Source organism: Micromonospora sp. NPDC047467, from assembly GCF_040643095.1.
Taxonomy (GTDB): Bacteria; Actinomycetota; Actinomycetes; order Mycobacteriales; family Micromonosporaceae; genus Micromonospora.
Genome location: NZ_JBEYTO010000013.1, coordinates 1 through 57,671, shown reverse-complemented (window position 1 = coordinate 57,671; position 57,671 = coordinate 1). Strand labels below are relative to the sequence as shown.

The window sequence follows — 57,671 nt, the reverse complement described above, 5'->3', positions numbered from 1 at the left end:
GGCGCGGGGTGTCGGCCGCCCGGGACGCGATCCGGCTGCCCGCGCCGGTGGCACCCGCGGCGGCGGTGCCGGCGGGCGCGGATCTCCCGGTGGCCCAGCTCGCGTCGTACGTCACCCCGAACTTCGGGTTCTACCGGATCGACACCGCATTGGTCGTGCCGCAGGTGGACCCGGACACGTGGCGGCTGCGCATCCACGGGCGGGTCGGCACCGAACGCACCTACAGCCTCGCCGACCTGCTGGCCCGGCCGCTGGTCGAGCGGTACGTCACATTGGCCTGCGTGTCCAACGAGGTGGGCGGGGACCTGATCGGCAACGCCCGCTGGCTGGGCGTACCCCTGCGGGAGCTGCTCGACGAGGTCGAGCCGGACGACGACGCCGACCAGGTCGTCGGTCGGTCGGTCGACGGCTGGACGTGCGGCACCCCCACCGCGGCCCTGCGCGACGGGCGGGACGCGCTGCTGGCGATCGGCATGAACGGTGAACCCTTGCCGGTCGAGCACGGCTTCCCGGCCCGGATGGTGGTGCCCGGCCTCTACGGCTACGTGTCGGCCTGCAAGTGGGTGACCGAGTTGGAGTTGACCCGCTTCGCCGACTTCGACGCGTACTGGGTGCCGCGCGGCTGGTCCCGCGAGGGCCCGATCAAGACTCAGTCGCGGATCGACGCGCCCCGGCGGCGGAACCGGCTGACCACCGGCCCGGTGACGGTGGCCGGGGTCGCCTGGGCGCAGCAGCGGGGCATCCGCCGGGTCGAGGTACGTGTCGACGGCGGCCCCTGGCAGGAGGCGGAGTTGGCCCCCACGGTGTCGGTGGACACCTGGGTGCAGTGGTCGTGGCGCTGGGACGCCACCCCGGGCGAGCACCAACTCCAGGTCCGGGCGACCGACGCGACCGGCGAGACCCAGACCGAGCGTACGCAGGGCGTCGTCCCCGACGGCGCGACCGGCTGGCACACGGTCCCCGTCCTGGTCCGCTGAGCACCCACCCACACAGATCTTGGACAGTTACCGTTCCGCGAACGGAAACTGTCCAAGATCTGCGGGCGATTACGTGCGAACCGCGCCCCCCGTGGCGGGGGCGCGGTTCGCGCGGATGTCGGGGGCGGGTCAGGCGACGTTGCGTTGGGCCGGGACGGTCGACTTGTGCGCGCGGCCCAGGCGGGCCTCCAGGCGGGCGACGTCGACCCGAGCGTGCCGGCGGTCGGCCAGGTCCTCCCAGCCGACGGCGAGCAGCCGCAGCCGCTCCGACTCGCTGAAGCCACCCCACACGCCGTACGGCTCACGGACCGACAGCGCGTGCGCGGCGCATTCGGCGCGGACCGGGCAGGCGCGGCAGACCGCCTTGGCGGACGACTCCCGACGCAGCCGGGAGGAGCCCCGCTCGCCGTCGGGGTGGAAGAACTGGGCGCTGTCCCGGCCTCGGCAGGCACCGAGCCGCTGCCAGTCCCAAAGGTCGACGATGGGTCCGGGCAGTCTACGTACGTTCGACATCAGCACCCCTCCTCCCGCGCGGCACCGCGAGATCCTTGTGGCCGGCTTCCGGGCGGCGGGCCGCGCAGGCGCACCGTTCCCGGCCTGGACCATCCGGTACCCACGCCGTCGCCGACTCACACACCTGTGATCGAAAACGCTCGGCAACTTGCGCCTTTTGCCCTAGTTGTCGGAAAAGTTCAAATGATTGCCCGGAACCCCCTCCTCAGCCGACGTCGTCATGGTCTGCTCGTGTGCGGAGAGGAGACCACCACAGTGCGTACTGTTCTTGTGTGCGTTCGGACACCACTCGCGGCCCAGCACCTGACGTCCGCTGCCGCGCGGCTGGGGTTGTCCGCGATCGTCCGTACCGCCGTCTCCGATCCCGAGGTGATGCTTCGGCTGGCCGAGCGGCCGGCCGACGTGGTGTTGGCCGACACGGCCCTCACCCGGCCGGACAGCGCGGGTTTCGTCCGCCGGGTGCTGGCCCGCGCGCCGCAGGCCGCCGTGCTGCTGCTCGGCACCGAGGAGTCCGAGGCGGCGGCGGCCACCATCAGCGCCGGTGCCCGGGGCCTGATCCAGAACGTCGACCATGACCTGACCAGCGCGGTGGCCAAGGCTCTGCTGCTGCTCACCGCGAACGGTCGGGCGTCCCGGCAGCGGGTCACCGACCCGGCCCGGGACACCGCGGCGGTCGGCGGTCCGGGCCGCTCGGCGCCCTCCCTGCGCGGGTCCGCCGAGCCGGGCTGGGCCGCCAACGTGGCGGGCGAGGGTTCGGCTGGCGTGCCCTCGGTGCCGGTGCAGCGGGGCGAGGACGAGGCCGAACCGGCCGCCGACGAGCCGTCGACAAGCCAGAACGACCCGGCCCGGCCCGCCCCGAACGCCCGTCCCACCCGGGCGTCGATCGGGCTCACCGAACGGGAGTTGCAGGTCCTGCTGGGCATGGCCGAGGGCAAGAGCAACGCGGAGATCGGCCGGGAGCTGTTTGTGTCCGAGGACACCGTCAAGACGCACGCCCGGCGGCTGTTCCGCAAGCTCGGCGCCCGGGACCGGGCGCACGCCGTGGCGGCCGGCTTCCGCGCCGGCCTCGTCGCCTGACCCCACATACGCTCGGCCCGGGATGTGCCGGCCTCTCCGAACCGGGAGGCCGGCAATGGGCTAATCCGCGGTGGTGGAGGCGTCCGGCTCGTCCTCGGTGCCCTCGGTCAGGGTGTCGTGCACCCCGTCGGCGTACCCACGGGCGTAGTCCCAGGTCACGTAGTGGTCCGGGTCGGGGTCGTACGCCGGCTCGTGGACGCGGGGGCGCCCCGAGTTGAGCAGGTGCCGCAGGTTGCCCCGCAGCAGGTCCCAGTCGAAGTAGTGGGGCTCGCGGCAGTCCTCGCATTCGATCACCAGCCCGCGCACCCCGATCGGTGCCAGCAGAGCCTGGTAGATCTCCAGGTCGGCGAGGTCTTCGAGCACATCCTGTCGCTCGACGTCGGTCAGCGGATCCGGCGTCGCGTCGTCGGCCGGATCGTCCAGCCCCGCGGTCGGGTCGGCCGGGTCGCCGTTGAACGGGTCGATGGGCTCGTCGTGCACCCCCTCACCGTAGACCCAACGCGGGTCGAACGTCCGCCCCCCGCACCGCGCCGGGACTACCGCCACCGCCGGAGGTCGCCCAGCTCACTGGGTACGATGAGACGATGTGCCGGCTCCGTGGCGTGTCAATGTGCCCGTCCGCGCCACCTCGCTGAAGCCCATCCGAGCAGCTCAGGGGAGCAATCGTGGAAAATTCGCCCAGCACCGATCTGCCGGCCGGCGTCGAGCACGCCGACCTGGGCGGCCACCTGCCCGAGTTGCCGGCTGGCTCGGCGCGGGTCGTTCCGCTCGGGCTCACCTTCGACGACGTGCTGTTGCAGCCGGGCGAGTCGGACGTGGTGCCCAGCCGGGTCAACACCCGTACGAGGCTCACCCGCAACATCGAGCTGACCATTCCGCTGCTGTCCAGCGCCATGGACACCGTCACCGAGGCGCGGATGGCGATCGCGATGGCCCGCCAGGGCGGCATCGGCGTGCTGCACCGCAACCTCTCCGTGGACGACCAGGCGCTCCAGGTCGACCTGGTCAAGCGCTCGGAGTCCGGCATGATCACCAACCCGGTGACGGCCAGCCCCAACGACACCCTGCGCGAGGTCGACGAGCTGTGCGGCCGGTACCGGATCTCCGGCGTGCCGGTGGTGGACGGCGACGGCCAACTGGTGGGCATCGTCACCAACCGTGACATGCGCTTCGTCTCTGAGCCGGACACCCCGGTTCACGAGATCATGACCCGGACCCCGCTGATCACCGCCCAGGTCGGGGTGAGCAAGGACGACGCGCTGGATCTGCTGCGCCGGCACAAGGTCGAGAAGCTGCCGATCGTGGACGACTCGGGTCGGCTGCGCGGGCTGATCACCGTCAAGGACTTCACCAAGAGCGAGCAGTACCCGGAGGCCACCAAGGACGGCGCGGGCCGGCTCCGGGTGGCCGCCGCGATCGGCGTCGGCGAGGATTCCTACAAGCGGGCGCGCACCCTGGTCGACGCGGGCGTGGACGTGCTGATCGTGGACACCGCGCACGGCCACCAGCGGGCCGTGCTGGACATGGTCCGCCGGCTCAAGAAGGACGTCGCCGTCGAGGTCGTGGGCGGCAACGTGGCCACGTACGCCGGCGCGAAGGCGCTGGTCGACGCCGGCGCCGACGGCGTCAAGGTCGGTGTCGGCCCGGGTGCGATCTGCACCACCCGGATCGTCGCCGGGGTCGGCGTCCCGCAGATCACCGCGATCATGGAGGCCGCCCGGGCCGCCCGCCCGGCCGGCGTGCCGGTGATCGGTGACGGCGGCATCCAGTATTCGGGCGACATCGCCAAGGCGCTGGTCGCCGGTGCCGACACGGTGATGCTCGGCAGCCTGCTGGCCGGCTGCGAGGAGAGCCCCGGCGAGCTGATCTTCGTCAACGGCAAGCAGTTCAAGACGTACCGGGGGATGGGCTCGCTCGGCGCGATGCAGTCCCGTGGCCAGGCCAAGTCGTACTCGAAGGACCGCTACTTCCAGCAGGACGTGCTCAGCGACGACAAGCTGGTCCCCGAGGGCGTCGAGGGTCAGGTGCCGTACCGGGGGCCGCTCTCCCGGGTGGCCCACCAGCTGGTCGGCGGGCTGCGGCTGGCGATGGGGTACGCCGGTGCGGAGAACATCCCCGATCTGCACCACCGGGGCCAGCTCATCCGGATCACCGCGGCCGGGCTCAAGGAGAGCCACCCGCACGACATCCAGATGACCGTCGAGGCGCCCAACTACCACACTCGCTGACCCACCACCCCCAACCACCTGGAGTCCCCCATGCGTGACGTGGTCGAGATCGGGCTGGGCAAGACCGCGCAGCGCGGCTACCACCTGGACGACATCGCCATCGTGCCGAGCCGCCGGACCCGGGACGTCGACGACGTCTCCACCGCCTGGCAGCTCGACGCGTACCCGTTCGGCATCCCCTGCGTCGGGCACCCCTCCGACGCCACGATGAGCCCGTCGTCGGCGGTGCGGCTCGGTCAGCTCGGCGGCCTCGGCGTGCTCAACGTCGAGGGGCTGTGGACCCGCTACGAGAACCCGACCAAGGTGCTGGAGGAGTTGGCCGGCCTCGACGAGGACGCCCGCGCCACCAAGCGGCTCCAGGAGGTGTACGCCGAGCCGATCCGCCCGGACCTGATCGCCGAGCGGGCCCGTGAACTGCGGGCCGGCGGCGGCACGGTGGCGGTGCGGGTGTCCCCGCAGCACACCCTGGCGCTGGCGCCGGTGATCCTGGACGCCGGGGTGGACATCCTGGTCATCCAGGGCACCATCGTCTCGGCCGAGCACGTGTCGACGACCGACGAGCCGCTGAACCTCAAGGAGTTCATCGCCGACCTCGACCTGCCGGTGATCGTCGGCGGCTGCACCGACTACAAGACGGCGCTGCACCTGATGCGTACCGGCGCGGCCGGTGTGATCGTGGGCATCGGCGGCGACGAGTGGTCGACCACCGAGTCGGTGCTGGGCATCCGGGTGCCGATGGCCACCGCGATCGCCGACGCCGCGGCGGCCCGTCGGGACTACCTCGACGAGACCGGCGGCCGGTACGTGCACCTGATCGCCGACGGCGACATCCAGACCTCGGGCGACATCGCCAAGGCGCTCGGCTGCGGCGCGGACGCGGTGATGCTCGGCGAGCCGCTGTCGCTCTGCGAGGAGGCGCCCGCCGGTGGTGCCTGGTGGCACTCGGCGGCGAGCCACCCGTCGCTGCCCCGGGGCGCGTTCGAGGTTTCCGGCGACCCGATCGGGTCGATGGAGCAGTTGCTCTTCGGCCCGGCCGACGAGGCCGACGGCCAGCTCAACCTGTTCGGCGGGTTGCGCCGGGCGATGGCCAAGTGCGGTTACCGCGACCTCAAGGAGTTCCAGAAGGTGGGCCTGGTCCTCGACCGCTGACCCGTCCCGCACACGCCGGAAGGCCGGCCCCGCCACGCTGCGGGGCCGGCCTCCGTCTTACCGGGGGCGTCAGCCCACGGTGAACTCGACCCAGTTCAGGTTGCCCAGGCCACTGGTCGGACCGCCCGGTACGGCGGTGTAGACCAGGTAGAGCCGGTGCGCCCCGGCCGGCTGGTTCACCGGCACCGCGGTGCTGGTGAAGGCCGCGTTGCCGGTGGTCGCGTTCAGCGTCGCCGTGGCGACGAGTGGGCCGGTCGGCGAGTCGAGCCGAAGCTCCACCGCCGCGCGGGGGGTGCCGGCCGTGGCGGCCGAGCCCCCGGAGTGCCGCAGCGTCACGCTGGACACCCCACCCAGGTTGATCGGGTCGAAGGCGATGTGGTCGCCCGGGTCGATCGAGGTGACGTGCTGCCCGCCGCCGGTGTCACCGGTGTTGGCGACTGTCACGCCCTGCTGCACCTGGGCGTTCTCGGCCTGCTGACGCGGCGTCTGGATGATCGTCTGGCCGACCGTGGTGATCGGGGCCTGACCGCCGCCACCGAGGTCGGTGTACGAGGCGCTGATCCCGCCGTACAGGTAGCCGCCGGCGTGGTCACCGCCGTCGGCCGGGGTGGCGAGCACGCCCGTGCAGCCGGTGGTGGAGCTGTCCGGGTGCCCGTGGCTGTCGTGGCCGAGGACGAACGTCACGGTCACCCGCGAGCAGTCCACCGGCCCGTCCTCCGGGTCGGTCACCGTGATGGTGAACGGCACGCTGTCGCCCCAGTTGAAGAAGCTGCCACCCACCGGGGAGCTGACGGTCACCGTGGGCGCGGTGTTGCCGACCACGATCTCCTTGGTGAGTACGGCGGTCCTACCGTTGGAGTCGGTCACCGTCAGCTTGGCGCTGTACGTTCCGTTCGCGGTGTAGGTGAACGACGGGTTGGGGTCGGCCGAGTCGACCGTGCCGTCGTTGGTGAAGTCCCAGGCGTACGAGATGGACTCGCCCGGGTCCGGGTCGTAGCTGCCGGCCGAGGAGAACTGGACGGTCAGCGGTGCCGTGCCGCTGGTCGGGGTGGCGTCGAGCTTCGCCACCGGCGACCGCTGGCCCTTGACGTACCGGATCACCGACAGCTGCGCGTCCGGGTTGGCCCGGAAGAAGCCGTCGCCGTACTCCAGCAGGTAGAGGGAGCCGTCCGGGCCGAACTCCATGTCCATCGGGTTGTCGAAGACGAAGCCCGGCAGGAACTGCTCCACGCCGGTCAGGGTGCCCTTGCCGTCGGTACGCATCATGAAGATCTTGTCCCGGGTGAACTCACCGAAGACCACCGCGTTCTGGTAGTACTCGGGGAACTTCACCTCGGAGGTCGACTTCGGGTCGTACGAGTAGATCGGGCCGCCCATCGGGCCGACGCCGCCGGTGCCGATCACCGGCCACTTGAAGTCGCAGGTGCCCGCCGGGTTCTGCAGGTACGCCCCGGCGCATGGGGTACGCGCGTCGAACGTGTACCAGAACTGCGGCTGCTCGACCTTCGGCAGCACCGACAGGCCGGTGTTGCGCGGCGAGTCGTTTACCGGTGCGGCGCAGTTGAACGGCGCGCCGGAGGTCCGGGTGACGAAGTCGTAGTCGATGTACGGCAGGCTCGGCGAGTAGCAGTACGGCCAGCCGTAGTTGCCGGCCTTCTTGGTGGCGAACCAGCGGCCGGTGCCGTCCGGGCCCCGGGTGGCGCTTGGCACGCGGGAGTCCGGGGAGTAGTCACCGACGTACACCGTGCCGTCGGCGCCCACGTCATACCGGAACGGGTTGCGCAGACCCATCAGGAAGATCTCCGGGCGGGTCTTGCCGGCCTCGTCCTTCGCCTCGTCGAAGAGGTTGCCCTTCGGGATGCTGTACGACCCGTCCGCCTTGACCTTGACCCGCAGCAGCTTGCCGCGCAGGTCGTTGGTGTTGCCCGAGGAGCGCTGCGCGTCGTAGCCGGGGCCCTGGGTCGGCGACTCGTTGATCGGGGTGTAGCCGTCGGAACCGCCGGCGTTCGTGTCGTCCCCGGTGACCAGGTAGAGCAGGCCCTTGGCGTCGAACTTGATCTCGCCGGCGACGTGGCAGCAGATGCCGCGGTCGGTGTCGACCCGGAGGATCTGCTGCTCGGTGCTCAGGTCCAGGTGCGGGGTGGGGGTCTCCACCAGCTTGACCCGGGAGAGCTGGTTGTAGCCCTTGAACTTGTCCCACACGGTCGGGTCGGTGGAGGTGGCCGGAGCGTCGCCCTCGTTGACGCCAGGGGTGGCCGGGTCGTCGACTGGGGTGTTCAGCTTCGGCGCGTAGTAGATGTAGACCCACTTGTTCTTCGCGAAGTCGGGGTCGATGGCGACGGACTGGAGGCCGTCCTCGTCGTGCTGGTACACGTCGATGGTGGTGATCACCGGGCTCGCGCCGGTGGCGGGGTCGTAGAGCCGCACCTCGCCGCTGCGGGTGTTGTGCAGCACCCGGCCGTCGGGGAGCACGGACAGCGACATCGGCTCGCCCGGCTGGCCGTTGAGGGTGACCTTCTCGTAGTTGCCGAGCACCGTGGCGCCGCAGTCGCCCTCGACCACGCCTGCCGACCAGCGGATGCCGCCGAGCAGGTGCTCGCGGAACTTCGCCGAGCGGTACGTCTCGGCGCTGTGCCCGAGGCCGGTGTAGAAGGAGCGCCCGCCCTGGTAGTCCTTGCACCAGGTGATCGGGTGGTCGTACCCCATGCTGCCGCCGGTGTAGGTCTTCTCGTCCACCGTGGCCAGCACGTGCGCGGTGCCGCGCACGTTGCGGTCGAAGTTGTACCACTCCTCGGTGAGGGTGAGTGTGCGCGGCAGCGTCTCGGACGCCGGGTGGGCGCGGTCGGCCACGTCCAGCACGCCACGGCTGACGGGCGAGGCACTGGCCACCTTCGCGCCGACCAGGTCCTGGTAGAAGGCCCAGTCCGGCTCGGTCTCCGCGGCCGCGTGCACGCCGACGTAGCCGCCGCCGGCCTTCACGTACGCCTCGAAGGCCGCTTCCTGGCCGGCGTTGAGCACGTCGCCGCTGGTGTTGAGGAAGACCACGGCCCGGTACTTCGCCAGCTGGTCGGGGGTGAACACGGCGGCGTCCTGGCTCACCGTCACGGTGAACTTGTTGGTCTTGGCCAGCTTCTGGATCGTGTCGACGCCGTCGTTCATGGACGCGCGCCGCTCACCTGCGGTCTTGGTGAAGACAAGCACCTGATAGCTCTTCGGGGCGCGCTTGTCGGAGCGGAGTGCGGCGGGGCCGTTCTCCACGGCGGCCACCCCGGTGGGGGCTGGGTTGGTCGGCGCCGCAGCGGCGGGAGCGGCGGAGATGAGGGGGATGGTCAGGAAGAGCCCAGCGGCGATGGCGAACCATCGTCGTCCGGTCGGTCGGATCATCGTTCCTCCGGTGTTCGGCGGGCGCGCGGCATCCCCGGCCTGGTGAGGGCCGGCCGCGCGACTGCGGTGGGGATGGACCGTGCGCGTCCCGTCGCCGTACGGGAGCGCGAAGGTGATCGGGGCGGTCTGCGACAGTGCCCGTCACCGGCCGCCGGCTCGATGGCCGGCGGAGTGTGGCACGGCCGGCGTCGGGCGGACGCCGGCCGTGCGGGGTGTTACTTCTTGAGGTAGATCGTCAGGTCGGACATGTTGCGGTAGCTGAGCTCCGCGAAGTCCAGCGACTGCCCGCGGTTGGCGGTCCCGCCGGGGGCGGTGTCCATCTCCCAGTTGGCGTGGTGGAAGTCGCGCTCGCCGATGGTCTGGAAGAACTGCTGGAAGTTGATGTCGCCCTCGCCGAGGGGGGCCATCTGGTGGCCGTTGGGCACGCTGGTGTCCCGGTCGCCGTCCTTGGCGTGGAAGAGCGGGAACCGGGTGGTCCGGTCGGCCACGTTGAGGATCGGGTCGAACAGGTCGGTCACCTCGCGGCCGGCCGGGTCGACGTACTTCTGGTGCTTGTAGCGGGCCACGTAGCCCCAGTAGATGTCGAACTCGAAGAAGACGTACTTGGGGTCGGTCTTGCCGAAGAAGTACTCCAGCCGCCGGATGCCCGACGAGCGGGTGGGGCGGCCCTGCGCGTCGAGCGGCCCGGAGTCGAGCAGGAAGCTGTACGCGACGTCGTGGTTGTGCGTGTAGAGCCGCATGCCCCGGGCGCGGGCCTGCCGGCCCAGCTCGTTCCAGGTGTCGGCGGCGGCGTCCCAGTCGGCCTTGTAGGCGCTGTTGGTCGGGTCGCTGCCGGTGCCGATGTTCTTCATGCCGAGTTCCTCGGCGATGTCCAGCTGCTGCTGGAAGGTGGCCGCCTGGATCGAGGCGTGGGTGCCGTTGGCGACCAGGCCGTTGTCGTCGAGGATCTTGCGGATCTCGCGCGGGGTGATCTGCCGGCCGAGGATCGAGGTGTGCTGGGTGTAGCCGGCGAACTCGATCTCCTTGTAGCCGATCTCGGCCAGCCGGGCGAGGACGCGTTCGAAGCCGTACGGCACACCGCTGTCGTCGGGCGCGGCGGTGATCCGGTCCCGGACGCTGTAGAGGATGATGCCGCGGTTCTTCGACGGGATCAGCGGTTCGACCCGCAGCTTGCTCTTCCCCTTGTCCTTGTCCTTGCCCTTGTCCTTGGGGTGGGCGAGCGCAGGGGTACCGGTGGCGAGGACCGGCAGGCCGGCCGCGCCGAGGGCGGCGGCGACGCCGGCCGAGGCGGCGAGCAGGGACCGGCGGTTGATCCGGCCGGCCGGTGTGGTGTCGGGGGTGGAGTGGTCGGGCATGGTCCCACCTTTCGCGACGGCGGATGCCGTCGATAACGATCAGCAAGAGGCGTGACGGGGTTCCGTCGCGGGGCGCCGCCGAGCGCCCGATCCGCGTCTCCGGCGGGGCCGGAGGGTGCGGGTGTCGTGAATCGAAGGGGCAACTGCACGCCGCCGCCACGGCGTGTCGGTGCGGGACGAAGTCCCGTCCCTGGACGTGACCGACTCGGATGTTCCGAGCGTGTTACATCTTGGAGTCAGACAGTAACGTCGGCAACAGCCAAAAGAAAGTGTCGATGCGAGCTAACTTTTGCTTGTTTGAACGAAAGTAACTGACGATCGTCGATACCGGCCTCGGACCCGGTGGTGCTGGCTAGGCTCGTCGTGACCCGGCGACCGCGCGGAAGGAGACGGCAATGGTCCTGACCGGACGGACGCCGCGCCGCCGCCGGCTGGCCGCCGTCACCGCGTTGACCTGCGCCATCGCGCTCGGCGCCGTTGGTTGCACGGGCGACGAGGGCGACGGATTCCGGCCCGGCGCCGCCGACGCCGGTGACCCGTACGTGCCCGGGCGCGGCAACGGCGGTTACGACGTCACGCACTACGCCCTGGACGTCCGGTACGACCCGACGACCGACCGGCTCACCGGCCGGGCCACCATCACGGCCACCGCCACCCAGGCGCTGTCCCGGTTCAATCTGGACCTCGCCGGCCTGGACGTCGGCGCGGTCACCGTCGACCAGACGCGGGCCGAGCACCGTCGGGCCGACGGCGAACTGGTGGTGACCCCGCACGATCGGCTGCCGCACGGCCGGCCGTTCACCGTGGTGATCGACTACGGCGGTGTGCCCAGCCCTGTCGCCGACGGTGCGCTGGGCAGCGGCGGCTTCCTGCACACCGACGACGGTGCGATCGCGCTCGGCCAACCCGACTCGGCGGCCACCTGGTTTCCGGTCAACGACCATCCGTCGGACAAGGCCACCTACGACCTCGCCGTGACCGTCCCGGACGGACTGTCCGCACTGAGCAACGGGGTGCCCGGGCCGAAGAGCAGCGCCGGCGGCTGGACCACCTGGCGCTGGTCGGAGCGCACCCCGATGGCCAGCTACCTGAGCACCCTCGTGATCGGAAACTACCGGGTGGTCAGCGGCAGCCACGCCGGACGACCGATGGTCACCGCCGTCTCGGCGAGCCTTCCGGCGACCGGCGGGGCGGCCGGCTCGCTGGCCCGCACCGGGGAGATCGCCGACTTCCTGGCCAGCCGCTTCGGCCCGTACCCGTTCGACTCGTACGGTGGCATCGTGGTCGCGGACGACCGGATCGGGTACGCGCTGGAGACCCAGTCCCGGCCGGTCTACGGTCCCGCCTTCTTCACCGGCGACCGGCCCAACCCCGGCGTGGTGGCGCACGAGCTGGCCCACCAGTGGTTCGGCGACAGCGTCTCGCTCAGCAGGTGGGGCGACATCTGGCTCAACGAGGGCTTCGCCAGCTACGCCGAGTGGCTGTGGGAGGAGCACGACGGCGTCCGGACCGCGCAGCGCAACTTCGAGTCGCAGTACGCGATGACCGACTGGTCACATCCGTCGGTTGAGCCCGGACGGGAGCGGATGTTCGGCACCGCCGTCTACAAGCGCGGCGCGCTCGCCGTGCACGCGCTGCGCCGCACCGTCGGTGACGACACGTTCTTCCGCATCCTGCGTACCTGGACCACTGAGCGGGCGGGCGGAAACGCCACCACCGCGGACTTCGTCGCGCTGGCGGAGCGGGTGTCGAACCGGCAGCTACGGCCGCTCCTGGACGCCTGGTTGGTGGGCGGCACGGCACCCACCCTGCCGTGACGGGCCCGTGATACCCGGCCGATAGGCTGCCGCCTGCGATCGGTACGGGCACCGGTCGCCGCCGTACGGGGGAGGGTTCGCGATGCGGAACACGCCACGCAGGCTTCGGGTGGCTGCCGCGTTGTCGGTGACCGGGGCGCTCGCGCTGTCTGGCTGCGGCTCGACCGAGCAGGACCGGGCGACGCCGCCACCGAGCGCGTCCCCGACACCGTCGCGGGTGTTCACCGCCGGCGCGGCCGGTGTCGGCGACACCTACTTTCCCAGCTACGGAAACGGTGGCTACGACGTCGGGCGGTACACCATCAAGGTGCGCTACGACCCGGCGAAGGACCGGCTGACCGGCACCGCCACGGTGCAGGCCACCGCGACGTCCGACCTGTCGAGTTTCAATCTCGACCTGGCGGGTCTGACCGTCACGACGGTCACCGTGGACGGTGCCCCCGCCCCCCACAAGCGGGACCGGAACGAGCTGGTGATCAAGCCGGCCGCCGGCCTGATCGCGGGCAACGGGTTCGTGGCCGAGATCGCGTACGAGGGCGTGCCGAAGCCGCTGAAGAACGAGGTGCTCGGCGACGGCGGGTTCCTGCACACCGACGACGGTGCCATCGCGCTGGGCCAGCCCGAATCCGCGAGCACCTGGTTCCCGGTCAACGACCACCCGTCCGACAAGGCGGCCTACGACTTCGAGATCACCGTCCCGAAGGGCCTCACCGCGGTCAGCAACGGCGTGCCGGGCGGCTCGACCACCACGGACGGCTGGACCACCTGGAAGTGGTCGGAGAAGACGCCGATGGCCAGCTACCTGAGCATGGTGGTGATCGGCAAGTTCCGGATCACCACCGGCGACCACAAGGGGCGGCCGGTCTACAGCGCGGTCACCACCACGCTGGCCAAGGGCGCCCCGGACGCGTCGATCGCGCAGACCGCGAAGGTGGCTGACTACCTGGAGAGCGTGTTCGGGCCGTACCCGTTCGACGCGTACGGCGGTGTGGTGGTCTCCGACAGCCGGATCGGGTACGCGCTGGAGACCCAGAGCCGTCCGGTCTACTCCGCCGGCTTCTTCCGGCGTGGCGAGAACACCGAGGTCGTCGCCCACGAGTTGGCCCACCAGTGGTTCGGCAACAGCGTGGCGCTGGCCAAGTGGGAGGACATCTGGCTCAACGAGGGCTTCGCGACGTACGCGGAGTGGCTCTGGGCCGAGCACACCCGGCAGTCCACCGCCAAGCAGGCGTTCGACATCCGGTACGCCCAGATGTCCGCGCAGGTGTGGCGGACGCCGCCGGGCAAGCCGGGGGTCAAGCAACTGTTCAGCGAGTCTGTCTACCAGCGCGGCGGGATGGCCCTGCACGCGCTGCGGGTGGCCGTCGGCGACAAGGCGTTCTTCGAGATCGTCAAGACCTGGGCGGCCGAGAAGCGCAACGGCACGGCCACCACCGCGGAGTTCGTGGCCCTGGCCGAGCGCATCTCCGGCAAGCAACTAGACGCCCTCTTCGACGCCTGGCTCTACGGCACCAAGAAGCCCCCAACCCCCAAACCCCTCTGACCCCCTCGCGATCTTGCACTTGCTGCCGGGGCACAAGGGGTAAAAACCCACGAACCCCGGACCGAAAGCGCAAGATCGCGGCGGGGGAGGGTCAGGTTTTGACGACCAGGGCGGGGTGGGCTTTCAGGTACGCGTCGGCGCGGCCGGCGCGGAGCTCGGTGAGGAACCCCCGGCCGGTGGCGGTGAGCTGTTCGCCGCGGTAGGCGCTGCCCTTCCCGACGCCGGAGCCGGGCAGGCCGACCAGCACGAACTGCTTCTCCGGCACCCCGCTGAGCGCGTATGCCAGGTCGACGATCCGGCGGCCACCCACGTAGATCAGGGTGTTGCCCAGCGCGGCGACGACCTGGTCGACCCGCTCCGGCTGCCGGGCCAGGCCCTCGTCGAGGATCTTGCGGGTGATGGCCCGGATCAGTTGCTGCTGGTGACGCTGCCGGGTGTAGTCGCCGCCGGGGATGTAGCGCTGCCGCGCGTAGTCCAGCGCCTGCCAGCCGTTGAGGTGCCGCTCGCCCTTCTCGTAGACCATCTGCGGCCCGGTGTAGCCGCCGGGCGCGCTCTCGCGGTGCTTGCCGTCCGGCCGACGGTGCATCGAGGCGACCCGCTGGTCGACGTAGATGTCCACCCCGCCGAGGGCGTTCACGAGCCGGTCGAACCCGTTGAAGGTGAGCACCGCACCGGCGTCGATGCGCAGCCCGGTGTAGCCGCTGACCGTGCTGCGCAGCAGCTCGTACCCCTGGGCGGCGCTCGGCTGCTTCGGCTTGCCCGGCACCCGGCTGCCGTAGCTCATCGCGTGGGTGAGCTTGGTCCGGCCGCCCGGGTAGCCGGCCTTGGGAAACGCCGGGATGTCCACCAGCAGGTCGCGGGGCAGGGAGAAGAGGTACGCCCGGCCCAGCCCCTTCGGCACGTGCAGCACCAGCACGGCGTCGGAGTGCGGTTCCCAGCCGGGCACGCTGACCCGGGTGTCGACCCCGACCAGCAGCAGGTTCAGTGGGCCGGTGATGTCCGCGCCGGGCGGCGGGCCGGTGGGGCTCGGAGTGGGCGTGCCGACGGGAGACGGGCTCGGCGAGCCGGCCGCCGGGGTGGTGCGCTCCGGCGTGCCGTCCCCGGTCAGCCGGGTGGTCACCACCGCTCCGGCCACGACCAGCGCGACGACGGCGAGGGCGGTCAGCCCGAACAGCAGCCACCGTCGGCGCGGTGCCATCGACCCCAGGACCATTGTGAATTCCTTCCACCCGTTTCCGGACCAACGCTCCGACGGGTGCTCCCGGTTGCGGCCGGAATGCGCCGGGTCGGCCGGCCGGAGCATGATCGCGCGAAAACTGCCGCTGGCGCGAGCGCTACTCGCGAGTAATGATGCGTCCATGGGGTATGACGTGCTCGTCATCGGGTCTGGCTTCGGTGGCAGCGTCACCGCGCTCCGGCTGGCCGAGAAGGGCTATTCGGTCGGCGTGCTGGAGGCTGGCCGACGCTTCGCCGACGACGAGTTCCCGCAGACCTCCTGGCGTGCGCGCAGGTTCCTGTGGGCGCCGAAGCTGGGCTGCTACGGCATCCAGCGGCTCACCCTGCTCCGTCCGGCCGACCGACGCTCCGGCAACGGGGTGCTGGTGCTCTCCGGGGCCGGGGTCGGCGGCGGGTCCCTGGTCTACGCGAACACCCTCTACGAGCCGCTGCCGGCCTTCTACACCGACCCGCAGTGGCGGGACATCACCGACTGGCGCGACGAGTTGGCCCGCCACTACGACCAGGCGAAGCGAATGCTCGGCGCCACCGCGTACCCCATCGACACCGGCGCGGACCGCGCCATGCGGGCGGTGGCCGAGCGGATGGGGGTGGGGGAGACCTTCCACGCCACCCCGGTGGGCGTGCACATCGGGCGCCCCGGCGAGCGGGCCGCCGACCCGTACTTCGGTGGCGTCGGTCCGGAGCGCACCGGTTGCCTGCACTGCGGGGAGTGCCTGACCGGCTGCCGGCACGGGGCCAAGAACACGCTTGTCAAGAACTACCTGTGGCTCGCCGAGCGGCTGGGTGTCACAGTGCGCCCGCTGACCACGGTGACCGCCGTCAAACCGGCCGCCGGTGGCGGGTACGACGTGCACACCGTCCGCACCGGTGCCTGGGTGCGTCACCGCCGTCAGGTGATCCACGCCAAGGAGGTGGTGTTCGCCGCCGGGGCGCTGGGCACCCAACGGCTGCTGCACGCGATGAGGGACGACGGCGCGCTGCCCGGGTTGTCCGCCCGCGTGGGCGAGCTGACCCGGACCAACTCGGAGGCGATCCTTGGCGCCTCCGTGCCCCGCCAGCGGGCCCGGGCGCAGCGGATGGACTTCACCGACGGGGTGGCGATCACCAGTTCGTTCCACCCCGACCCGCAGACCCACATCGAGCCGGTCCGCTACGGGCGCGGCTCCAACGCCATGGGGCTGCTCCAGTCGCTGCTGGTCGACGGCGGCCCGCACCGGGTCCGGCGCTGGTTGGGCAGCATCGTGCGGCAGCCGAGGCTGGCCGCCCGGATGCTCTCGGTGCGCGGCTGGTCGGAGCGGACGGTCATCGCCCTGGTGATGCAGTCGGTGGACAACTCGCTGACCACCCGCTGGCATCGGGGCGTGTTCGGCCGCCGGCTGGTCACCGGCCCAGGTCACGGCGCGCCGAACCCGACCTGGATCCCGGCCGGCAACACCGCCGCCCGGCTGCTCGCCGACGAGATCGGTGGTACGCCCGGAGGTTCGGTCACCGAGCCGTTTGACATCCCGGTGACCGCGCACATCCTGGGCGGGGCGGCGATCGGCGCGACCCCGGCCGACGGGGTGATCGACCCCTGGCACCGGGTGTACGGCCACCCCGGGCTGCACGTCGTCGACGGCGCGGCGATCTCCGCCAACCTCGGCGTCAACCCGTCGCTGACCATCACCGCGCAGGCCGAACGGGCGATGTCCTTCTGGCCCAACAAGGGCGACGAAGACCCCCGCCCGCCCCTAGGCAACCCGTACCGCAGGCTCGCACCCGTACCCCCGCAAAACCCGGCGGTCCCGCCAAACGCCCAAGGCGCGCTACGCCCCTAACCCACCCCGACCCCGACCCCGACCCCGACTGCATCGTCGATCATGGAGTTGTGGTGCCTCGCAAAAGGTGCATCTCGCCGCGATTTGCCCACCACAGCTCCATGATCGACCCGGGCTGACCCCTCGGCTCGCGCGATCTTGCGGTTTCGGTCGCCGTTTCGTGTTGTATGTGGTTTTTGACGGGGCGGGAAGTGCAAGATCGCGGGAGGGAGGGGTGGGGGAGACGCGGGGGCGGGGTAACTGGCGAGCCGGTGCTGGGGGTGGTCGTGACACTGGGTAGGCTTTGTGCACATGAGCCTGCCTCGCCCAGTCCTCGTGGTGGACTTCGGAGCCCAGTACGCCCAGCTCATCGCACGCCGGGTCCGCGAGGCGAGGGTCTACTCCGAGATCGTGCCGCACTCGATGCCGGTCGCCGAGATGCTGGCGAAGAACCCGGCCGCGATCATCCTCTCCGGCGGCCCGTCCAGCGTCTACGCCCCGGATGCGCCACAGATCGACGCCGGCATCTTCACGGCCGACGTGCCGGTCTTCGGCATCTGCTACGGCTTCCAGGCGATGGCCCAGGCGCTCGGCGGCACTGTCGCGCGGACCGGCAACCGTGAGTACGGCGGCACACCGCTGCGCCCCCGCCTCCTCGACCCGGGTGTGCTGCTGCGTGACCTGCCGGCCGACCTGCCGGTCTGGATGAGCCACGGCGACTGCGTCACCGAGGCGCCCGAGGGCTTCACGGTGACCGCCGAGTCGGCCGGCGCGCCGGTGGCGGCGTTCGAGGATGTGGCCGGTCGCCGGGCCGGTGTGCAGTTCCACCCGGAGGTCGGGCACACCGCCCACGGCCAGGAGATGCTCCAGCGCTTCCTGTACGACATCGCCGGCATCGAGCCGACCTGGACGCCCGAGAACATCATCGACGAGCAGGTTGCCCGGATCCGCGCCCAGGTCGGCGACAAGGAGGTCATCTGCGGCCTGTCCGGCGGTGTGGACTCGGCGGTCGCCGCTGCTCTGGTGCACAAGGCGGTCGGTGACCAGCTCACCTGCGTCTTCGTCGACCACGGCCTGCTGCGTGCGGGCGAGGCCGAGCAGGTGGAGAAGGACTACGTGGCGGCCACCGGCATCAAGCTCAAGGTGGTCGACGCGGCGGACCGGTTCCTCGGCGCGCTGGCCGGGGTGACCGACCCGGAGCAGAAGCGCAAGATCATCGGCCGCGAGTTCATCCGGGTCTTCGAGGCCGCCGCCCGCGAGATCGCCCTGCACGGCGACGTGGAGTTCCTGGTCCAGGGCACCCTCTACCCGGACGTCGTGGAGTCCGGCGGCGGCACCGGCACCGCCAACATCAAGAGTCACCACAACGTCGGCGGCCTGCCGGAGGACCTGAAGTTCGCCCTGGTCGAGCCCCTGCGCACCCTCTTCAAGGACGAGGTCCGGGCGCTCGGCCTCCAGTTGGGCCTGCCCGAGGCGATGGTCTGGCGGCACCCGTTCCCCGGCCCCGGCCTGGCCATCCGGATCATCGGCGCGGTCGACCAGGAGCGGCTCGACCTGCTGCGCCGGGCCGACCTGATCGCCCGCGAGGAGCTGACCGCGGCCGGTCTCGACCGGGGCGTCTGGCAGTTCCCGGTGGTGCTGCTCGCCGACGTGCGAAGTGTCGGTGTGCAGGGTGACGGGCGCAGCTACGGGCATCCCGTGGTGCTGCGCCCGGTCTCCAGCGAGGACGCGATGACCGCCGACTGGTCGCGGCTTCCCTACGACGTGGTCGCTCGGATCTCCACCCGGATCACCAACGAGGTGGCCGAGGTGAACCGGGTGGTGCTGGACGTCACCAGCAAGCCGCCGGGCACCATCGAGTGGGAGTGAGCGCCGCTCAGCCGGCAGTCGGCGGGCTGGACGGGGTCGTCGGCGGGTAGGGCGGCGTCGGGGCGTACCCCGGCTGCGGCCCGACGGTCGGCGGGCCCTGCGGCGCGGTGCCCGCCGGGTGCGGCCAGGCGGGCGCGCTGACGGGCTCCTCGGGCATCAGGAACCACATGATCGGGTACGCGAGCAGCGCCAGCCCGCCGGTGAGCAGGCCGGTGACCGCGAAGATCACCCGGACCAGGGTGGGGTCGACGCCGAAGTAGCGGCCGAGACCGCTGGCGACCCCGGCCACCATGCGGTCGGTCGTCGGTCGCCGGAGCTGCTTGTACGGGGCGTGGGGAGCGCCGGTGGTTGTCATGTCTCCACAGTCCGCGCCGGAGTCCGCCTCGACCTCGGTGACCGCCCGGATCCTTACCCTGACCGATCCCTGAGCGGGACCGGACAGTCAGGAATCCGACTCTTTTCCGTTCCGGTAACGCTGCCCGGGGAGAATTTGGTTCCGTGACCACCATGCTGGAGCCGCTTCGCAGGATCGCGGCATACGCAGTTTGTGCTGATTCAGACGGCCGAGTGTTGCTGGTCCGCGCATCGGAGCGCTCCGGCACCCCCGGCACGTGGTCCCTGCCCGGCGGGGCGGTCGACCACGGCGAGGACCCGAACCACACAGTGGTCCGCGAAACCGCCGCCGAGACCGGCCTCTCGGTCGCCGTCTCGGGCCTGGCCGACGTGCTCGCCGACATGCGGGCACTACCGGATCGCGGCATCACCATCCACACCGACCGGCTGATCTACCAGGTCGCGGTGCGCGGCGGCACGCTGGCCGACCGGCTCGGTGAGCGCCCCACCGACCTCGCCCGGTGGTACACCCTCGACGAGGCACGCAAGCTGCCGCTGCGCTCGTTCACCGCGCGTGCCCTCGGGCTGCCCGCCTCCTCGGCCGACGTGGTGCCCGACGAGGCGCCCGAGTTCCCCTCCTTCAACGCGGTGCCCGGCCCGGACGGGCTGCACCGGGCGCAGCGCTTCGCCGCCTACGCCGTGTGCACCGACCCCGCTGGTCGGGTGCTGCTCACCCGGATCTCCGACGGCTACCCGGGCGCCGGCCGTTGGCACCTGCCCGGCGGCGGCACCGACTACGGGGAGCAGCCCGGCGCGGCGCTGATCCGGGAGTTGGTCGAGGAGACCGGGCAGACGGGCCGCCTCGTCGAGTTGCTCGGCGTGGCCAGCCACCGCGATGCCGCCTCGCTCGGCCCGGAGGGCTACCCGATCGACTGGCACGGCGTACGCGCCTTCTACCGCGTGGTGGTCGACCAGCCCAACCCGCTGACGATCGCCGACGTCGGCGGCTCCACCTGCGAGGCCCGCTGGTTCGGCCGCGACGAGTTGGGCGCCCTCCCCACCGACCGCCTAACCGAAGTAACAGCCGAAGCAGTCCAAGCCGCCCACCTCGCCTAACCCAACCCCCAACCCCCACCCCCCACCCCCCTGGCCCCCGGTCCCACCCCCGCCTCCCGCGTTGATCATGAAGTTATTGTCAGGACACGCCGGCATGGACGGCGATAACTTCATGATCGACGGCCTTGCCGGGGGGCCGGGGAGGGGTGGGACGGGTGGAGTTGCGGCGGGTGGTTGCGGTTTATGGGGTTTTGTGGCGGGAGGGGCGTTTTTTGCTTGTCCGGGAGGCTGCGGCGGGCGAGTTCCCTGGAGTGTGGCGACTGCCCGGGGGTGGGGTGGCACACGCCGAACACCCCGAGCACGCCGTCGTCCGTACGGTCGCCCGGCAGACCGGCCTGGCCGTGACGGTGACCCGGCTGCGGGCGGTGACGGCCGACGTGACCATCCAGGGAGACGACGAGGTCGCGTTGCACACCGATCGGCTGGCGTTCGAGCTGAGCGTGCGCGACGGCACCCTCCGGGACGCCCCGGACGGTCCGACCGATGAGGCCCGCTGGGTCACCCCGGCCGAGGCGTCCCGGCTGCCGCTGACACCGTTCAGCGCCGAGCTGCTGGGGCTGCCGGTCACCCCGCTACCCGCCGGGGCGCGCCGGCCCGCCGAGCCGTTGCCTCCGGCGGATCCGGACCGCCGGCTGCGCTTCGGGGCGTACGGGTTGGTCACCGATCCGGCCGGGCGGGTCCTGCTGACCCAAATCGCGGACGGTTATCCGGGCGCCGGCAGGTGGCACCTGCCCGGTGGCGGCACCGACCACGGTGAGCAGCCCACCACCGGGCTGCTCCGCGAGCTGGTCGAGGAGGGTGGTCAGCTGGGCCGGGTGGTGGAGCTGCTCGGCGTGGACAATCTGCACAACCCGGCCGCGCTCGGCCCGGAGGGCCGCCCACTGGACTGGCACGGCGTTCGGGTGATCTATCGGGTGCTGGTGGACGTACCCACCGATGCGGTGGTGACCGAGTCCGCCGGCGGCTCGACCGCCAAGGCCGGCTGGTTCACTCCCGCCGAGGCCGCTGACCTGCCGTTGACCGGGATCGCTGCCTCGGCAATCGGACAGTTGACTCGATAGCCCTCCGCTCGGTGAGCCGAGTAGGTGACCCTCCGGTACAGTCAGAGGTGGGAATGGTGGAGGAACGGGCGATGAAGCCCGAGATGGGAATAAGGCAGCGATTCGCGCGGTTTGAGCTAGATGAGTACCGCAGGCAGCTATCGCCAAGCCACATTCCCCTATGCGATGGTGTACTCCGCAGACGGCTGCCGGGCACCGCAAGGTCCGGCACGAGACAGCCGGACACCCGCCCCACGGCGGTTAGCCGATCCGGTGATGGAGGAAACGTGCCGAGAGCCCTATGGCGCCGGCGTCGTACGACTGACAGTCCGCGCCCCGCTGGGCGTCGCTGGGCGGGCCGGTTGCGCCGCAGCAGCACGTTCGCCCGCCAGGTGCTGCTGGTTCGAGTGGGTCGCCGCGATGGCGACCTGCTGCCCACCGACGTCGCGCCGCCCGAGCACCGGTACGCCGAGCGGCAGCGTCGCCGCTACGGCCTGGACCGGCTCAACCGGCCGTCGCTCGGCGCCGGTCGGGCGGAGATCGAGGCGATGATGCCGGTCAGCCCGGCGCTGCCGCCGATGGCGCAGGCTGACGACGCGTCGTCCGCGACGATCCCGCTGCTCCCCGGCGAGCGCACGATTGCCCGCCGGATGAAGTTCGGCCTGGTCAACGCCTGCACACTGGCCAGCCTGATGCTCGGCATGCTGGCCATCTTCCTGGCCATGCAGGGTGAGGTGCGCGTCGCCGCGCTCTGCCTGATCGCCTGCGTCGCCTTCGACGGCCTCGACGGCGCGCTGGCTCGCCGGCTCGGCGTCGCCAGCCCATTCGGCGCCCAGATGGACTCGCTGGCCGACATGTGCTCGTTTGGCCTCGCGGCACCCGTGGTGGTCTACGCCTCGCTCGCCGGCTCCGTGTCGACGGCTGCGGCAGCGGTGGCCTGCGCGCTGGTCGCCGCCTGTGCCGCGATCCGGCTGGCCCGCTTCAACGTCTCGCCGAAGGATGGCCGCTTCTTCTGCGGCGTCCCCACCACGATGGCGGCGGCGGTGCTCGCCGTGACCGTGGCGATCGGCGTGCCGGTGCCCGGCCCCGTGCTGGTCGCCGGGGTGGCGCTGCTCGCCTTCGCGATGGTGTCCAGCTTCCCGTACGCGAAGCTCGCCCGGCTGGTGAAGTTGCCGCCGTGGCTGTGGCTGGCCCCGGTGGTCGGCGCGCTTGTCGACGTCCGGCTCACGTTCGCCCTGATCGTGGTGGGTTACCTGGTCAGCGGGCCGGTGCTCTGGCTGCGCCAGCGTCGTACCGTCTGATCCGAGCACACGAAAACGGGGCGCCGCGGAAGCGGCGCCCCGTTTGCTCGTTCGTGGGTCAGCGCCAGCGGGCGATGACCGTGGACCCTCCGACGACCTTGTCGCCCGGCCCGACCAGCGGGTCGGCGGCCTCGGCCGGCAGGTAGACATCGGTCCGCGAGCCGAACCGGATGAGCCCGAAGCGCTCGCCCTTGGCCAGCAGCGCGCCGATCGGCGCACGCTGCACGATCCGGCGGGCGATCAGGCCGGTCCGCTGCGCGACCACCACCGTGCCGCGGCTGGTGTCCAACACGGTGTACGCGGCCACGTTGTGCTCGGCGTCCGGCTTCATCGCGTTGACGAAGCCGCCGTCGGCCACGAAGTAGTCCACCACCTTGCCGGCGACCGGAGCCCGGTTGACGTGCACGTCCAGCACCGACAGGAAGACCGCGACGCGCAGCCACTCGCCGTCGCCGAACCGCTCGTCGTGCAGTCGCTTCACCGACAGGACCTTGCCGTCCGCGCTGGCCACCACGGCGGTCGGATCCTCGGGTACGTCCCGCTCCGGGTCCCGGAAGAAGGCGGCGACCGGCCCGGCGGCCAGCGCCGGCAGCAGCCACAGCTTGGAGGACGGACGCGCCACCCGGGCCAGCGCGGCCAGGCCCAGCGCGATGCCCGCCGCGGCCACCCCGTTGGAGTCGATGTGCATACCCCTGGTCAGCGGCACGCTGGACGGCCGGTGCGCCGGAGCCAACCGGTCCGCCACGGCCGGGGCGGCCGTGGTAAAGCGCAACCGGTAGACCCGCACCGGCGGCGAGTTGCGCAGCACCAGGTCGGCGCCGACGCCGTAGAGGGCGTCCTGCCGGGCCAACTCGGCGGCGGCGCCGGCGGTCCGGCCCGGTGTCGCGGCGGTGGCCACGCTCAGCACCGCGCCGTCGATCAGGTGCTTGGCCAGCCCGTCGATGTCGCTGCGGGTCTCCTCGGCGGTGCCGACGAGCGCCTCGCCGGCGATGACCACCCCGGCGGGCTCGGCCTCGGCCAGCGAGTCGACCACGCGTACCCGGTCGGCGACCCACCGGCCCTGGGCGGTGACGTGCTCGCGGAGCGCGGTGGCGCCGGACGACTCGGCGGGCACCACGGTGAGTTGGTCACCGGGGAGCAGCGCCTCGATCGCCGCGGCCAGCACCGCCGACGCCGGGCTGGCGCCGACCAGCAGGGCGACCTTGGGGTCGTTCATCCGGGCCAACTCGGCCACGAGCGTACGGGCGGCTCGCTCGCCGATGCGGACCGGACCGGACCGGCCGGTGGTACGCACGGCGGGGGACTGCGTCATGTCGGGCGGGCTCCTGACGGGGGTAGAGACGGGAATCGCGGCGGGGCCGTCACGGCGGGACGGGCCGGCCGGCGGAGGCGAGATCTCTCCACCGGCCAGCATATGCGCCTGCCCGCGCCGGCCGCACTGCCGTGGTGTTGCGACAGTGCGGCCGGCGGTGGCACCCAGGTCACGATTCCCGCCGTTGGCCCTCCCGTTCCTCCGCCGGTTCGACGCCCGCCCGTTCGGTCGAGTGGTCGGCCCGGGTCGGCTCGTCGGTGCCGTCGCCGGGCGGGCCGGAGACCGGCGTGGCCTCCGGCTCCGCTGGCGGGTGGGCCAGCCAGGCCGGGTGGATCACATCCGCGGTCGGTGCCTCCGGCGTCCGGAACGCTGCGGTCGGCGCCTCGGGTGCTCGCAGCTCTGCGGTCGGTGTCTCCGGCGTCCGCAGCTCTGCGGTCGGCGTCTCCGCCGTTCGGAATGCTGCGGTCGGTGCCTCCGGCGCCGGTGCGGGAGCGTCCCAGGCCGGCGGGCCCGCGCCGGAGGTCGGGGCGGGCGCCCCGATCGGCGCGCCGGGCTCGGATACGACCGTGGCCGGCGCTGCGGCGTCGCCCGGCTCCGGGCGGCCTGACCGACCTGAGCGCAGTGCGCCGACCAACCCGAACACGCCGATCAGGATCAGCGCGCCGGCCAGGAACCAGCCGACCGGGGGCAGCGCCAGCCCGAGCAGTTGGGCGAGCAGCCACCAGGCCGACAGGGCCAGAAAGAGCAGCCCGAAGGCGAACGAGAGCAGGTCCGTGCGATGCGCCTTCACCGGGTCACCTCCAGGTTGCCGGCATTGACATGGATGTAGAGGCGCAGCTTGCCGCCGCCAGCGCCGTCCGCACCGAGGTCGGTGAACTCCCGCAGTTGGCCGTCCAGCCCACCGGAGCGCTTGCCGAAGATGGTGGCGTCGCCCGCGTTGACGTCGGCCACTGTGGTGACGTCCACGTTGGGCGGGACGACCACTGTCGCGTGGCCGAAATTGACCTCCACAGTCACCTGACTCTCCTGCTTCGCGAAGTCGATCCCCCGTAGGTCGAGCACGGCGTCACCGAAGCTGTTCTCGTACCGGTCGGCGAGATCGCGGTGGTCGGTGGGCGCCCACGTGACCGCGCCGTCGACTCCGCGGATCCGGTCGTAGGACTCGGCGACCGTCGCCGTACCCAGCGCGGCGGCGGTCACCAGGCCGAGTGCGATCAGCCAGCGGGCCCGGCCGAACCAGGTGCCGACCAGTAGCCCCAGCCCGATCGTGGCCAGCGCGGCCGCGAAGTACGCCGAAGCGCCGACGGCGAAGACGTTCAGCAGGTCGAGCAGGGCGACCACGCCGAGGGCCAGGAAGATCAACGAGAAGGTCACGGCGCCGAGCGGCGAACGCTCGCGGGGTCGCTTCGGTGGCTTCGGTGGTTTCTGCGGGGGGTACGCGGCCGGAGGCGGTGACGCGTACGGGCCGTGCGGCGCGAACGGAGGACGGTACCCGCCCGGTGTCGACCCGCCCGGGTAACCGGCCGGCGCGCCGGACGCGGGTGCGCTGGACGCCGACGCCGACGGCCAACCGGCGCTGAGTGTGCCGGCGCTCGGCCAGCTCGGCGCGGGTGCCGGCCAGCCCGCCTGCGGCGGAGTCGCCGAGGTGGTCGGCTGCCCGGACACCGGCGTCGCCGCCCCGGACACCGGCTGCACGCTGCTGATCGGCTGCGTGGCGGTGGCCGGCTGAGCGGCGTAGGCCGGGGCGGTCGCTGCCTCGGCCGGCGCCACCGTGGCGTACGCCGGATCACCGCCTGCCAGCGGCGCCGTCGCCAGCGGGCCGGTGGGCGGCGCCGCGCCGTGCGACGGGGCCGGCCAGGCGACCGGCGGGACCGGCCCGGGTGGTGTGCCGGGCGGGGCGGACGGAGTGCCACCCGGGGTGCCGGGCTGTGGCCCTCGGGCGTCCCGGTTGAGCAGCAGCGCACCGCCGATCAGGATGGCCACGCCGAGCAGCACCGCGCGGAAGGCGTCGGTGACGATGTAGCCGAAGCTGGCCGCGACCAGGATGCTCAGCACGATCACGGTCACCGGCGACATGCTGGACCGGCCACGGCCGAGCATGGACTCCACCGGGGACGCCGTGTCGCCCTCGTTCGGGATGATCAGCCAGGCGGCGACGTACACGAGGATGCCGATGCCGCCGAAGAACCCGAGGACCGCCAGCAGCACCCGCCAGAGCACCGGATCGGTGTTGGTGGCGCGCCCGATCGCCGCACAGACGCCGGCCAGGTACCGACCGTCGCGCGGCCGGACCAACCCGTACCGCGAGGTGAAGCCGGTGCCCCCCAACGGGCCCACGGACGGCCCGGGACCACCCGCCCCGGGTGGTGTGCCGGCGCCGCCGCCCGTCCCGTAACCGGGCCCGTAGCCCGTGCCGGCCGCGAAGCCGGCGCCTGCGCCGCCGGGCGGGTAGCCCGCGCCGCCAGGACCGAAGCCCGTGCCGCCGGGCGGGTAGCCGGCACCGCCGGGCGGGTAGCCCGCCTCGCCGGGGCCAGAGCCCGTGGTGCCGGGCTCGTATGCGCCGGACGGAGCGCCCGGTGCTGGCCCGACGGTCGGGCCGCCGGTGGGCGGGCCGAACGTGGTGGGCTCGGCCCAACCGGCGGGTGTCGCGGCTGGTGAGGGCGGTGATGAACCACCCGGCTGTGCCGACCCGGGGCGGGGCGGCGGGGCAGCTTCCTCGGTCATGCTTCGATCCTGCTGCCCGCTGCGCCCGAGCGGCCTCAGGACCCGACCCTGACCCCACCCTGAGATCCTGGCCGTCGGAATGTCGGGGGACTCCCCGTGGTCGCGGGCGCCGCAGCGTGTGACGATCGGACGCACCGGCCTCGCCCACCCACCACCACCGTGACCAGGGAGCCTCCGATCAGCACCGTGACCCCGCCCCCGCGCCTCTACCGCGCCCCCGAGCATCGGATGGCCGCCGGGGTCGCCGCCGGCATCGCCGACCACCTCGGCATCTCGGTGCTGCGGGTGCGGGTCGCGTTCATGGTGCTGCTCGGGCTGAGCGGGCTCGGCCTGCTGCTCTACGCGGCGTTCTGGGCGGTGGTGCCGCTGCGTCCCGGTGACACCGCGGTGCCGCCCCGGCGCGACGTGGCCCAGCTGCTGCCGTTCGTCGGGATCGGGCTGGGCGTCCTGCTGATCCAGGTGATGGTCTTCGACTCGGTCGGAGCGGCGGGCACCGCCGGCTGGCTGGTGGCCATCATCGCGGTCGGCGCGGGGGTCATCTGGCACCAGTCCGCGCCCGAGCGGCGGCGGCAGTGGCGCGACACGATGCCGGTGCCCTGGCTCGGCGCGGTCGTCGAAGAGAGCGACCGGCGGGCCTTCGTGCTCCGGTTCATCGGCGGCGGGGTGCTGGTCGCGGTCGGCATCATCGGCGTCGCGGCCGTCTACTCTCCGGCACAGAACTTCGACGCGGTGATCAACGGCGTGATCTTCGCCCTGGTCGGGCTGGCCGGGGTCGGCGTGGTCGCCGCGCCGGTGCTGTGGCGGACGTACAGCCAGCTCCGCTCGGAGCGTGAGGGTCGCATCCGTGAGCAGGAACGGGCCGAGCTGGCCGCGATGGTGCACGACCAGGTCCTGCACACGCTGGCCCTCATCCAGCGCAACGCCGCCGACGTCAAGACGGTGCAGCGACTGGCCCGCGGCCAGGAACGCTCGCTGCGCAACTGGCTCTACAAGCCCACCGCGTCGCCGAACGAACGCTTCGCCGCAGCCCTGGAGCAGGCCGCCGCAGAGGTCGAGGACACCTTCGCCATCACGGTGGAGACGGTGGTGGTCGGGGACCGGGAGACCGATGAGCGGGTCGGCGCGCTGGTCGCCGCCGCGCGGGAGGCGCTGGTGAACGCCGCCCGGCACGCCGGGGTGCAGACCGTGTCGCTCTACGCCGAGGTGGAGCCCGATCAGGTCAGCGTCTTCGTCCGGGATCGGGGAGCGGGCTTCGACCCGGATACCGTGGAGGACCACCGGCACGGCGTACGCGGCTCGATCATCGGGCGGATGAAGCGGCACGGCGGACGGGCCGAGATCCGGTCCGGCCCGGGGGAGGGGACTGAGGTCCGGTTGATCCTGCCGATCTCCCGGGACTCGTCCGCAGCGGAGAGGAACAGATGACCATGTCCGAGCAGCCGACGGAGCACCTGGACCCGGCGAACGCCCGCCCCGAGCGGCTGCGGGTGTTCCTGGTGGACGACCACGCCATGTTCCGTGCCGGGGTGCGCGCCGAGTTGGGCGCGCACGTCGAGGTGGTGGGGGAGGCGAGCACGGTGGCCGAGGCGGTCACCCGGATCGCCGCCACCGGGCCGGACGTGGTGCTGCTCGATGTGCACATGCCCGACGGCGGCGGTCGCGCGGTGCTGGAGGCGATGCGGCGCAGCCACCCGCAGGTCAAGTTCCTGGCGCTGAGCGTCTCCGACGCGGCGGAGGACGTGATCGGGCTGATCCGTGCCGGCGCCCGGGGGTACGTCACCAAGACCATCTCCCCGGACGAGCTGACCGCGGCGATCCGCCGGGTCGCCGACGGTGACGCGGTGTTCAGCCCTCGGCTCGCCGGCTTCGTGCTGGACGCCTTCGCGGCCCGGCCGGACGCCCCGGTGGCCGATCCGGAGCTGGACCAACTCACCAACCGGGAGCGTGAGGTGCTGCGGCTGCTCGCCCGGGGGTACGCGTACAAGGAGATCGCCAAGGAGCTGTTCATCTCCATCAAGACGGTGGAGACGCACGTGTCGAACGTGCTGCGCAAGCTCCAGATGTCCAACCGCTACGAGCTTTCCCGCTGGGCGGCGGACCGTCGGCTGGTGTGATCCGGTCAGCTGGTGCGTAGCACGGTGAACGCCTCGGCCAGTCGGCCCGGCGGCAGGCCGGCCTCGGCGGCGACCGTGGTGAGGCGGTCGCGGATCCAGGCCGGTACGTCCAGGTGGCCGGTCTGCGACAGGTGCGCGCGCATCGCCGCGACCTTGCTGTCGAACCGGTCGGTGACGGCCGCGGCGATGTCCCGGCGCAGTCCGAGCGTCGGGGTCAGCGTGCCGTCGGCGTACCCATCGAGGAAAGTCGACCTGTCGCACGCCCACGGCCTCCGCCGCGGCCCGCTGCTCGGCCTCGCGTAGACGGGGCATCTGGGCTCGCGGGATGTCGCCGAAACCGCCGGCGTCGCCAGGGGTGATGATCAGATAGCTGACCTCGACACCCTCATCCACCCAGCCGGCGATGGTGCCCGTGCAGCCGAAATCGATATCATCCGGATGGGCAAAGACGGCGAGCGCGCGACGGACGTTGGGCAGCACCGAAGCAGACTTGGGGAAGCTCACAGAACCCGAGACTACGCCGTCAGCCGGTGTCCGTCTGGGCCACGTTTCTCCTGGTCAGAGGCGTTCGAGCCGCCGGCTTTATGATCATTTTTCAAGTATCGGCAACGTGGCGGGCAACTAACGGCTTGATAACGGCACCTTCACGGAAGCGGCCGGTAGGTGTCACAGTGGCAGCACCTCACCCGCAGTGTGCGGCACTCCGTACGGCCCACGACCACGGCCTCCGCTGTTTTCCCGGCGGGTTCGTGGCTGCGACGCCTGCGTAGGGTCGTGCCTTGCCGGGTGGGGAGCCCGGCGGATCGGAACATCAGGGGTGTCCCCAAGCTTCCCTGTGGTCCTGGCGACCCCCGCCCCGGGGTGGTCGGACTGTGTCACCCCCAAACGTGCGTGAAACCCACGACGGAACAGGTCAGAAAGAGGAGGCCCCTCGGAATGAGAGTCTCGAAGCGGGCGACGAGCGCGATTGCGCTCAGCGCGGCTGCCGCGCTTGTCGCGAGTGGTTGCTCGAGCGGTGATGGTGACGGCGACGCCGCCGCCAGCAAGGACGGCTCGATCGTCATCCACGGCGTCCAGCCGGAGAACCCGCTGGTCCCGTCCAACACCACGGAGACCGGCGGCGGCAAGGTCATCGACTGGCTGTGGACCGGCCTGGTCGAGTACCCGAACGACGGTGGGGCCCCGCGCAACGCGCTGGCCGAGTCCATCGACACCAAGGACTCCAAGGTCTTCACGATCAAGATCAAGAAGGGTACCAAGTTCCACGACGGTACCGAGGTGAAGGCGAAGAACTTCGTCGACGCCTGGAACTGGGCCGCTTACTCGCCGAACGGCGCGCAGAACGGCACCTTCTTCTCGGACATCGACGGCTTCGACAAGACCTACACCTCGGACCCGGACGGCCCGGACGGCCCGCAGAAGGCCCCGGAGCCGACGGCCAAGGAGATGTCCGGCCTTAAGGTCATCGACGAGCAGACCTTCGAGGTCACCCTGGCGGCCCCGACCGCGGTCTTCCCGACCAAGCTCGGCTACAGCGCCTTCATGCCGCTGCCGGACGCCTTCTTCACCATGAAGCCCGAGGAGTTCGGCAAGAAGCCGATCGGCAACGGCCCGGTGAAGTTCGTGTCGTGGGACGACAACGTCCTCATCAAGCTGACGCGCTTCGACGACTACAACCTGCGCGACAAGATGAAGATCAAGGACGTCGACGTCAAGCTGTACCAGGACGAGACGGCGGCCTACGCGGACCTGCTGGCGAACAACCTCGACTTCATGGAGGTTGTCCCCACCTCGGCGCTCGCCGGCGACAAGTGGAAGGCCGACCTCGGCGACCGGGGCATCTCGACCGTCACGCCGTCGACCGCGTTCATCGCGTTCCCGATCTACGACAAGCGCTTCCAGGACCCGAAGCTGCGTCGCGCCGTCTCGCTGTCGATCAACCGGCAGGAGATCTCGGACAAGATCTTCTTCGGTACCCGCAAGCCGGCTGACAGCTGGGCCAACCCGCTGACCCCGGGCGCCAAGCCGGGCAACTGCACCGCCTGCAAGTTCGACCCGACCACGGCGAAGCAGCTGCTGGCCGAGGCCGGTGGCTTCCAGGGCGAGATGGTCTTCTACTACAACGCCGACTCCAGCCACAAGGACTGGATGGACGCCGTTGCGCAGCAGGTCAAGACCAACCTCGGCATCGAGGCTCGGGCTGAGGGCGTGCCGACCTTCGCGGTCTTCCGCCAGAACATCAACGCCCACACGATGAAGGGTCTGTACCGCGCCGCCTGGCAGCAGGACTACCCGGACGTGGAGAACTGGGTCAACCCGCTCTTCATCACCAATGGTTCCTCGAACGACGGCCTCTACAGCAACAAGGAGGTCGACGCCCTTGCCAAGCAGGCCAGCGGCGCGCCGAGCCTGGAGGCCTCCCACGAGGCGTTCGCCAAGGCCGTCGAGCTGGTCGACAAGGACGTCCCGAGCATCCCGATCTACTTCTACGGCCAGCAGTCCGGCCACTCGGAGAAGATCAAGAAGCTCGAGCTGAACAACGTCGGCGAACTCGACATCACCTCGGTCGAGCTCTGATCCGAACGGTCTGACCCCGGGTCGGGCTCGCCACATCCGGTGAGCCCGACCCGGGGCCGTTCCGCGAGTGGGTGTCACCACACGCACTCGCACGTTGTCACCACCGTGTCGGCCGTCCGACGCGCCCCCTGTCTGGAGGACCACCCCATGGGCCGTTATCTGTTGAGGCGGCTGCTCCAACTCGTGCCCGTCTTCATCGGGACGACGTTCCTGATCTACTGGCTCGTCTGGGCCGTTCCGGGCGACCCGTTCGCCGGCAAGTGCGGCGAGCGCCGCTGCCCGGATCAGTACATCGCCTTCATGACCGAGAAGTACAACCTGGACCAGAACGTCTTCGTCCAGTACGGCAGCTACATGAAGAACCTGCTGCAGGGCGACTTCGGTCAGACGTTCTCGCAGCGCGAGATCAGCGACATCATCCTCACGTCGTACCCGAACACCCTCAAGCTGGCCCTGGTGGCGCTCGCCATCGAGGCCGTGATCGGCCTCGGCGCCGGCGTGCTGACCGGTCTGCGGCGCAACGGCTTCCTGGACAACCTGGTCCTGGTCTCCACGCTCTTCCTGATCGCGCTGCCGGTGTTCGTCGTCGGCTTCGTGCTGCAGTGGCTGTTGGGCGTGCAGTGGGGCATCGTCAAGCCGACCGTCTCCTCCGAGATGCGGCTCTCCGAACTGATCGTCCCGGGCTTCGTGCTCGGTAGTGCGTCCGTGGCGTACATCGCTCGGTTGGCCCGAACGAGCATCGCGGAGAACCGCCGTGCCGACTACGTGCGGACCGCCATCGCCAAGGGCCTGCCGATGCGTCGTGTGGTGGGTGTGCACCTGCTGCGCAACTCGCTCATTCCGGTGGTCACCCTGCTCGGCACCGACCTCGGTGCCCTGATGGGCGGTGCGATCGTCACCGAGGGGATCTTCGGCATCAACGGGATCGGCCGCGCGGTGTACCGCGCGATCGTGACCAAGGAGAGTGCCACCGTAGTGGGCATCGTGGTCGTCCTGGTGCTGGTCTATCTCGTGATGAACCTGCTGGTTGACCTGATCTACGCCGCCCTGGACCCGAGGATCCGTTATGAGTGACCCGAGTACCGCATCGATCGTCAGCACCCCTGCCGCGAACCCGACCGACTCCGCCGCCCCCGCCACCGCGGGCCAGCCGCAGAGCAACGAGAAGCCGCGCGGCCTGCTCGGTGACGCCTGGCGCGACCTGCGGCGCAAGCCCCTGTTCTGGATCTCGGCCACGCTGATCGCGATCTTCCTGTTGATGGCGGCCTTCCCGTCACTGTTCGCCCCGGGCGACGCGGTCAACGGATCGCTGTCCCGCAGCCTTGAGAAGCCGTCCGGCAATGGCTGGTTCGGCTACGACGTGCAGGGCCGTGACGTCTACGCCCGGGTCATCTACGGTGCGCGGGCGTCCGTCATCGTCGCCGTGCTCTCCGTGATCGGCACCCTGCTCGTCGGCGGAGCCATGGGCGTCATCGCCGGTTACCGCGGTGGCTGGGTGGACGCGCTGCTGAGCCGGATCGCCGACGTCTTCTTCGGGCTTCCCTTCGTGCTCGGCGCGATCGTCATCCTGACCACGTTCAACGGCTCGGGCTCCGGTAACAGCAAGGCTCAGATCATGGGCCTGGTGATCGTCTCCCTGATCGTGCTGAGCTGGCCGGTCGTGATGCGCCTGATGCGTTCCTCGGTGCTCGCCACCAAGGAGGCCGACTACATCGTGGCGGCCCGCGCCCTGGGTGCCGGCACTGGTCGGATCATCCTCAAGCACCTGCTGCCGAACTGCCTGGCACCGCTTCTGGTCTACGGCACGATCATGGTCGGCTCGTTCATCGGCGCCGAGGCAACCCTGTCGTTCCTGGGCGTCGGCCTGAAGTCGCCAGTGGTGTCCTGGGGCATCATGATCAGCGACGGGAAGGATTTCCTCCGGGTCGCGCCGGGGCTCGTGTTCTTCCCCGCCGCGTTCCTCGTCACCGCAGTTCTGAGCTTCGTGATGCTCGGTGAGGCGGTCCGCGAGGCCCTCGATCCGAAACTCCGCTAGGGGAGATCCAGTTGTCCGACATTCTCGTGTCCGAGCAGTCCGCGCCGGGATCCGGCGGGTCCGGACGTCCCTCCGGTCGGCTGCTCGAGGTCGACGACCTGCGGGTGGAGTTCCGTACCCGGGACGGCGTCGCAAAGGTCATCAACGGGGTCACGTACCACGTCAACGCGGGGGAGACCCTCGCCGTGTTGGGCGAGTCCGGCTCCGGTAAGAGCGTCACGGCGCAGACCATCATGGGCATCCTCGACACCCCGCCCGGCTTCGTCACAGGTGGACAGGTCCGCTTCCACGGCAAGGACATGCTCGCCATGTCCGCCGAGGAGCGCCGCCGCATCCGCGGCGAGGGCATCGCGATGATCTTCCAGGACGCGCTCTCCGCACTGAACCCCGTCTTCACCGTCGGGTTCCAGATCGCCGAGCAGTTCCGGGTCCGGCGTGGCATGGGTCGCGCGGAGGCCAAGAAGCGCGCGATCGACATGCTCGACCAGGTCAAGATCCCGAACGCCAAGGGTCGGTTCAACAACTACCCGCACCAGTTCTCCGGCGGTATGCGGCAGCGCGCGATGATCGCGATGTCGCTGGCGCTCGACCCGGAGGTGCTGATCGCGGACGAGCCGACCACCGCGCTCGACGTGACGGTGCAGGCCCAGATCATGGACCTGCTCGCCGAACTGCAGCGTGAGCGGCAGATGGGCATGATCCTGATCACCCACGACCTCGGCGTGGTCGCCGACGTCGCGGACCGGATCGCGGTCATGTACGCGGGCCGGATCGTCGAGGAAGCCGACGTGTACGACCTGTACGGCAAGCCGGCGCACCCGTACACGATGGGTTTGATCGACTCGATCCCGCGCCTGGACGAGAAGGGGCAGCAGCTCCGGACGATCAAGGGCCTCCCGCCGAACCTGATGAACATCCCGCCGGGCTGCCCGTTCAACCCGCGCTGCCCCATGGCTCAGCCGGTGTGCAGGGAGAAGGTCCCGCCCCTGCTGCAGGTGGGCACCGCCCGGGCCAGCGCCTGCCACTTCGCCGAGGAGCTGGTGAACCGTGTCTGAGAACATCATCGAGGTCCGTGACCTGGTCAAGCACTACCCCGTCACGCGGGGTGTGGTGTTCAAGAAGACCATCGGTCAGGTCAAGGCGGTCGACGGAGTCTCGTTCGGTCTGCGCGCCGGTGAGACGCTCGGTGTGGTCGGCGAGTCCGGCTGCGGCAAGTCGACCCTTGCCCGGGTGCTGATGAACCTGGAGAAGCCGACGGCGGGCAGTGTCTCCTACAAGGGCCAGGACATCTCCAAGCTGTCCGGTGGGGCGCTGCGGCGTCTCCGCCGGCAGATCCAGCTGGTCATGCAGGACCCGTACACCTCGCTGAACCCGCGGATGACCGTCGGCGACCTGATCGGTGAGCCGTTCGAGATCCACCCGGAGGTGGCGCCGAAGGGCAGCCGTCGGGGCAAGGTCCGGGAACTGCTCGACCTGGTCGGCCTCAACCCGGAGCACATCAACAGGTACCCGCACCAGTTCTCCGGCGGTCAGCGTCAGCGCATCGGCATCGCCCGTGCGCTCGCGCTGCGCCCCGAGGTGATCGTCTGCGACGAGCCGGTGTCCGCGCTTGACGTCTCCATCCAGGCCCAGGTGATGAACCTGCTGGAGAAGTTGCAGGGCGAGTTCGGGCTGTCGTACGTCTTCATCGCGCACGACCTGTCGGTGGTCCGCCACCTGTCGGACCGCGTCGCGGTCATGTACCTCGGCAAGATCGTCGAGATCGGCACCGAGGACGAGATCTACGAGCGGCCGACCCACCCGTACACCCAGGCGCTGCTCTCTGCGGTGCCGGTGCCGGACCCGACGCAGCGGAACAACAAGACGATCATCCGTCTCACGGGTGACGTGCCGTCGCCGGTCAGCCCGCCCTCGGGCTGCCGGTTCCGGACCCGCTGCTGGAAGGCGCAGGACGTCTGCGCCGAGCAGGTCCCGCTGCTGGAGATCCGACAGGGCTCGGACCACCCGAGCGCCTGCCACTTCGCGGAGAAGCGCGAGATCGTCGCCACCCACGAGGCGTGAGTCACCGGAACCGCCTGCCGACGTCACCACGACGACGGCAGGCGGTTTCGTGTGTCCGGTGCCCTGAGCGGGCCGGTGCGACGCCGAACGCCCCGTGCGGGGCAGCCGGGGTGGTTCAGAGCGGGCCGCGACCCGCACGCAGCAACAGCAGCGCCAGTTGGGTGCCGTCGGCGCCGAGCGCCATCCGGAAGCGCTCCAGGATCTCCCGCTCCCGGGAGAGCACCAGGCGCGTCCCGCCGGAGGCCATCCGGGTGACCCCCACCTCCTGTGACAGCGCGGCCCGCTCCTGCCAGAGCGAGATCAACGCGTTGTCGATCTCGTCGATGCGTTCCCTGATCTGCACGATCCGCGCGGAGGCGGTCGGCTCCACGGTGCCGGTCTGTGCCTCGGCCGGGTCGCTGGCCTCGTCCGGGGGCACCGCCGGCGTGCCCCCGTTCAACGAGGGCTGGTCCGGCTCGGGCCGGGTCGGGCCGCCGCTCTGCTCCACCACGTCTGTCATCATCGGGTACCTCTCGCGCTGTGGTGCCCGGTGCCCAGAACCCGGGACAGAAAAGCCCCGGGCTCCAGGAGCCCGGGGCTTTTCGCAGGTCTGATTGATCAGGCGCGACCTACGGCAGCCGGACTCCCGGTGCCGTAGTAAAAGTAGTAGCGCGCAGTGATCACGCCGTCGAGTATGCCCACGTCGACGGCGGGTGCGCAAGGATTCCGCCCCAAATGGCGACCCCTGCCACGCCGGAGGCGTCGGCGAGGACCCTTCGCCGCCGGACGGCGCGGTCGGGAAGTGTCCGGCTGCCGGCATAGACTTGACGCGCGATGCATCCTCTCTTCGACATTCCCGCGTCCCCGCCCGCGCCGGAGTCCGCGCCGGCCCGTCCGCACCGTCCCGGGTCGGCCTCCGCCCGCCTCGATCCGCGCGAGCTGCTCGCCGGGTTGAACGGGCCGCAGCGCGACGCGGTCAGTCACGCCGGCTCGCCGCTGTTGATCGTGGCCGGCGCCGGGTCCGGCAAGACCCGGGTGCTCACGCACCGGATCGCCTACCTGCTTGCCGAACGGGACGTGCATCCCGGGGAGATCATCGCCATCACCTTCACCAACAAGGCTGCCGGCGAGATGAAGGAGCGGGTCGCCGCCCTGGTCGGCCCGCGCGCTCGGCTGATGTGGGTGTCGACGTTCCACTCCGCGTGTGTCCGCATCCTGCGCGCCGAGCACGAGCACGCCGGCCTCAAGTCGACCTTCTCCATCTACGACGCCGACGACTCCCGCCGGCTGATGCAGATGGTCACCCGGGAGCTGGATCTCGACCCGAAGCGCTACCCGGCACGCGGGCTGGCCGCCCAGGTCTCCAACCTCAAGAACGAGCTTGTCGACCCGGAGCAGTTCGCCGCGCGGGCCAGCGGGCCCAACGAGCGGGCGCTCGCCGAGGCGTACACGCTCTACCAGCGTCGGCTGCGCGAGGCGCACGCGCTCGACTTCGACGACCTGATCATGACGACGGTGCACCTGCTCCAGTCCCACCCGCACGTCGCGGAGAGCTACCGGCGACGGTTCCGGCACGTGCTTGTCGACGAATACCAGGACACCAACCACGCCCAGTACACGCTGATCAAGGAGCTGGTGTCCGGCACCGACGGGCTGGCGCCGGCCGAGCTGTGCGTGGTCGGTGACGCCGACCAGTCGATCTACGCGTTCCGGGGCGCGACGATCCGCAACATCCTGGAGTTCGAGCGGGACTTCACCGACGCGCGGACGATCCTGCTGGAGCAGAACTACCGCTCCACCCAGACCATCCTCAACGCCGCCAACGCGGTGATCGACCGGAACACCTCCCGCAAGCCCAAGCGGCTGTGGAGCGAGGCCGGCGACGGCGAGCGGATCGTCGGCTACGTGGCCGACACCGAGCACGCCGAGGCGGACTGGGTGGGCCGGGAGATCGACCGTCTGGTCGACGCCGACGAGACCCGCCCCGGCGACGTCGCGGTGTTCTACCGCACCAACGCGCAGTCCCGCGTCTTCGAGGAGGTGTTCATCCGGGCCGGTCTGCCCTACAAGGTGGTCGGCGGGGTGCGCTTCTACGAGCGCAAGGAGGTTCGCGACGCGCTGGCGTACCTGCGTTCGGTGGTCAACGACGACGACACGGTGAGCCTGCGGCGGGTGCTGAACACCCCCCGCCGGGGCATCGGTGACCGCGCGGAGGCGTGCGTCGAGGCGCTGTCCAGCCGCGACCGGATCTCCTTCGGGGCGGCGCTGCGCAGGGCCCGGGAGGCGCCCGGCATCTCCACCCGGGCGGCAAACGGCATCGCCGACTTCGTGGCGCTGCTCGACGGTGCCCGGGAGCTGGCCGAGACCGGCACCCCGGAGGAGGTGCTGGAGGCGTTGCTGACCCGCTCGGGCTACCTCACCGAGCTGGAGGAGAGCCTGGACCCACAGGACGCCGGCCGCGTGGACAACCTCCAGGAGCTGGTCAGCGTCGCCCGGGAGTACACCGAGCGGATCGAGGCGCTGGGCGCCGACGGGGAACGGGCCACCCTGGCCGGTTTCCTGGAGCAGGTCGCGCTGGTCGCCGACGCCGACCAGATCCCCTCCGACGATCCCGACCACCAGGGCGTGGTCACGCTGATGACCCTGCACACCGCCAAGGGCCTGGAGTTCCCGGTGGTCTTCCTGACCGGGCTGGAGGACGGCGTCTTCCCGCACCTGCGCTCGCTGGGCGACACCCGTGAGCTGGAGGAGGAGCGCCGGCTGGCGTACGTCGGCATCACCCGCGCCCGGCAGCGGCTCTACCTCTCCCGGGCGGTGACCCGCTCAGCCTGGGGGCAGCCGTCCTACAACCCGCCGTCGCGGTTCCTGGAGGAGCTGCCACCGGAGTTGGTGCGCTGGGAGCGCACCGAGGGCTCGTACACCTCGTGGGCCGGCGGGGGCGGCGGCGTCGGTGGGCGCGCGGACCGCGTGCCCGGCGGGCGCGGGACCTTCACCGGGGGTACGCCGAAGGCGGCGCAGCTGGCCCAGCGGCTCGGCGTGGACGGCAGCCGCCTCACCACGGCCAGCGAGTTGCCGCAGGGGCCGAAGGTGTCCGCCGGAGACCGGGTCAACCACCAGCGGTACGGGCTGGGGCGGGTGCTCGCCGTCGAGGGTCACGGCCCGGGCGCTCGCGCGCAGATCGACTTCGGTGACCAGACCATGTGGCTGGTGCTGCGGCACGCCCCGGTCGACAAGCTCTGACAGCGGCGGGCCCGGCCGGTTCGGGGTCACGTCACGAGTGGGTGGCCTCCGGCAGTGCGGAGGTCACCCACTCGATCGGTCGACAGGTCTGCCGGGCTCAGCAGCCCAGGTCGACGCCGCGCGCCTGCATGAACGGCGCCGGGTCGATCTGGTTCCACATGCCCTGGTGCACCTCGAAGTGCAGGTGTGGGCCGGTGGAGTCGCCCGTGCTGCCCTCGTAGCCGATGACCTGGCCGGCCTTGACCTTCTGGCCGACGGTGACCGCGATCCGGCTCTGGTGGGCGTAGTGGGTCAGGTAGCCGTTGCCGTGGTCGATGAAGACGGAGTTGCCGTACCCGTCGGAGGCGTCGCCGGCCTGGGTGACGGTGCCGGCCGCCGCGGCGTGGATGGGCGTGCCGGAGGGCAGCGCCAGGTCGATGCCGGCGTGCAGGGTGCCCCAGCGTTGCCCGTAGCAGGAGGTGACCGACGCGCCCGGCATCGGGTCGACCCAGGCCGGGGTGGGCTTGGTGGTCTTCTTCGCCACCGGCTTCGGCTTGGTGGTGGCCGTCTTCGTCGGCGTCGGGCTGGCGGAGGCCGACGGGCTCACGGTCGGGCTCGCGCTGGGCGTGGCCGACGGGGAGTCCGGCGCGGTCGACTCGCGGGCGGAGCGGTCGGCCCGGTTGTCGGCCTCGGCCCGCGACTGCGCGTCGAGCGAGACGGCGGTGGGCGCTGGGCGGTCCCCGCCGGTGGTGGCGACGGCGACGCCGCCCAGGCCGAGGGCCACCAGGGCGGCCGCGCCGAGCACGATGGCGCGGTTTCGCCGACGGGCGCGCCGCGGCTGCTCGGTGGTGGTGTCGGGGGTGTTCTCGTTCTGGACGGGGCTGTCTTCCTGCACGGCGGACCTTCACAGTCGAGGGGCACTTGACCTCGAAATAGTGGTGTCGGGCCGAGCTGGACGGGGCATCGGGACCGGGGAGCCGCGCAACGGGTCGCGCGTCACCTGCCCGGATATGCGTCCTTCTGAAGCAGTCCGTCCGGAAAAGTGATCATGCGCGGTGGTGTCGTCGGTCACAGTCCGTACTGTGATTCGGCAGACATCCGCAGCCGACCCGCAACGAAAAACCGCCCGGATCGACAGATCCGGGCGGTCAGTGGTCGGTACGCAGCGTCAGGACGCGGCTACCTCGCTGTAGATTGCCTCGACTTGCAGCTTGATGTCCACTCCGCGCTTCTGCAGGTAGGGCACCGGGTCGGTCGGCTGACCCTTGACATGCAGCTCGAGGTGCAGGTGGGTGCCGTAGGCGTGGCCGGTCTGACCGACCAGGCCGAGCTGGTCGCCCGCCTTGACCTGCTGCCCCTCCTTGACGCTGAGCGCGGAGGAGTGGCCGTAGATGGCCTCGCTGCCGTCGGCGTGCTGGACGATCACCGCGTAGCCGTAGCCGCCGAACCAGCCGGCCTTGGTGACCAGCCCGTCGTGGATCGCCACATAGGGCGTGCCCTCGGGGACGACCAGGTCGACGCCGGTGTGCAGCTTGCCCCAACGCATCCCGTACGGGGAGTTGAAGTCGTAGCCCTGCAGCGGCAGCATCCAGACCTCGGGCTCGGCCGCGTCCTTGCCGCGGCTGTCCCGGGAGGCGCGCTCGGCGTTGTCCGCACGTTCCGTCACGTCCTGGCTGGTGGCCGACGCCTGCTTGAGCTCGTCGAGAACCGACGGGCTGACGTCCTTGGCGTCGGGCAGGGCGCTCGCGCCGAGCGCGACGAGGCCGGCGCCGACGAAGGCGGTGGTGACGACGGCCGCGTAACGGCTACGCGGGGGGGTGGGCACGCGGCGACGACCGCGATATCGATCGGGCTCAGACGACAGGCGCTGGCGCACGCACACCCTCCGTTGTCGGGGTTCCGAGGCGACTGGTGGACGTCCGTGAAGCTCCGATGAACGTCTGCCAACCGCGTCGTCACCCGTCCATGGACCTGATGACAACCGTGGACACGTTAGCCAACCCCCAGGCGAGTCACAAGCCAGAGCGCGGAATTGGCGTGTCGATCTGTCCGTCTGCGTCCACGATTGTCACGCATCGTGGCGTCGATCGGTGCCCCCGTAACTGCCCGTTCGTCGCCGAGCGTGACCGGACCGGCGGAGTCGTCCGACTTGACGCCGCAGCCCAGCGAGCACCGTCCGGTCGGCCCGGGTCGGGCTCGGAGGCGCCCGGATGCCGGTGGGTTTCCGGCCCGGATTTCCCGGCCCCGGTCGGGCGGGTTACCGTTCGTTCAGGTGAAGGCCGTGAAGCCGGTGAAAGGTGTGCGCTGATGAGCTCTCGTATTCGGGTCGTCGTCGCCAAGCCAGGGCTGGACGGCCACGACCGGGGCGCCAAGGTCGTGGCGCGTGCCCTGCGGGACGCCGGGATGGAGGTCGTCTACACCGGCCTGCACCAGACGCCCGAGCAGATCGTGGAGACCGCCATCCAGGAGGACGCCGACGCCGTCGGCCTCTCCGTGCTCTCCGGCGCGCACATGACGCTCTTCCGGCGGGTGCTGGAGTTGCTTGGTGAGCGGGACGCCCGCGACATCGTCGTGTTCGGTGGCGGCATCATCCCGAACGGTGACATCCCCGAGCTGGAGAAGCTGGGCGTCGCCAAGATCTTCACGCCCGGCGCCACCACCCAGGCGATCGTCGAGTGGGTCCGGCAGAACGTCGCGCAGCCGGTCGGCTGAGGCGGGCAGCGGGTTCGAGTCTCCGCCAGGCGGGGTCGAGCCGGATTTGGGCACGGGGGAGGGGCCGGACGCACCCCTCACACGTCCGGCCCCTCTATGCACGATGCCCCGCCGCCACCCCTCGACCGACAGGGCATCGGCCGTCTCCCGTCATCGCGCTGTTCAGCGCTCCGACATCTGACTCAACGACGGCCCCACGGCCGGGTTACGCACCCGTTCCAACATCGCCCGGACGATTGACGTGGGCCGTGTCGCGGCCGGAACCGCCACGTCAGGTGGTCCGGTTGTGCATTACCGCACACCGCGCACCCGCTCGGTTGCCGGCGGTGCCCACCTCGCTAGGCTGCCGCCAATGGCCTGTTTGAACTGACGACAGGCGTCAAACTGTTGGTGAACGCTGGTGGCGGCGCGACGGCGCGCCGCGGAGACGGGACGGGACGCGCAATCGTGGACCTGTACGAGTACCAGGGGCGGGACCTGTTCGAGCGGCACGGCTTGCCCGTGCTGGCCGGCGGCGTCGCCACTACCCCGGAGGAGGCCCGCGCGATCGCCGAACGCCTCGGCGGTCGGGTGGTCGTCAAGGCGCAGGTAAAGGTCGGCGGCCGAGGTAAGGCCGGTGGCGTCAAGCTCGCCGAGGGCCCGGATGAGGCGGTGGCCAGGGCCACCGACATCCTCGGCATGGACATCAAGGGTCACACCGTCCACAAGGTCATGATCACCGTGACCGCGGACGTGGCCGACGAGTACTACTTCTCGTACCTGCTCGACCGGGCGAACCGCACCTTCCTCTGCATCGCCAGCGTCGCCGGCGGCATGGACATCGAGCAGGTCGCGGCCGAGACCCCCGACAAGGTCGTGAAGGCCCCGATCGACGCCGTCAAGGGTGTGGACGAGGCCAAGGCTCGCGAGATCGTGACCGCCGCCGGCTTCCCGGCCGACGTCGCCGACCAGGTGGTCGAGATCGCGGTCGGGCTGTGGCAGGCGTTCGTCGCCGAGGACGCCACGCTGGTCGAGGTCAACCCCCTCGCGAAGAACGGCGACGGGCGGCTGCTGCTGCTCGACGCCAAGATCAGCCTGGACGAGAACGCCGCGTTCCGGCACCCCGACCACGAGGCCCTGGTCGACCAGGCCGCCGTGGACCCGCTGGAGCAGGCCGCCAAGGCCAAGGACCTCAACTACGTCAAGCTCGACGGCGAGGTCGGCATCATCGGCAACGGCGCGGGTCTGGTCATGTCGACCCTCGACGTGGTCGCGTACGCCGGTGAGCGGCACGGCAACGTCAAGCCGGCCAACTTCCTCGACATCGGCGGCGGCGCGAGCGCCGCGGTGATGGCGAACGGGCTGGAGATCGTGCTCTCCGACCCGGCTGTGAAGAGCGTCTTCGTCAACGTCTTCGGCGGCATCACCGCCTGCGACGAGGTCGCCAACGGCATCATCCAGGCGCTGGCCCTGCTGGAGCAGCGCGGCGAGCAGGTCACCAAGCCGCTCGTCGTCCGCCTCGACGGCAACAACGCCGAGGCTGGCCGGGCGATCCTGGACAGCGCGAACAACCCGCTCGTGCAGCGGGTGGACACCATGGACGGCGCGGCCGAGCGGGCCGCCGAGCTGGCAGCTGCGGGGGTCTGATCATGGCTATCTGGCTGACCAAGGACTCGAAGGTCATCGTTCAGGGGATGACCGGCTCCGAGGGCTCCAAGCACACCCGGCGGATGCTCGCCGCCGGCACCAACGTGGTGGGCGGCGTCAACCCGCGCAAGGCGGGCCAGAAGGTCGACTTCGACGGCACCGAGCTGCCGGTCTTCGCGTCCGTGGCGGACGCCATGGCCGAGACCGGGGCCGACGTCACCGTCATCTTCGTGCCGCCGCAGTTCACCAAGGCCGCCGTGGTCGAGGCGATCGACGCCGCGATCCCGCTGGCCGTGGTGATCACCGAGGGCGTGCCGGTGCACGACACCGCCTCGTTCTGGGCGTACAACGTGTCGCAGGGCGAGCGGACCCGGATCATCGGGCCGAACTGTCCCGGCATCGCCTCGCCGGGCGCTTCCAACGCCGGCATCATCCCGGCCGACATCACCGGCTCCGGCCGGATCGGCCTGGTCAGCAAGAGCGGCACGCTGACCTACCAGATGATGTACGAGCTGCGCGACATCGGCTTCTCCACCTGCGTCGGCATCGGTGGCGACCCGATCATCGGGACCACGCACATCGACGCCCTGGCGGCGTTCGAGGCCGACCCGGAGACCGACGCCATCGTGATGATCGGCGAGATCGGCGGCGACGCCGAGGAGCGGGCCGCCGAGTTCATCAAGGCCAACGTCACCAAGCCGGTGGTCGGCTACATCGCCGGCTTCACCGCGCCTCCCGGCAAGACCATGGGTCACGCCGGGGCGATCATCTCCGGCTCGGCCGGCACCGCCGAGGCGAAGCAGGCGGCGCTGGAGGCGGTCGGAGTCAAGGTCGGCAAGACGCCGACCGAGACCGCGAAGCTCATGCGGGAGATCATGTCCGGCAACTGAGCCGGCCAGACAGCATCGCAGGGGCCGACCGGTTGTTCCGGTCGGCCCCTGTGGCGTACCACGCGGGCGGGAGCGCCCCGGCTCAGTCGTTGTTCCAGAACGGGTAGTTGCCGGACGACCGTAGGATCGCGCTGCCGATGATGTTGATCACGCCGAACGCGATGGCGAGGTAACCGAGAATCGGCGACTGGCCGTAGCGCCGGGCGTCGCGGATCGACAGGTAACCGAAGATGATGCCGAGAATGCCGCAACAGATCAGCCCCAGCACGATGCCCAGCACGCCCCAGAGTGTGGTGCGGTCCCGACCCCTGGCCGGCGGCGGTGGGGGTGGTGGGTATGCGGTCGTCACGGCTTCCTCCGGCGCGGTCATGGGCGACGGGCCGACCCGGGCGCGACCGGCGGACCCGACCTGGGAGGCCGCGACGGCCACCCCCTCTGGGCCGAGGCTAGACCCGGCCGGACGCCCTCGACCCCGGTTCGCTCAACTCGCCGCCGTCCGGAGCGGTCTAACGGACTGCCACGGCCCGTGCGACGTGCCAGAGTAGAGCGGATGCCCCCCGTCACCCCTGACCGTCCCAGCCGTCCGGGCGGTGCGGGCGCCGACGACCGGTCGGTCGACCGCGCCACACCGCGTCGGCGGGTGCCCGCGCCCCGCGCCGGTGAGTCGCCGCGCGGGCGGGCACCGCTGCCCGTCGCCGCAGGGGTGGCCGCCGGTGGGGCCGCCCTCACCTCGTACCTGCCGGTCGCCATCGTGCTCGGCCTGGTGCAACTCGGCGCGGACTCCACCACCCTGAGCGGCACCCTGCGCACCGCACTGGCCGGCTGGCTGGTGGGGCACGGCGTGCCGCTGCACACCGAGTCCGGCCCGTTCGGGCTCGCCCCGCTGGCGCTGACCGTGCTCGCGCTCTGGCGACTGACCCGGGCCGGCGTGCACGTCAGCCGCGCGATCGGCGCCCGCGACAGCCGCTCACCGCGTCGGGCGCTGATCGCCGCGGGCGCGGTCGGCCTTGCGTACGCGCTGCTCGGCGCGCTTGCCGCGGTGCTGATCGGCGCGGACGGGCCGGATGTGTCAGTGGTGCGGGCGGCAGCCACGTTCGCGGTGGTCGGCACGCTCGCCGCGCTGGTCGGCGCGACCCGGATCACGGCCGTGACCCGGCTGCTCGTCGCCCGGATGCCCGGTCCGCTGCGGGACGCTGTGCGTGCCGGGCTGGTCGCCGCGCTCCTGCTGCTCGGGGCTGGTGCCGGCGCGGCCGGCCTGGCCGTGGCCACCGGCGGCGGTGACGCCGCGGACATGATCGGCGCGTACCAGACCGGGGTGGCCGGGCAGGCCGGGATCACCCTGGTCAGCATGGCGTACGCGCCGAACGCGGCGATCTGGTCGACCAGCTACCTGCTCGGGCCGGGTTTCGCGGTCGGCGTCGACACCGCCGTCCGCACCAGCGAGGTGTCGGTGGGCGCGCTGCCGGCCATCCCGCTGCTCGCCGGCCTGCCCCGCGGTCCCGTGGACGGCCTCGGCGCACTGCTGCTCGCGGTGCCGGTGCTGGCCGGGATGGTCGTCGGCTGGTTGCTGGCCCGCCGGGTTGCCCGTCTCGCCGGGCCGCAGCGGGCCCCGCGGCGCTGGGCCGGGCTGCTGGCTCCGGCAGCCCTGGCCGGGCCGGTGGCCGGCGTGTTGCTCGGCGTGGCCGCCGCGATCTCCGGCGGCCCGCTCGGTGCCGGCCGACTGGCGCAGGTCGGGCCGGTGGCCTGGCAGGTCGGGGTGGTGGCGGCCGGTGTCATCGCGGTCGGCGCGCTGCTCGGTGCCGCCGCCACCCGGGCGCTCGTTCGGGGCCCAGGTGGTGGCCAGACCCCACCGCGTGACCCGGAGCCCGACCGGGCCCGCCGCACCAGCTGACCGGCTCGCCGACCTGGCCGTGCCGGTGGTGGGTACGGCGCGGGGCGCCCCGGACGATCCGGAGCGCCCCGTCAGGACCGGACCGCTCAGGGCTGGGCCGGCAGGTCGAAGCTGCCGACGATGCTCAGGATGAGCAGCAGGACGCCCAACCCGGCACCGACCGCACCGCAGATCAGACCGGCCTTGGCCTGGCCGCCGTTGTTGGCCTGGCCCTGGGAAACCTTCTGCTGGGCCAGGTAACCGGTGACCACGCCGGCGATGCCGAGCGGGATGCCCAGGTAGAGGCAGCAGATCAGCGGGATCGACGCGATGCCGAGGATCATCGACACCAGGCCGAGGGTGTTGTTCTGGCCCTGCGCCTGCGGGTATCCGGCGTTCGGGTACGAGGGCGCACCGTAGGGCTGCTGCTGGCCGTAGGGGGCCTGCGGCTGACCGTACGGGTCCTGCGGCTGCTGACCGTACGGAGCCTGCGGAGCGCCGTACGGGTCCTGCGGCTGCTGGCCGTAGGGCTGGCCGGAGGTGGGCTGCTGGCCGTACGGCTGGCCCGAGGTGGGCTGCTGGCCGTACGGGGCGGCCGGCGGCTGACCGTACGGGTCGTGCGGCGGCGGGGGTGAGGTCGGGTCGTTGGGCTGCTGGCCGTACGGGTCCTGACCGGGGTTGCCGGGCTGCATTCGAAGAGCTCCTTGGACTTGTTAGTTACTGCTGCTGTTGCCACTCATGATCGCGCCCAGACCACCCAACGCGCAGCACAGCAACGCGATGACATACCACGTAATACCCACGATAAGGGCCCACTTGGACCACTTCCGTGATTCCGTGGCCGCGGCCTGTGCCCCGGCGTAGTCACCCTGCTGAAGCAGTGGGTTGACCTTCGACGCGTTGATGATCGCGGGGATGGCCAGCGGCCAGAAGAGGAAGACGGCGACGATCGACATCGTCATGTTGTTGTCGATCGGCGGCTGCTGCTGGGGGTGGTGACCGGGCTGCATGGGGGTGCTCCTCATTCCAACGACACGGTTGGCGTGCCGGAACGGTACCGGGGATGCGGGCCGGCGCGGTGTCCAGCCCGAGCGACCGGCAGCGTACCGGGTCGATGCCCGTCCGCACTGTCGGAGATCGGCGCCGCCCAGCCGAAGGGCCTCCTGACCTGCCCGATAGGGTGGCCCGGTGACCGAGCCCGCGTCCGCCGCCCGCATCGTCGTCCTCATTTCCGGCTCCGGGAGCAACCTTCAGTCCCTGTTGGATGCCGCCGCTGACCCCGCGTACGGCGCGCAGGTGGTCGCGGTCGGCGCGGACCGCGACGGCATCGCGGGCCTGGACCGGGCCGAGGCGGCCGGGGTGCCGACCTTCGTCGAGCGGGTCCGCGACCACGACACCCGGGAGGACTGGGATCGGGCGCTCACCGCGCACGTCGCGAAGCACCAACCCGACCTGGTCATCTCCGCCGGCTTCCTCAAGCTGGTCGGCCCGCACTTCCTCGCCGCCTTCGGCGACCGCTACCTGAACACCCACAACACCCTGCTGCCGGCGTTCCCCGGCATCCACGGCCCGCGTGACGCCCTCGCCTACGGCGTGAAGCTCACCGGAGCCACCCTCTTCTTCGTCGACGCCGGCATGGACACCGGGCCGATCGTCGCGCAGGTCGCGGTGCCGGTGCTCGACGACGACGACGTGGACGCGCTCACCGAGCGCATCAAGGAAGCCGAGCGGCGCCAGCTCGTCGAGCAGGTGGGTCGCCTGGTCCGCGAAGGCTGGACCATCACCGGAAGGAAGGTCACGGTTCCGTGAGTCCCACTCAGGACGGGCGCCGCCCAATCAGGCGGGCGCTGGTCAGCGTCTACGACAAGACCGGGCTGGTCGAGCTGGCCCAGGCCCTGCACGCGGCCGGCGTGGAGATCGTGTCCACCGGCAGTACGGCGGGCACCATCGCCGCCGCCGGGGTGCCGGTGACGCCGGTGGAGACGGTGACCGGGTTCCCCGAGGTGCTCGACGGTCGGGTGAAGACCCTGCACCCGAAGGTGCACGCGGGTCTGCTCGCCGACCTGCGCAAGGACACGCACGTCACGCAGCTCGACGAGCTGGGGGTGGCGGCGTTCGACCTGCTGGTCTCCAACCTCTACCCGTTCCAGGCGACGGTCGCCTCCGGCGCCGGTGTCGAGGAGTGCGTGGAGCAGATCGACATCGGCGGGCCGGCCATGGTGCGGGCCGCCGCCAAGAACCACGCCTCGGTCGCCGTTCTGACCGACCCGGCCGGCTACCCGGCGCTGCTCGGCGCGCTTGGCGAGGGCGGCTTCACCCTGGCCCAGCGCCGTGCGCTGGCCGCCCGGGCGTACGCCGACATCGCCGAGTACGACGTGGCGGTGGCGCAGTGGTGCGCCAAGGAGCTGGCTCCGGCCGACGACTCCTGGCCCGCGTTCGCCGGGTCGGCGCTGCGCAAGTCGACCGTGCTGCGCTACGGGGAGAACCCGCACCAGCCCGCCGCGCTCTACATCGACCCGGACGCCCCGGCGGGGCTCGCCCAGGCCGAGCAGCTGCACGGCAAGGAGATGTCCTACAACAACTACGTCGACGCCGACGCCGCCTGGCGGGCCGCGAACGACTTCGCCGACCAGCCGGCCGTGGCGATCATCAAGCACGCCAACCCGTGCGGCATCGCGGTGGGCGCGGACGTGGCCGAGGCGCACCGCCTGGCGCACGCCTGTGACCCGGTGTCGGCGTTCGGCGGCGTCATCGCGGTCAACCGCCCGGTCTCGATCGAGATGGCCCGGCAGGTCGCCGAGATCTTCACCGAGGTGGTGGTCGCCCCCGGCTTCGACGAGGGCGCGGCCGAGGTGTTGCAGGGCAAGAAGAACATCCGGCTGCTGCGTGCGCCGGCCTGGACCCCGGCGACTGTCGAGTGGCGGCAGGTGACCGGTGGCGTCCTGTCCCAGGTCGCCGACCGGGTGGACGCTCCCGGTGACGACCCGGCGAGCTGGCAGTTGGCGACCGGCGAGGCCGCGGACGAGGAACTGCTGCGGGACCTCGCGTTCGCCTGGCGGGCGGTCCGCGCGGTGAAGAGCAACGCGATCCTGCTCGCCAAGAACGGCGCCACCGTCGGGGTCGGTATGGGTCAGGTCAACCGGGTCGACTCGGCGCAGCTCGCGGTCAGCCGCGCCGGCGCCGACCGGGCCCGCGGTTCGGTGGCCGCCTCGGACGCGTTCTTCCCGTTCGCCGACGGCCCGCAGATCCTCATCGACGCCGGCGTCCGCGCCATCGTCCAGCCCGGCGGCTCCATCCGCGACGACGAGGTAATCGAAGCGGCCAAAAAGGCCAACGTAACGATGTACCTAACGAAAACCCGCCACTTCTTCCACTAACAGTGCCCGGGCCCCGGCCTGGACCCCGTTGATCATGAAGTTATTGCCCGCCGCCTCGGCGCGTCAGGGCAATAACTTCATGATCAACGCGAGGGGTCAGGCCGGGAGGGTTGGAGGGCGGAGTTCGGCGAAGTGGCAGGCGGACGGGTGAGGGTCTGCTGCGCGGGGCACCGTTTGCGGGTCCTCTACCGCGCAGATGTCCTGGGCCTTCCAGCAGCGGGTTCGGAAATGGCAGCCGCTCGGCGGGTCGGCCGGGCTGGGCACGTCGCCGACCAGCCGGATCATGTTGCGCTGGTCGCGTACCTCCGGGTCGGGCACCGGCACTGCCGAGAGCAACGCCTGGGTGTACGGGTGGGTGGCCCGCTCGTAGATCTCGTCCTCGGTGCCGATCTCGACGATCCGACCGAGGTACATGACCGCGACCCGGTCGGCGATGTGCCGCACCACGGACAGGTCGTGGGCGATGAAGATGTACGACAGCCCGAACTCGTCCTGCAACTGCTCCAGCAGGTTGATCACCTGAGCCTGGATGGAGACGTCGAGCGCGGAGACCGGCTCGTCGCAGACGATGATCTCGGGCCGGAGCGCGAGCGCGCGGGCGATGCCGATGCGCTGGCGCTGACCGCCGGAGAACTGGTGCGGGTACCGGTTGATGTGCTCCGGGTTGAGCCCGACGACGTCCAGCAACTCCTGGACCCGCTTCTGCTTGCTGCCCTTGGGTGCGGCGTCCCGGTGGATCTCGAACGGCTCGCCGATGATGTCGCCGACGGTCATCCGGGGGTTCAGCGAGGTGTACGGGTCCTGCATGACCATCTGCATGTTGCGGCGCAGTCGGCGCAACTCGCCCCCGGACGCCTTGAACAGGTCCCTGCCCTCCAGGGTGGCCCGACCGGAGGTGGGTGTCTCCAGTCGCATCAGCAGCCGGGCGAGGGTGGACTTGCCGCAGCCGGACTCGCCGACGACGCCCAGCGTCTCGCCCCGGCGCAGCTCGAAGCTCACGCCGTCGACGGCCTTCACCGCGCCGATCTGTCGTTGGAACAGCACGCCCTGGCTGATCGGGAAGTGCTTCACCAGGTTGTCGACGGAGAGGATGGTCTCGCCCCGGACCTTGGTGGGGCTAGCGGGCGCTGTCATCACGGACCTCCTGCGCGAAGTGGCAAGCGCTGGTCCGGCCGTCGCCGAGGACCAGGTCGTGCGGCACCACGTCCACGCAGACCTGCTGGACGTACGGGCAGCGGGGGTGGAACGGGCAGCCGGAGGGGATTCGCATCAGGTTCGGCGGCAATCCCTTGATCGTCGACAGTTCCTGGCCGCGGACATCCATCCGCGGGATCGATTCCAACAAACCCTTGGTGTACGGGTGGGCCGGCGCCTTGTAGAGCGAGCGGACGTCGGCGTGCTCGACGATCCGGCCGGCGTACATGACCGCGATCCGGTCTGCGACGCCGGCGACCACACCCAGGTCGTGGGTGATCAGGATCATGGCCATGTTGAGGTCCCGGCGCAGGTCGGCCAGCAGGTCCATGATCTGGGCCTGCACGGTGACGTCGAGTGCCGTGGTGGGTTCGTCGGCGATGAGCACCTTCGGGTTCAACGCCAGCGCCATGGCGATCATGACGCGTTGCCGCATGCCGCCGGAGAACTGGTGCGGGTAGTCGCCGATCCGCTTGGCGGCACCGGGGATCTTGACCAGGTCCATCAGCTCGACGGCCCGGCGGCGGGCGTCACCCCGGGACATGCCGGCGCGCTGACGCAGCGTCTCGCCGATCTGCCAGCCGACCGGGAAGACCGGGTTCAGCGCGGAGAGCGCGTCCTGGAAAATCATCGCGATCTCCTTGCCGCGGACCTGCCGGCGCTGCTCCTCGGAGCAGGTGAGCAGGTCCTGACCCTGGTAGAGGATCTGGCCGGAGCGGACGAACGCGGGCGGGGTGTCCAGGATGCCCATGATCGCCTGGGCGGTGACCGACTTGCCGGAGCCGGACTCGCCGAGAACCGCGAGGGTCTCCCCGGCGTCCAGGTGGTACGAGACACCGTTGATCACCCGGGCCACGCCCTCGTGGGTGCGGAACTCGACGTGCAGGTCCCGCAGCTCCAGCAGGTGACCACCGTCGGGGGTGGCGGAGGCGGGCGTGGGTTGAACGGTCATGATGGTGCCTGCCTTTCGTTCGCGACTGCGGGGCTCGCTTCGCTCACTCCTCGCGCTCGCACGGAGGATCTCACCGCAGCTTCGGGTCGAAGGCGTCACGGATCGCGTCGCCGAGCATGATGAACGCCAGCACGGTCAGCGCGAGGAAGGCCGACGGGACGATCAGCGGGGTCGCCGCCTCCCGCATGTGGATCCGGCCGGTGTCGATGTCCTGGCCCCACGAGATGGTCGGCGCCTTCAGGCCGATGCCCAGGAAGGAGAGCGTGGCCTCGGCGGCGATGAACGAGCCGAGGGCGATGGTCAGCACGACGATGGCCGGGGCCAGTGAGTTCGGCAGGATGTGCCGCCACATGATCCGCCCGTTGCCGGCGCCGAGCATCCGGGCCGCCGCCACGTAGTCCTGCTCCTTGGCGGTGATCACCGAGGAGCGGACGACGCGGGCCGCCGTGGTCCAGCCGAGGATGGCCAGCACGAAGATCACCGCCGCGATCCGGGTGTTCACGCTGTCGCTGGAGACGCGCTTGAGCAGCACGATCGCGGCCAGCAGCAGCGGGATGCCGAGCACCACGTCGATCACCCGGGAGAGCACCGCGTCGACCCAGCGGCCGAAGTACCCGGCCAGCATGCCGACCGCCAGCGCGATCACGCCGGTGCCGAGCGCGGCGAGCGCGCCGACCAGCAGCGAGGCCCGCGTGCCGTAGACCGCTCGGGAGTACGTGTCGCAGCCCTGGAAGTCGTACCCGAAGATGGCCCCGCCGGACGGCCCGGCGTGCTGCCGGGACAGCAGGCAGTCGTTCGGGCTGTTGGCGGTGAACAGGCCGGGGGCGATGGCCATCAGGGTGAAGATGACGACCAGCGCCAGCGAGATCCAGAAGATGGGGTTGCGGCGGAGGTCGCGCCAGGCATCGCCGGCCAGGCTGCGCGGTTTCTGCGGCACGTCGATCTGGTTGGGCGCGCCCGGCTCGCCGGAGGGGCCCCGCCGTGCGGCCTGGTTCTCGGTGGCCGCCACAGTCTCAAAGTCACTCATAGCGGATCCTCGGGTCGAGTACGGCGTACAGGACGTCCACCACCAGGTTCGAGACCAGGTAGACCACGACGAGCACGCTGACGATGCCCACCACCAGGGGGCCGTCCTCGGTGCGGATGCCGCGGAAGAGGTTGAAGCCCACACCGGGGATGTTGAAGACGCCCTCGGTGATGATCGCGCCGCTCATCAGGTTGCCCAGCTCCACACCGAGGAAGGTGACCACCGGGATGAGCGAGTTGCGCAGCACGTGGACGGTGACGATGCGGCGCTTGACCAGGCCCTTGGACCGGGCGGTGCGGACGTAGTCGGCGCGGAGGTTCTCGGCCACCGAGGTGCGGGTCAGCCGCAACGCGGTGGCCAGCGACAGCGAGCCGAGCACGATGCCGGGCAGCAGCAGGGCGTAGAACGTCGGCTCGGAGCCGGCGGTGGGTGGGAAGATCTGCCACTTGACGCCCAGGAAGTACTGCGCGAGCGGCGCGAGCACGATGGTCGGGATGCCCAGCACCAGCAGGGTCAGCACCAGCGTCGAGTTGTCGAAGATGCTGGCCCGGCGGATGCCGGCGATCACACCGGCGCTGACCCCGAAGATGATCGCCACGGCGAGCGCGATGAGCGCGAGCTTCACGGTGACCGGCCAGGCGGCCTGCAGGATGTCGCCGATCTGCCGGCCGGTCAGGGACTGGCCGAGATCACCCTGGAGCAGGTTCTTCACATAGTCGAAGTAGCGGTAGAAGAAGCCGCCGACGCCTGTCGCGTCCAGGTGGTACTTCTCCGTCAGGTAGGCCCGCTGGGCTGCCGTCACCGGTCGTTCGCCCGCGAGTGCCTGGATGGGGTCGCCCTGGCCGGCGAACATCAGCGCGTAGACGATCAGGGTGGTCCCGAAGAACGCCAGGACCATCTGGAGGAGGCGCCGAAGGATGTAGCGGAACATGCTTAGCAGTCTCTCCGGAATTATGCGAAAGGGTCGCAGGACGGCATCTCTGGTCGTACCCGAAATATCTGAGATGTGCCGTCGGGCCGGGGGAGGCCTGCGCCGCCGGGTGTCGGGCCCGCGTGAGCGGGGCCGGCGGGCACAGAGCGTCCGGGCCACCCGGGCGTCGTCGCCCGGGTGGCCCGCACATGGTCAGCTCAGCTGGCCGCTTCGATCTTGACGAGGTTGACCCGCTGGAACAGGTCCATCTCGACGTTCTTGACCTTGGACGAGTGGCCGAACACGTTCTCGCCGAAGCGGAGCGGGATTACCGGCATGTCCTTGGCCAGGATGTCCTCCGCCTGCTGGTACTTGGCGATCGCCTCGTCCTGCGTCTTGGCGGCGGAACCCTCCTTCACCAGCCTGTCGAACTCCGGGTTGCTGTAGCCGTAGTAGTTCGACGAGCCGTTGGTGCTGTACAGCGGGCCGAGGTAGTCCTCCATGGTCGGGTAGTCCATGACCCAACCCATCCGGAACGCACCCACCGGCGTCTTCTTCTCGACCTTGGTCAGCAGGTCGGCGAACTTCGGCTCGGCCGAGCCGACGGCGTCGACACCCAGGTTGGCCTTGAGCTGGTTGACCGTGGCGTCGACCCAGTCCTTGTGACCGCCGTCGCCGTTGTAGGAGATGACGATCTTCGAAGGACCGCCGGCGGCCTGGTAGAGCTTCTTGGCCTCGGTCGGGTTGAACTCCCCGGCGCTGCCCGCGGTGTTCTCCCGGTAGCCCGGCAGCACCGGCGAGACGAACGAGCGGGCGGGGTCCTGCGAGCCCTTGAAGACCGACTTGGTGATCTCGTCACGGTCGATCGCCATCGAGATGGCCTTACGCACGTCCGGGTTGCTGTAGTCCTTGTCGAACGTCGGGAACGCCAGGAACTGGAACGACGACATCGGGCTGGTCTGGTACCGGTCGCCCAGGTCGGTCGGCGCGGTGCTCAGGCTCTCGGTCGGGATCGTGGGCAGCACGTCCAGGTTGTCCGCCAGGACGTCCGCGTAGGCCGCGGTGAGCTGCTGGTAGATCCGGAACTCGATGTCCTTGACCTTGGGCTTCTCGCCCGGGTACGCGTCGTACCGCTCGACCGCGATCTTGCTGTCGTGCTGCCAGGAGCCCTTCATCTTGAAGGGGCCCTGCCCGATCGGCGCCTGCTCGTAGGAGTCCTTGAGCACGCCCGGGGCCGAGAACGCGGCGTCCGGCAGAGGGAGGAACGCGGTGTAGCCCAGCGTCGTCTTGAAGTCGATGTACGGCTCGGACAGCGTCACGGTGAAGGTGAGGTCGTCGACCTTCTTCAGCCCGGACAGATCCTTGGCCTTCGGCTCCTTGCCCTGCAGGTCGGCGTAGCCAGCGATCTTCTCGAAGAAGAAGTTGTTGTCCTGGCCGTTGGGGGCGTACGCGCCGTAGTTCCAGGCGTTGATGTAGTCCTCGGACGTGACCTTCTCGCCGTTGTGGAAGGTGTAGCCGTCCTTGAGCTTGATCGTCCAGACCTTGTTGTCGGACGAGGTCACGGACTCCGCTGCGACCTCGTACGGCTTGTTCTGGGCGTCGTAGTCGACGAGCGGGCTGAACAGGCCGGCGAGCACCTGCGCTCCCGACGTCTCGGCGGTGTTGGTGGGAACCAGGTGCTTCGGCTCGGCGATCTGGATGCTGACCGCCGAACTGCTGCCACCGGAGTTGCCGTCGCCGCCGCTGCCGCAGGCCGCGAGGCCCAGCGTCACCGCGAGCGGGAGGGCGGTCCAGGCGGCGAGTCTACGAACTCGCATTGTGCCTCCTCATCTCCTCACGCTGCGCAGTCAGGCCCGACGCTGGGTTACGCTGCGCAACAAGCGGCAACGGTAGATCGCGTACCGGCCTTCGACAACGGCTCGATTGCAAGCGCGCAACGGTCGGGGCTCCTTCCCAGTCGGGGGGCGGGTGAGCCTGCTGAAGCGAACCGGATTCTGTGGCGCTGAACTGCACATTCTCCGGTCAGGTCAGGTGCCTGCTGTGTTCGTCTGGGCCGGATTCGCCCGGCTCGGGCCGTCCTCCGGGTTCCATCCCGTCCGATGATCCCTGGCCGTTCCGAGGGTGACCAGGCCCACATCTGTAACCCATGGTGACGAGGTGGTTGTCACTAACGGTTACTAAGGGCGGGATGGTGGGGGCGTCGGCACCCCACCGGGCGAGGTCGTCTGAGGGGCGGGTGCCGGACATGAGACGATCTGGTCGTGACGGCGACGCTTCTGGACGGCAAGGCGACCGCAGCGGAGATCAAGGACGAGCTGCGGATACGCGTTAAGGCACTCGCGGAACGCGGCATCATCCCCGGGTTGGGCACGGTCCTGGTCGGTGCCGACCCGGGCAGCCAGGCGTACGTCAACGGCAAACACCGCGACTGCGCCGAGGTGGGTATCGCCTCGATCCGCCGGGAGCTGCCGGCCGACGCCACCCAGCAGCAGGTCGACGACGTCCTGGCCGAGCTGAACGCCGACCCAGCGTGCCACGGCTACATCGTCCAGCTGCCGTTGCCCGCCCACCTCGACACCCAGCGGGTGCTGGAGCTGATCGACCCGGCCAAGGACGCCGACGGTCTGCACCCGGTCAACCTGGGTCGACTCGTCCTCGGCTACGACGGCCCGCTGCCCTGCACCCCGCGCGGCATCGTGGAGCTGCTCCGCCGGCACGACGTGGCGCTGCGCGGTGCCACCGTCGCCGTGGTCGGCCGGGGCAACACCGTCGGCCGCCCGCTCGGCCTGCTGCTCACCCGCCGCAGCGAGAACGCCACCGTGACCCTCTGCCACACCGGCACGCTCGACCTCGCCTCGCACACCCGGGCCGCCGACATCGTGATCGTGGCGGCCGGCGTACCCGGCCTGCTGACCGCCGACATGATCCGGCCCGGCGCGGTCGTCGTCGACGTGGGCATCACCCGGGTGATCGGCCCCGACGGCAAGGGCCGCTACACCGGCGACGTCGACCCGGAGGTGGTCGAGACTGCCGGCGGGCTGGTGCCGATGCCCGGTGGTGTCGGTCCGATGACCCGGGCCATGCTGCTCACCAACGTCGTGGAGCGCGCCGAGCGCGGCTGACCCGGTGCGCCCCACCGCAGCGGGCGGGGCGCGTAACTGTGGTCGAACCGGGCGGCGGTGACGTTCGCCCCATCCCGCCGTTGTCCGCCGCCCCTGACCTGTCCGGTGCCAGGATGACTGATACGGTCCGGAAAACCGACTGGTAGCAGGGAGTGGGACGACCATGGGTAAGAAGGTCACTGTCGTCGGGGCTGGCTTCTACGGCTCCACCACCGCACAGCGCCTGGCCGAGTACGACGTCTTCGACACCGTCGTGATCACCGACATCGTGGAGGGCAAGCCCGCGGGTCTCGCTCTCGACCTCAACCAGTCGCGGGCCATCGAGGGCTTCGAGACCAAGGTCGTCGGCGCGACCACCGGCCCGAACGGCGAGGGTTACGAGGCCATCGAGGGCTCGGACGTCGTCGTCATCACCGCTGGTCTGCCGCGCAAGCCCGGCATGAGCCGGATGGACCTGCTGGAGACCAACGCCAAGATCGTGCGGCAGGTCGCCGAGAACGTCGCCAAGTACGCCCCGAACGCCGTGGTCATCGTGGTCTCCAACCCGCTGGACGAGATGACCGCGCTGGCCCAGCTCGCCACCCAGTTCCCGAAGAACCGGGTGCTCGGCCAGGCCGGCATGCTGGACACCGCCCGGTTCAGCAACTTCGTCGCCGAGGCGCTGAACGTACCGGTGGCGTCGGTCCGCACGCTGACCCTGGGCTCGCACGGCGACACCATGGTGCCGGTGCCCTCGAAGAGCACCGTCAACGGCAAGCCGCTGCGTGACGCCATGCCGGCCGAGCAGATCGAGGAGCTGGTCGTCAAGACCCGCAACGGTGGTGCCGAGGTCGTGGCGCTGCTCAAGACCGGTTCGGCCTACTACGCGCCGTCCGCCGCCGCCGCCCGGATGGCCAAGGCCGTCGCCGAGGACTCCGGCGACGTCATGCCGGTCTGCGCCTGGGTCGACGGCGAGTTCGGCATCTCCGGTGTCTACCTGGGTGTCGAGGCCGCGATCGGCGCCGAGGGCGTCAAGCGCGTCGTCGAGACCGACCTGGACGCCGACGAGCTGGCCAGCCTCAAGGAGGCCGCCGAGGCCGTCCGCGCCAAGCAGGGTGACGTCGCCAGCATGTGATCCATCCAGCAGTACGGAAGGGGCGCCGGCGCCAACCCGCCCGCCCCCCCCCCCAAAAAAAACCCCCCCCCCCCCCCCCCCCCCCGGGACAAGCCCTTATATAACCAACCCACACAGAC

General features: G+C 70.8%; 47 protein-coding genes and 2 pseudogenes (1 of these 49 running past the window's edge). 27 read left to right on the top strand and 22 right to left on the bottom strand.

Annotated elements, in window-relative coordinates; all coding sequences use genetic code 11:
* A protein-coding gene (locus ABZ780_RS28400; protein ID WP_357488043.1) for a molybdopterin-dependent oxidoreductase crosses the window boundary here: on the top strand, positions 1-977 show its 3' portion. Its footprint begins 607 nt before the window's first position; 977 of the gene's 1,584 nt are visible here — the last part of the coding sequence; its start codon lies beyond the left edge, outside the window; the stop codon is at positions 975-977.
* Positions 978-1,106: 129 nt separating this feature from the next.
* On the opposite strand, the gene ABZ780_RS28395 is transcribed toward ABZ780_RS28400, so the two are convergent.
* Positions 1,107-1,490, bottom strand: a complete 384-nt coding sequence (locus tag ABZ780_RS28395; RefSeq protein ID WP_357007054.1) for a WhiB family transcriptional regulator — start codon at positions 1,488-1,490, stop codon at positions 1,107-1,109.
* Between the two features lie 255 nt (positions 1,491-1,745).
* Here ABZ780_RS28395 and ABZ780_RS28390 point away from each other — a divergent pair, with 255 nt between their 5' ends.
* Positions 1,746-2,567 carry a response regulator transcription factor gene (locus ABZ780_RS28390; RefSeq protein WP_357007056.1) on the top strand — a complete coding sequence of 274 codons (822 nt, stop codon included), beginning with the start codon at positions 1,746-1,748 and terminating at the stop codon, positions 2,565-2,567.
* 60 nt (positions 2,568-2,627) lie between these two features.
* On the opposite strand, the gene ABZ780_RS28385 is transcribed toward ABZ780_RS28390, so the two are convergent.
* Entirely contained in the window at positions 2,628-3,047 is a 420-nt protein-coding gene (locus ABZ780_RS28385) for a DUF5319 domain-containing protein (protein ID WP_357007059.1), read from the bottom strand.
* A gap of 185 nt (positions 3,048-3,232) precedes the next feature.
* Between ABZ780_RS28385 and guaB the strand changes: the two genes are divergently transcribed.
* Together guaB and ABZ780_RS28375 are read left to right on the top strand one after the other, a co-directional pair.
* Positions 3,233-4,795 (top strand): IMP dehydrogenase, encoded by a 1,563-nt coding sequence (gene guaB, locus ABZ780_RS28380; protein WP_357007061.1) that lies wholly within the window; start codon positions 3,233-3,235, stop codon positions 4,793-4,795.
* Positions 4,796-4,825: 30 nt separating this feature from the next.
* Positions 4,826-5,944: a GuaB3 family IMP dehydrogenase-related protein gene (locus ABZ780_RS28375; protein WP_357488042.1), complete on the top strand. Its 1,119-nt coding sequence runs from the start codon at positions 4,826-4,828 to the stop codon at positions 5,942-5,944.
* A 69-nt stretch (positions 5,945-6,013) separates the two neighbouring features.
* On the opposite strand, the gene ABZ780_RS28370 is transcribed toward ABZ780_RS28375, so the two are convergent.
* Positions 6,014-9,328: a ThuA domain-containing protein gene (locus tag ABZ780_RS28370; protein WP_357488041.1), complete on the bottom strand. Its 3,315-nt coding sequence runs from the start codon at positions 9,326-9,328 to the stop codon at positions 6,014-6,016.
* A gap of 215 nt (positions 9,329-9,543) precedes the next feature.
* The gene (locus tag ABZ780_RS28365) at positions 9,544-10,683 is read right to left on the bottom strand and encodes a sugar phosphate isomerase/epimerase (RefSeq protein WP_357488040.1); all 1,140 of its coding nucleotides are present in this window, start codon (positions 10,681-10,683) and stop codon (positions 9,544-9,546) included.
* Between the two features lie 395 nt (positions 10,684-11,078).
* On the opposite strand from ABZ780_RS28365, the gene ABZ780_RS28360 reads away from it, so the two are divergent.
* Together ABZ780_RS28360 and ABZ780_RS28355 are read left to right on the top strand one after the other, a co-directional pair.
* The gene (locus tag ABZ780_RS28360; protein ID WP_357488039.1) at positions 11,079-12,500 is read left to right on the top strand and encodes a M1 family metallopeptidase; all 1,422 of its coding nucleotides are present in this window, start codon (positions 11,079-11,081) and stop codon (positions 12,498-12,500) included.
* A gap of 82 nt (positions 12,501-12,582) precedes the next feature.
* A complete protein-coding gene (locus ABZ780_RS28355) occupies positions 12,583-14,043 on the top strand; it encodes a M1 family metallopeptidase (RefSeq protein ID WP_357488038.1) in 1,461 nt (486 codons plus the stop codon).
* A 91-nt stretch (positions 14,044-14,134) separates the two neighbouring features.
* Here the strand turns inward: ABZ780_RS28355 and ABZ780_RS28350 are convergent, their stop codons facing one another.
* Positions 14,135-15,256, bottom strand: a complete 1,122-nt coding sequence (locus ABZ780_RS28350; protein ID WP_357488037.1) for an LCP family protein — start codon at positions 15,254-15,256, stop codon at positions 14,135-14,137.
* 145 nt (positions 15,257-15,401) lie between these two features.
* On the opposite strand from ABZ780_RS28350, the gene ABZ780_RS28345 reads away from it, so the two are divergent.
* Together ABZ780_RS28345 and guaA are read left to right on the top strand one after the other, a co-directional pair.
* Positions 15,402-17,099 carry a GMC family oxidoreductase gene (locus tag ABZ780_RS28345; protein WP_357488036.1) on the top strand — a complete coding sequence of 566 codons (1,698 nt, stop codon included), beginning with the start codon at positions 15,402-15,404 and terminating at the stop codon, positions 17,097-17,099.
* 291 nt (positions 17,100-17,390) lie between these two features.
* Positions 17,391-18,947 carry a glutamine-hydrolyzing GMP synthase gene (guaA, locus tag ABZ780_RS28340; RefSeq protein WP_357007078.1) on the top strand — a complete coding sequence of 519 codons (1,557 nt, stop codon included), beginning with the start codon at positions 17,391-17,393 and terminating at the stop codon, positions 18,945-18,947.
* Between the two features lie 7 nt (positions 18,948-18,954).
* Here guaA and ABZ780_RS28335 read toward each other — a convergent pair whose 3' ends face one another.
* Positions 18,955-19,302, bottom strand: a complete 348-nt coding sequence (locus ABZ780_RS28335) for a PspC domain-containing protein (RefSeq protein WP_357007080.1) — start codon at positions 19,300-19,302, stop codon at positions 18,955-18,957.
* Positions 19,303-19,445: 143 nt separating this feature from the next.
* Here ABZ780_RS28335 and ABZ780_RS28330 point away from each other — a divergent pair, with 143 nt between their 5' ends.
* From ABZ780_RS28330 to ABZ780_RS28320, 3 genes are all read left to right on the top strand, one after another.
* Positions 19,446-20,396 (top strand): NUDIX domain-containing protein, encoded by a 951-nt coding sequence (locus ABZ780_RS28330; protein WP_357488035.1) that lies wholly within the window; start codon positions 19,446-19,448, stop codon positions 20,394-20,396.
* A 155-nt stretch (positions 20,397-20,551) separates the two neighbouring features.
* Positions 20,552-21,457, top strand: coding sequence for an NUDIX domain-containing protein (locus tag ABZ780_RS28325; RefSeq protein ID WP_357488034.1), 906 nt, complete (start codon positions 20,552-20,554; stop codon positions 21,455-21,457).
* 341 nt (positions 21,458-21,798) lie between these two features.
* On the top strand, positions 21,799-22,737 hold the full coding sequence (locus tag ABZ780_RS28320) for a CDP-alcohol phosphatidyltransferase family protein (protein WP_357007089.1): 939 nt from the start codon (positions 21,799-21,801) through the stop codon (positions 22,735-22,737).
* 58 nt (positions 22,738-22,795) lie between these two features.
* Here the strand turns inward: ABZ780_RS28320 and ABZ780_RS28315 are convergent, their stop codons facing one another.
* The 3 genes and pseudogenes from ABZ780_RS28315 to ABZ780_RS28305 form a co-directional block, all read right to left on the bottom strand.
* Complete coding sequence (locus tag ABZ780_RS28315) at positions 22,796-24,049, bottom strand: phosphatidylserine decarboxylase (protein ID WP_357488033.1); 1,254 nt, start codon at positions 24,047-24,049, stop codon at positions 22,796-22,798.
* Between the two features lie 595 nt (positions 24,050-24,644).
* A pseudogene (locus ABZ780_RS28310) lies at positions 24,645-24,839 on the bottom strand (hypothetical protein); the annotation flags it as partial.
* Entirely contained in the window at positions 24,836-26,773 is a 1,938-nt protein-coding gene (locus ABZ780_RS28305) for a PspC domain-containing protein (RefSeq protein WP_357488032.1), read from the bottom strand. The gene ABZ780_RS28305 and the pseudogene ABZ780_RS28310, both read right to left, overlap by 4 nt.
* Positions 26,774-26,932: 159 nt before the next feature.
* On the opposite strand from ABZ780_RS28305, the gene ABZ780_RS28300 reads away from it, so the two are divergent.
* A complete protein-coding gene (locus tag ABZ780_RS28300; RefSeq protein WP_357488031.1) occupies positions 26,933-28,198 on the top strand; it encodes a PspC domain-containing protein in 1,266 nt (421 codons plus the stop codon).
* 2 nt (positions 28,199-28,200) lie between these two features.
* Positions 28,201-28,887, top strand: coding sequence for a response regulator transcription factor (locus ABZ780_RS28295; RefSeq protein ID WP_357008177.1), 687 nt, complete (start codon positions 28,201-28,203; stop codon positions 28,885-28,887).
* A 5-nt stretch (positions 28,888-28,892) separates the two neighbouring features.
* Here ABZ780_RS28295 and ABZ780_RS28290 read toward each other — a convergent pair whose 3' ends face one another.
* Positions 28,893-29,030, bottom strand: coding sequence for a hypothetical protein (locus ABZ780_RS28290; RefSeq protein ID WP_357488030.1), 138 nt, complete (start codon positions 29,028-29,030; stop codon positions 28,893-28,895).
* Between the two features lie 154 nt (positions 29,031-29,184).
* Positions 29,185-29,367, bottom strand: a pseudogene (locus ABZ780_RS28285) (PIG-L family deacetylase); the annotation flags it as partial.
* A 456-nt stretch (positions 29,368-29,823) separates the two neighbouring features.
* Between ABZ780_RS28285 and ABZ780_RS28280 the strand changes: the two are divergent.
* From ABZ780_RS28280 to ABZ780_RS28260, 5 genes are all read left to right on the top strand, one after another.
* Complete coding sequence (locus ABZ780_RS28280; protein ID WP_357007103.1) at positions 29,824-31,464, top strand: ABC transporter substrate-binding protein; 1,641 nt, start codon at positions 29,824-29,826, stop codon at positions 31,462-31,464.
* 147 nt (positions 31,465-31,611) lie between these two features.
* Entirely contained in the window at positions 31,612-32,538 is a 927-nt protein-coding gene (locus ABZ780_RS28275) for an ABC transporter permease (RefSeq protein ID WP_357007106.1), read from the top strand.
* Positions 32,531-33,499 (top strand): ABC transporter permease, encoded by a 969-nt coding sequence (locus ABZ780_RS28270; RefSeq protein WP_357007109.1) that lies wholly within the window; start codon positions 32,531-32,533, stop codon positions 33,497-33,499. Before ABZ780_RS28275 ends, ABZ780_RS28270 begins: the two co-directional genes overlap by 8 nt.
* A gap of 26 nt (positions 33,500-33,525) precedes the next feature.
* Positions 33,526-34,554 (top strand): ABC transporter ATP-binding protein, encoded by a 1,029-nt coding sequence (locus tag ABZ780_RS28265; RefSeq protein WP_357008180.1) that lies wholly within the window; start codon positions 33,526-33,528, stop codon positions 34,552-34,554.
* A complete protein-coding gene (locus ABZ780_RS28260) occupies positions 34,547-35,560 on the top strand; it encodes a dipeptide ABC transporter ATP-binding protein (RefSeq protein ID WP_357007112.1) in 1,014 nt (337 codons plus the stop codon). The genes ABZ780_RS28265 and ABZ780_RS28260 overlap by 8 nt, the downstream gene beginning before the upstream one ends.
* Positions 35,561-35,675: 115 nt before the next feature.
* Here ABZ780_RS28260 and ABZ780_RS28255 read toward each other — a convergent pair whose 3' ends face one another.
* Entirely contained in the window at positions 35,676-36,062 is a 387-nt protein-coding gene (locus ABZ780_RS28255) for a chorismate mutase (protein WP_357007115.1), read from the bottom strand.
* 311 nt (positions 36,063-36,373) lie between these two features.
* On the opposite strand from ABZ780_RS28255, the gene pcrA reads away from it, so the two are divergent.
* On the top strand, positions 36,374-38,779 hold the full coding sequence (gene pcrA / locus ABZ780_RS28250) for a DNA helicase PcrA (protein ID WP_357007117.1): 2,406 nt from the start codon (positions 36,374-36,376) through the stop codon (positions 38,777-38,779).
* Positions 38,780-38,876: 97 nt separating this feature from the next.
* On the opposite strand, the gene ABZ780_RS28245 is transcribed toward pcrA, so the two are convergent.
* On the bottom strand, positions 38,877-39,653 hold the full coding sequence (locus tag ABZ780_RS28245; protein WP_357007119.1) for a peptidoglycan DD-metalloendopeptidase family protein: 777 nt from the start codon (positions 39,651-39,653) through the stop codon (positions 38,877-38,879).
* A 273-nt stretch (positions 39,654-39,926) separates the two neighbouring features.
* Positions 39,927-40,634 carry a M23 family metallopeptidase gene (locus ABZ780_RS28240; protein ID WP_357007121.1) on the bottom strand — a complete coding sequence of 236 codons (708 nt, stop codon included), beginning with the start codon at positions 40,632-40,634 and terminating at the stop codon, positions 39,927-39,929.
* A gap of 431 nt (positions 40,635-41,065) precedes the next feature.
* On the opposite strand from ABZ780_RS28240, the gene ABZ780_RS28235 reads away from it, so the two are divergent.
* From ABZ780_RS28235 to sucD, 3 genes are all read left to right on the top strand, one after another.
* The gene (locus ABZ780_RS28235; RefSeq protein WP_357007124.1) at positions 41,066-41,470 is read left to right on the top strand and encodes a cobalamin B12-binding domain-containing protein; all 405 of its coding nucleotides are present in this window, start codon (positions 41,066-41,068) and stop codon (positions 41,468-41,470) included.
* Between the two features lie 447 nt (positions 41,471-41,917).
* Positions 41,918-43,096: an ADP-forming succinate--CoA ligase subunit beta gene (gene sucC, locus ABZ780_RS28230; RefSeq protein ID WP_357007126.1), complete on the top strand. Its 1,179-nt coding sequence runs from the start codon at positions 41,918-41,920 to the stop codon at positions 43,094-43,096.
* 2 nt (positions 43,097-43,098) lie between these two features.
* Positions 43,099-43,986: a succinate--CoA ligase subunit alpha gene (gene sucD, locus ABZ780_RS28225; RefSeq protein WP_357007129.1), complete on the top strand. Its 888-nt coding sequence runs from the start codon at positions 43,099-43,101 to the stop codon at positions 43,984-43,986.
* 82 nt (positions 43,987-44,068) lie between these two features.
* Here sucD and ABZ780_RS28220 read toward each other — a convergent pair whose 3' ends face one another.
* Complete coding sequence (locus ABZ780_RS28220) at positions 44,069-44,335, bottom strand: DUF4190 domain-containing protein (protein WP_357007131.1); 267 nt, start codon at positions 44,333-44,335, stop codon at positions 44,069-44,071.
* A gap of 201 nt (positions 44,336-44,536) precedes the next feature.
* Between ABZ780_RS28220 and ABZ780_RS28215 the strand changes: the two genes are divergently transcribed.
* The gene (locus ABZ780_RS28215; protein ID WP_357007134.1) at positions 44,537-45,877 is read left to right on the top strand and encodes a DUF6350 family protein; all 1,341 of its coding nucleotides are present in this window, start codon (positions 44,537-44,539) and stop codon (positions 45,875-45,877) included.
* Between the two features lie 86 nt (positions 45,878-45,963).
* Here the strand turns inward: ABZ780_RS28215 and ABZ780_RS28210 are convergent, their stop codons facing one another.
* Both ABZ780_RS28210 and ABZ780_RS28205 read right to left on the bottom strand, forming a co-directional pair.
* Positions 45,964-46,548 (bottom strand): DUF4190 domain-containing protein, encoded by a 585-nt coding sequence (locus ABZ780_RS28210; RefSeq protein WP_357488029.1) that lies wholly within the window; start codon positions 46,546-46,548, stop codon positions 45,964-45,966.
* Between the two features lie 21 nt (positions 46,549-46,569).
* Positions 46,570-46,866: a CD225/dispanin family protein gene (locus ABZ780_RS28205; RefSeq protein ID WP_357007139.1), complete on the bottom strand. Its 297-nt coding sequence runs from the start codon at positions 46,864-46,866 to the stop codon at positions 46,570-46,572.
* A gap of 178 nt (positions 46,867-47,044) precedes the next feature.
* Between ABZ780_RS28205 and purN the strand changes: the two genes are divergently transcribed.
* Both purN and purH read left to right on the top strand, forming a co-directional pair.
* Positions 47,045-47,665, top strand: a complete 621-nt coding sequence (gene purN, locus ABZ780_RS28200) for a phosphoribosylglycinamide formyltransferase (RefSeq protein ID WP_357007141.1) — start codon at positions 47,045-47,047, stop codon at positions 47,663-47,665.
* Positions 47,662-49,233, top strand: a complete 1,572-nt coding sequence (gene purH / locus ABZ780_RS28195) for a bifunctional phosphoribosylaminoimidazolecarboxamide formyltransferase/IMP cyclohydrolase (protein WP_357007144.1) — start codon at positions 47,662-47,664, stop codon at positions 49,231-49,233. The genes purN and purH overlap by 4 nt, the downstream gene beginning before the upstream one ends.
* Before the next feature lie 96 nt (positions 49,234-49,329).
* On the opposite strand, the gene ABZ780_RS28190 is transcribed toward purH, so the two are convergent.
* From ABZ780_RS28190 to ABZ780_RS28170, 5 genes are all read right to left on the bottom strand, one after another.
* Entirely contained in the window at positions 49,330-50,367 is a 1,038-nt protein-coding gene (locus ABZ780_RS28190; protein WP_357007147.1) for a dipeptide ABC transporter ATP-binding protein, read from the bottom strand.
* On the bottom strand, positions 50,351-51,379 hold the full coding sequence (locus ABZ780_RS28185) for an ABC transporter ATP-binding protein (protein ID WP_357007150.1): 1,029 nt from the start codon (positions 51,377-51,379) through the stop codon (positions 50,351-50,353). The genes ABZ780_RS28190 and ABZ780_RS28185 overlap by 17 nt, the downstream gene beginning before the upstream one ends.
* A 70-nt stretch (positions 51,380-51,449) precedes the next feature.
* Positions 51,450-52,406, bottom strand: a complete 957-nt coding sequence (locus tag ABZ780_RS28180) for an ABC transporter permease (RefSeq protein WP_357007153.1) — start codon at positions 52,404-52,406, stop codon at positions 51,450-51,452.
* Positions 52,399-53,337, bottom strand: a complete 939-nt coding sequence (locus ABZ780_RS28175) for an ABC transporter permease (protein ID WP_357488028.1) — start codon at positions 53,335-53,337, stop codon at positions 52,399-52,401. Before ABZ780_RS28175 ends, ABZ780_RS28180 begins: the two co-directional genes overlap by 8 nt.
* 197 nt (positions 53,338-53,534) lie before the next feature.
* Positions 53,535-55,133 (bottom strand): ABC transporter substrate-binding protein, encoded by a 1,599-nt coding sequence (locus ABZ780_RS28170; protein ID WP_357007159.1) that lies wholly within the window; start codon positions 55,131-55,133, stop codon positions 53,535-53,537.
* Positions 55,134-55,577: 444 nt separating this feature from the next.
* Here ABZ780_RS28170 and ABZ780_RS28165 point away from each other — a divergent pair, with 444 nt between their 5' ends.
* Positions 55,578-56,438, top strand: coding sequence for a bifunctional methylenetetrahydrofolate dehydrogenase/methenyltetrahydrofolate cyclohydrolase (locus ABZ780_RS28165; protein WP_357007162.1), 861 nt, complete (start codon positions 55,578-55,580; stop codon positions 56,436-56,438).
* 163 nt (positions 56,439-56,601) lie between these two features.
* Positions 56,602-57,552 (top strand): malate dehydrogenase, encoded by a 951-nt coding sequence (locus ABZ780_RS28160; RefSeq protein ID WP_357007165.1) that lies wholly within the window; start codon positions 56,602-56,604, stop codon positions 57,550-57,552.
* Positions 57,553-57,671 lie beyond the last annotated feature (119 nt).

Coding starts and splice junctions, on each gene's coding strand:
- ABZ780_RS28315 (WP_357488033.1), bottom strand. CDS start 24,049: ATGACGCAGTCCCCCGCCGTGCGTACCACCGGCCGGTCCGGTCCGGTC.
- ABZ780_RS28185 (WP_357007150.1), bottom strand. CDS start 51,379: ATGACCGTTCAACCCACGCCCGCCTCCGCCACCCCCGACGGTGGTCAC.
- guaA (WP_357007078.1), top strand. CDS start 17,391: ATGAGCCTGCCTCGCCCAGTCCTCGTGGTGGACTTCGGAGCCCAGTAC.
- ABZ780_RS28290 (WP_357488030.1), bottom strand. CDS start 29,030: ATGCGCGCGCACCTGTCGCAGACCGGCCACCTGGACGTACCGGCCTGG.
- ABZ780_RS28190 (WP_357007147.1), bottom strand. CDS start 50,367: ATGACAGCGCCCGCTAGCCCCACCAAGGTCCGGGGCGAGACCATCCTC.
- ABZ780_RS28280 (WP_357007103.1), top strand. CDS start 29,824: ATGAGAGTCTCGAAGCGGGCGACGAGCGCGATTGCGCTCAGCGCGGCT.
- ABZ780_RS28215 (WP_357007134.1), top strand. CDS start 44,537: ATGCCCCCCGTCACCCCTGACCGTCCCAGCCGTCCGGGCGGTGCGGGC.
- ABZ780_RS28370 (WP_357488041.1), bottom strand. CDS start 9,328: ATGATCCGACCGACCGGACGACGATGGTTCGCCATCGCCGCTGGGCTC.
- ABZ780_RS28295 (WP_357008177.1), top strand. CDS start 28,201: ATGTCCGAGCAGCCGACGGAGCACCTGGACCCGGCGAACGCCCGCCCC.
- ABZ780_RS28180 (WP_357007153.1), bottom strand. CDS start 52,406: ATGAGTGACTTTGAGACTGTGGCGGCCACCGAGAACCAGGCCGCACGG.
- ABZ780_RS28360 (WP_357488039.1), top strand. CDS start 11,079: ATGGTCCTGACCGGACGGACGCCGCGCCGCCGCCGGCTGGCCGCCGTC.
- ABZ780_RS28335 (WP_357007080.1), bottom strand. CDS start 19,302: ATGACAACCACCGGCGCTCCCCACGCCCCGTACAAGCAGCTCCGGCGA.
- ABZ780_RS28160 (WP_357007165.1), top strand. CDS start 56,602: ATGGGTAAGAAGGTCACTGTCGTCGGGGCTGGCTTCTACGGCTCCACC.
- ABZ780_RS28365 (WP_357488040.1), bottom strand. CDS start 10,683: ATGCCCGACCACTCCACCCCCGACACCACACCGGCCGGCCGGATCAAC.
- ABZ780_RS28175 (WP_357488028.1), bottom strand. CDS start 53,337: ATGTTCCGCTACATCCTTCGGCGCCTCCTCCAGATGGTCCTGGCGTTC.
- ABZ780_RS28355 (WP_357488038.1), top strand. CDS start 12,583: ATGCGGAACACGCCACGCAGGCTTCGGGTGGCTGCCGCGTTGTCGGTG.
- ABZ780_RS28305 (WP_357488032.1), bottom strand. CDS start 26,773: ATGACCGAGGAAGCTGCCCCGCCGCCCCGCCCCGGGTCGGCACAGCCG.
- ABZ780_RS28395 (WP_357007054.1), bottom strand. CDS start 1,490: ATGTCGAACGTACGTAGACTGCCCGGACCCATCGTCGACCTTTGGGAC.
- ABZ780_RS28210 (WP_357488029.1), bottom strand. CDS start 46,548: ATGCAGCCCGGCAACCCCGGTCAGGACCCGTACGGCCAGCAGCCCAAC.
- ABZ780_RS28275 (WP_357007106.1), top strand. CDS start 31,612: ATGGGCCGTTATCTGTTGAGGCGGCTGCTCCAACTCGTGCCCGTCTTC.
- sucD (WP_357007129.1), top strand. CDS start 43,099: ATGGCTATCTGGCTGACCAAGGACTCGAAGGTCATCGTTCAGGGGATG.
- pcrA (WP_357007117.1), top strand. CDS start 36,374: ATGCATCCTCTCTTCGACATTCCCGCGTCCCCGCCCGCGCCGGAGTCC.
- ABZ780_RS28205 (WP_357007139.1), bottom strand. CDS start 46,866: ATGCAGCCCGGTCACCACCCCCAGCAGCAGCCGCCGATCGACAACAAC.
- ABZ780_RS28375 (WP_357488042.1), top strand. CDS start 4,826: ATGCGTGACGTGGTCGAGATCGGGCTGGGCAAGACCGCGCAGCGCGGC.
- ABZ780_RS28350 (WP_357488037.1), bottom strand. CDS start 15,256: ATGGTCCTGGGGTCGATGGCACCGCGCCGACGGTGGCTGCTGTTCGGG.
- ABZ780_RS28235 (WP_357007124.1), top strand. CDS start 41,066: ATGAGCTCTCGTATTCGGGTCGTCGTCGCCAAGCCAGGGCTGGACGGC.
- ABZ780_RS28345 (WP_357488036.1), top strand. CDS start 15,402: ATGGGGTATGACGTGCTCGTCATCGGGTCTGGCTTCGGTGGCAGCGTC.
- ABZ780_RS28255 (WP_357007115.1), bottom strand. CDS start 36,062: ATGATGACAGACGTGGTGGAGCAGAGCGGCGGCCCGACCCGGCCCGAG.
- ABZ780_RS28170 (WP_357007159.1), bottom strand. CDS start 55,133: ATGCGAGTTCGTAGACTCGCCGCCTGGACCGCCCTCCCGCTCGCGGTG.
- ABZ780_RS28270 (WP_357007109.1), top strand. CDS start 32,531: ATGAGTGACCCGAGTACCGCATCGATCGTCAGCACCCCTGCCGCGAAC.